Below are 55,335 nucleotides of genomic sequence, written 5' to 3'. Positions count from 1 at the left end.
CCGTGCACGACTTCGGGCAGCACCGCACCGCCGACCGCCCGGTGTTCTTCCTGGTCATGGAGCTGCTCGACGGCGCCCCGCTCAGCCGCCACCTGGCCGCCGGGCCGCCACCGCTGCCCCTGGCCCTCGACTGGGCCGCCCAGATCGCCGGGGCACTGGCCACCGCGCACCGGGCCGGGGTCGTCCACCGGGACGTCAAACCGGCCAACGTGATGGTCCAGTCCGCCGGTGCGGTCAAGGTGGTCGACTTCGGCATCGCCCGCACCGGCACCGCCGACGACGGCGTCACCAGCACCAACGTGATCGTCGGCACCCCCGCCTACATGGCCCCCGAGCGCTTCGAGAACCGCGCCCTCGACGCCCGCTCCGACCTCTACGCCTTCGGCTGCCTGCTGCACGAACTCCTCACCGGCCGCCCACCGTTCAGCGGCACCCTGTACGAGCTGATCCGGATGCACGGCGAGGTCCCGCCGACCGCCCCCGGCGCCCTGCGGCCCGGACTGCCGGCCGAACTCGACGCCCTGGTACTCAACCTGCTCGCCAAGGACCCGGCCCACCGACCGGCCGAGGCCGACGGCGTCGCCGAACGCCTGCGCCGGATCGCCGAACCGCCGCGGACCGCCGGGCACCGGCCCACCCTCCTGGACGCCCGCACCGCCGCACCGGACCCGTACGTCCTGGCCCGCCGCCAGGAAGCGGACGCCCTGCTCGACCGCGCCCGCACGGAAGTCGCCCGGCTCCGCGAGCAGTTCGAGGCCGAGGCCGCCTTCCTCCGCCGCCAGGCCGAGCAGGACATGGCCGAGATCCGGACCCTCACCGAATCCGCGGCGCAGCAGATCATCGCCGACGCCCGGGCCCGCGGCGAGCAGCTCGAACGCGAATCCGCCGCCCGGGCCGCGGCCGGCCTCCAGCAGCTCAGCGGGACCGAGCAGCGCGGCGGAACCGAACAGCGCGACGACCTGCTGAGCCGCCAGGCCGACAAGCTCCGCGGCGACGCCGAGCAGCTGCGGCACAGCGTGGACCACGCCCGACAGCAGGCCTCGGACTTCCTGGCCGACGCGGCGGCCAAGGTCGGGCTCGGCCCGGCCCCGGAGCCCCGGCAGCAGCCGAGCACCCCGCCCGCACAGCCGCGGCGGCGACTCCCGAGCATGCAGGAGCTGCTCGGGAATCGCTCCCGGGCGGCCGGGCGGAACAGGCCGGGGGCGGACCGCGAGCGGCCCGGCGGTTAGATCAACTTCCGCTTCCACCGCACGAGTCGGCCAGGAGCCGAGCTCGGCCCGCCGTCGGCGCTCCCCCTCGCCATCCTGCCCGTACCCGGGTGAGCGGCTGGATCCCGCGGGCGCTCCTCACGCACCGCAACCCGCCGCCGGAACCGTAGAATCCGGCTGTCCCCTCCGGACACCACCACCCCCGACCGTCATCCCCTGACCGTCATCCCCTGACCGTCATTCCCCCCGACCGTCCACCAGGAAGGACCGGCGTGTTCCGAGCGCAGCGCCCGCACACCGCACAGCTCACCCCGTGGGAGGGCGACGGACCGGTCTCCGGCGTCGCCCTGCTGCTGCCCGGCGGGTTCCTCCGGAGCAAGCGCGGACCACTGCGGATCGCCGAACTCGGCCTCCAGGGGCTCGCCACCGAACTCACCGACCGCGGCCGTCCGCACGGGTTGGCGGTGCACCTGCTGCACTACCGCTACAGCGGCTGGAACGGCGCCGACGCCGACACCGAGGTCGACACCCGCTGGGCGCTCGACGAACTCGACCGCCGCTACCCGGGCGTGCCGGTGGTGCTCATCGGCAACTCGCTCGGCGGGCGGGCCGCGTTCTGGTGCGCGGGGCACCCGAACGTCGTCGGGGTGGCCGGGCTCGCCCCCTGGCTGCCCACCGGCGACCGGGTCGACCAGCTCGCCGGGCGGCGGGTGCTGATCGTGCACGGCACCGCCGACCACAGCGCGGCCAACGCCGCCCAGTCCCTCGAGTACGCGCTGCGCGCCCGGGAGGTCTCGCCCGACCTCGCGCGGTACGAGGTGCCCGGCGGGAGCCACTACCTGGTCCGGCAGAGCGCCGACATCAATGCGCTGATCACGGACTTCACCCTGACCGTGCTGGGCGCCGAGGCCGCGCCGCTGGCGACGGGTGCGGTCTGCACCCGGCTGCCGGCCCGGGCGTAGCCGGGGGGCGGGCCCCAGGCCGTCTGGCGTCCGACGTTCGACGCCCGGCGTCCGGCCCGGTCCGCCCCTGCCGATCGGCAGGGGCGGACGCCGAACCCGGTGGATCGGTCATGCCGATCGGCACATGTGGGGAGAGGGTCCCGGCGGCCAGTCTTGGAGTCACCGAGACGGCGGCCACCGGGGCCGCCGGAGAAGGGGGTCTCCATCGTGTTCCGCTTCGCCCGTACCGTCCGCAAGGCGTCCACCCGGGCCGCCCTCGCGGGGCTCGCCCTCGTGGCGCTCACCGCCCCTGCCCCGGCAGGTGCGACCCCCTCCACCGCCCCTTCCGCCGCCCATTCCACCGACCCCACCGCCACCCTCACCGCCCGGGTCAGCGGATCCGGCCGGATCCACTACGCCCCCCGCCCGGACGACGAGATCCGCTTCACGGTCGACGCCGTGGCCGCCCCCGGCAGCCGTCCCCTCCCCGGCATCCCGCACGGTCTGCCCACCGACGCCCGGGGCACCGTCCACTTCTCCCACCGCGTGGTCGAGACCGGCGAGGTCCGCCAGGCCGACGCCACGGTCGACTGCCTCGCCACCGGCGGCCCCGTCGCCACCCTGACGGCCGTGATCACCAAGTCCGACGCCATGCCGGTCGGGCAGCGAATAGGCCTGAGCATCTACGACGCCCCCGGCCACGGGCGGGACCGTCTCGGTTTCTCCTGGGGCGTGGGCAACGTGGACGTGGACAAGGACGGCAAGCCCTACCAGCCCGTCGTGGGCACCTGCATGGCGCTGGCCCCCTTCGCCCCCGTCACCAGCGGCGGCTTCACGGTCCACTCCGTCGAACTGCCCACCCCGTCCGGCCCCTGACCCGGCCCGAAGCAGCTGCTGTGCCGGTAACCGCTGTCGTGGGCGGCCTTCTGCACCAGCGCGTACTGGACCCGCCCGCACGCCCCCGAGGCGAAAGGAACTGACTGGCCATCACCTCGCGTCCCCTCCAAGGCTGCCACCGCAGAACCCGCCCACCCCACCAGCCCCGGAGCACCCATGCCCATCGCCAAGCGCACCGCCCTCGCCCTCGCCCTCGGCGGCCTGCTCCTCGCCGCCACGCCAACGGCCGCCCTGGCCGACGACACCGCACCCCGGGGCGGCCCCGACCGAGCCGCCCTCAACGCCGCCATAGCCACCCGACCAGGGGATCCCACCGCGGGTGCGCTCGCCCGGGTGACGGTCGACGGTCGGACCTGGCGCGGCACGGCCGACGACCGAGTGAGCGGGCAGCCGGTCGCCCCGAACGCCGCCTTCCGGATCGGCAGCATCAACAAGACCTTCGTCGCCGCCGTGGTGCTCCAGCTCGCCGCCGAGCAGCGGATCGACCTGGACGGCACCGTCCAGCAGTACCTGCCCGGGGTGCTGCCCGACGGGGCGAACGGCAGCCCGGTCTACCCGGCGGTCACCGTCCGCCAACTCCTCGACCACACCAGCGGACTGCCGCAGGCCGTGGAGGGCCCGGCCGGAGTCAAGGACGGCGACAACGACGGCCTGATCTCCCAGCGCTTCGGGGTCGAGACCTTCGAGGAGGTCGTCCAGCGCACCCTGCGGCCCACCGACCGGCCCTGGCCCGTACCGTCCTCGCCGGGCACCGAGCAGGAGTACAACAACTTCAACTACCGCCTGGCCGGCCTGCTCATCGAACACGTGACGGGCCACCCGCTCCAGCAGGAGGTGACCACCCGCATCCTCGAACCCCTCCACCTGCGGCACACCGAACTGACCGGGGGCGCGCCGCAGCTGCCCGAACCGCACCTGGCCGGATACCTCGACAGCAACGCCGGCGTCCCGACGGACGTCTCCGAGCAGGGCGGCAACTCCGAATCGATGGTCTCCACCCCGGCCGACCTGGACCGCTTCCTGCGCGCCCTGTTCGACGGCGAGCTCCTGCCCCCGCAGCAACGGCACGACCTGTTCGCCCTGCCGCACGACGCCTCCGGGCACCTGCTGCCCTACCACGGCACCGGGGACTGCCAGTTGGGGCCGGACAAGGGCAAGGCCTGCTACAGCGCCGGGCTGCTGTCCCTCCCACTGTCGGACGGCACCGTGGTCTGGGGAAAGACCGGGCACGACCTCGGCTACTCCGGAGGCGTGTTCGCCACCGCGGACCTGCGCAAGCGCCTGGTCTACTCCGTCGGCTCCAGCGGCGGCACGCCGCCCCAGGCCCTGCGCCTGGCCGCCACCGTCTTCGACCCCTTCGCCCGCTGACCTTCATCAACGCGACCTTCATCAACGCCTCCCCCACCGGCTCAACGCCCGGCCGCGGCCTCGCGCCAGCGGCCGGGCGACTCCCCGGCGAGCCGCCGGAAGAAGGCGGCGAAGTTGGCGGCGTCGTCGAAGCCGACCCGCTCCGCGCACCGGGCCAGCGGCAGGTCCGTGTGCGCCAACAGCCGCTCGGCCTCCAGCAGGATGCGCTCGTCCAGGAAGCGCTTCGCCCCGAGCCCACTGGCCGCACGGCTCGCCCTGGTCAAGGTCCGCACCGTGCAGCCGAGTTCGCGGGCGTAGTCGGCGACGTGGTGCCGCCGGGCGAAGCCCTCCTCGACCGCCGCACGGTACCGCCGGAAGACCTCCCGGTCGCCGGCCGCCGCTGACGGCCGCACCGCCTCGGGCGGGCCCGCCCGGAGCAGCAGCGCCGCCAGCAGGTGCCCGAGCAACGCCCTGGAGAAGGGCTCCTCCCGGGCCACCGCCGCCGCATGCTCCTGCGCCAGGTGCTCAACCCCGGCCAGCACCAACCCCCAGTCCTCCTGGTCCACTTGCCAGCAGGACGCCCCGAACGCGGCTACCCCGGCCACCCCGGCCACCTCGGCCACCCCGGCAACCCCGACCGCTCCCGCCAGCACCTCCGGCTCGAACAGCACCAGCGGCCCGTCCACCCCGTCGACCTCCGCCCACTGGTGCACCACACCCGGGCGGATCCAGACCACGCTCCGCTCCCGCAGCGGGTGGTCGACGAAGTCCGCCACCTGCCGGCCACGGCCCGACCGCACCAGCGCCAGCACGTGGAAATCCGGCCGCTGCGGCTGCTCCCGACGCCGGGCCCGGTCCATCCGGCGCAATCGCTCGAAGCTCAGCACCTCCACCCCGAACCCCGCCGACCCGGCCTCCGGGCTGTACCGCACCTGCCGGATCCCGGGCGCCTGTCCGTTTTCCACCATCACCGTGCACCTTTCGACCGGGCCTCAGGCCCGCTCCTGACCGTAGCCTCCGAGGAGTACCCCTCTTGAGGAGACCACCATGCTGCCGGAATCCACCATCCACACTGCCCGTGCCCTTCCCCACACCCCCGTCCCTATCCACGTCCCCGTCCCCGTCGACGGCGGCACCCTCCAGGCCCAGCGCCAGGGGCGGGGCGGCCCCACCCTGGTCCTCGCCCACTACTGGGGCGGCTCGGCCCGCACCTGGGACGCGTTCGTCGGCCACCTGCCGCCCGAGCGCGGCACCGTGCGCTACGACCAGCGCGGCTGGGGCCGGTCCCGCGCGCTGCCCGGCCCGTACCACCTGGAACAGCTCGCCGAGGACCTCCTCGCCGTCACCCGTCGGCTCGACCTGGAGCGCTTCGTCCTGGTCGGCCACTCCATGGGCGGCAAGGTGTGCCAACTCGCCGCCGCGCGAAGGCCGGAGGGCCTGGCCGGGCTCGTCCTGGTCGCCCCCGCCCCACCGCGTCCGGCCCCGACCGCCACCCTCGACCACCGGCAGGCGCTCGCCCACGCCTACGACTCGCCGCAGTCCGCGGGCCACGCCCTCGACCACGTCCTGACCGCCGCCCCGCTGCCACCGACGGTCCGCGCCGCCGCCGTCCAGGACAGCCTGGCCGCCGACGTCCCGGCCCGCGAGGAGTGGCCGCTGCACGGCCTCGCCACCGACATCACCGCCGCCAGTGCCCGGATCCGGGTACCCACCGTGGTCCTGACGGGCCGACACGACCGGGTCGAGCCGGCGGACCTGCTCCGCACCCATCTGCTCCCCCACCTCCCGCACGCCCGCCTCACGGTCGTCCCGGACGCCGGCCACCTACTCCCACTGGAAGCCCCCGCCGCCCTCGCCGACGCCGTCGAGTCCTTCACGGCAGGCCTCCCCGCCACGGCCGACCACCGGTGACCCGACCCGTTCCCGCCCCTCCCGCCCCTCCCCCTCGGCCGCGAAATCGCATTGGCGGTCCGCCACCTCCACTGCCTATCGTCGGGGCATGACCACCCGAACCTTCCGCATCATGGTGCGCGGCGTCTTCGACGGGCTCAGCGACGAGCAGCGCGCCGAGCTCCTCGCCGCTGCCCCCGAGCACGACGTGCTGCACGCCGCCTTCACCCGCGAGGGCCACCTCAGCTACGACCTCGCCGCACGCACCGCCTTCACCTTCCGCTTCCTGGACGAGGGCGAGGCCGAGGAGGACATCCTGGAGGCCACCGAGCGGGCCGAACAGGTCGCGCAGTCCTGGCTGACGGACCGCGGCTACGGCTACAAGAACCTCCGCTCCCAGGCCGAGGACCTCTCCCAGGCGCCACTGGGCAAGCGCCAACGCCGAGCCGCCAACACCACCGGCTGACCGACCCCCCTCCCTCTGCCACCTCCTTGACGGCTCCGCTCGTGCATATACTTGAGCAGTCAAGGAGGTGGCAATGACAGACCCCACGAACCCCAGCCCCAGCACCGGTCCCAGCACCGACGCCGACACCGGCCCCAACCCCGTCCCGAGCCCCGACACCACCCCCCGCCCCGACCCGCTCGACACCGCACTACGCCTGGTCCGCGCCCAGACCGCCGTCGTCAAGCGCTTCGACGCGAGCCTCAGCGGCCTGCACGGCGTGAGCCTGTCCGACTTCACCCTGCTGCTGCACCTCGCCCAGGCCCCCGGCGGCCGGATGCGCCGGGTCGACCTCGCCGAGGCCCTCGGCCTCACCGCCTCCGGCGTCACCCGCGGCCTCGCCCCGCTGGAGCGGATCGGCCTGGTGACCCGCGAGGCCGCCGCCCGCGACGCCCGGGTCGCGTACGCCGCCCTCACCCCGACCGGTCGCGAGCGGCTCGCCGAGATGCTGTACACCGCCCGCCAGGTCGCCACCGAGCACTTCGCCGCCGACCAGTGGAGCGGCGAGGACCTCACCCGGCTCTCCGCCCTGCTCACCCGCCTCGGCGGCACCGCCCCCGAACACCGCCACATCCCGAAGCCCTAGGCTGGACCCGCAACACCGGCACCACTGCCAGCACCGGCACTACCAGCCCCACCCGCACCACGACGCACCTCCGCGAAGGGCACCACCATGACCCGCACTCCCGGCCCGCCGCCCGGCGCGGCGCCGCGCCGGGAGCCCACCCTCGCCGAGGTCCACGCCTTCGAGGAGGGCGACCTGCCCCGCCGCCTCCGGCGCATCACCCAGGAGATCCCCCGATGACCACCCCCGACGACGCTGTCCGCCCCGCCGCCGACGGTACGGCCCCCGAGCTCACCGTCGACGGCACCGGCCTGCTCTGCGTCCAACTCCTGCTCCGCCTGCGCAAGCAGATCGCCCACCTCCCGGCCGGGGCCGTGGTCCACATCCTGACGACCGATCCGGCCGCCCCGCTCGACCTGCCCGCCTGGTGCCACCTGACCGGCCATGAGTACCTCGGTCCGGTCCCCTCCCCGGCACCGGACCACGACGTGTACGCCCTGCGCCTCACCTCCGCCCCCGTCCAGACCCGCCCCGACCGCCCGTGGCACCCCACCCCGACCACCGCCACCCCCGCCCCCGCCCCCGCCCCCGCCCCCGCCCCCGCCCCCACCACAGACTGAGCCCGACCGAGCCCGACCGAGCGGAAATCCCCGCGCGCCGGCCGCCTCCCCCGGTGAAGACTGCCCCCATGCCCACCGCAGTCCCCGCCCCGGACGGTCCGCGCGCCAACCAGCTCCTCGGCCATCCTCCCGAGGCCCGCCTCCTGCTGCTCAACTGCGACGACCTCGGCCTGGACGAGTCCGTCAACCTCGCCGTGGTCGAGGCGGTCCGCCGGGGCATCGCCGCCTCCGCCAGCCTGATGACCCCCTGTCACGCCGCCCCGCACGCGCTCCGCCTCCTGCGCCGCCACCCGGAGATCCCCTTCGGCGTCCACCTCACCCTGGTCTGCGAGGCACCGCACCTGCGCTGGGGCCCGCTCACCGCCCGCGACCGGGTGCCCTCCCTCCTCGCGCCGGACGGCGGGTTCCACGCCCCCACCCCGGCCGGCCGGGCCGCACTCACCGCGAACGCCCGGATCGACGACGTGGAGCGCGAGTTCCGCGCCCAGATCGACGCCGTCGAGGCGAGCGGCCTCAGCCCGACCCACCTGGACTTCCACTGCCTGGCCGACGGCGGCCGCGAGGACGTCCTCGACCTCGCCCTCGCCCTGGGCTCCGAGTACGACCTGGCGGTGCGGGTCTGGCTGCCGCCCGCCCTGGACCGGCTGCGCGAGCGCGGGCTGCCGGTGGTCGACCACGGCTTCCTCGACAGCTTCGCCGTACCGCTGGAGGACAAGCCCGCCCACTACGCCCGCCTGCTCGCGGCCCTCCCGCCGGGCCTGACCGAGTGGGCCGTCCACCCGGGCCTCGCCACCGGCCCCGACGACGACCGGCGCGTCCGCCGCAGCGACTACGAGTTCCTGGTCTCCCCCGAGGCCCGCCGCCTGCTCGCCGAGCACGCGATCACCGTACTCGGCTACGACGCCCTCCAGCAGGCCTGGCGGACCGCCCGCGAGCGGCCCACGCCACGCGCCCCCGTCGGACCGGTGTGCCACGATGAGGAGAAAACGTAACGGCCCGGCTCCACAGGGAGGTTGACCACCATGGACTCGATCCTCAGCTGCCACTGGCACGACCAGGACGGCGCGTGGGAACTGACCGTCCGTCGCAACGGACCGGCGTGGGAGCTGTTCGCGTCCGCTCCGTTCGGTTCGGAGTCGCTCCCCTTCGCCGACCCGGACGAGGTCCGCCGGCTCGCCCAGACCCTCCTCGACCTGCCCGCCGAGCCCGAGCCGTACGAGTTCGAATGGACGCTCTCCCGGACGGACTTCGCCCACACCGAGCGGGAGCGCACCCTCTTCGCGACCCTCGCCGTCGGACTGGACCCCGACGACGGCCACCGCCCGTACCTCGCCTACCAGTCCTCCCACCACCTGCGCGCGTTCGCCGCGCTCGGCCTGGAGGTGATCTGCGAGGACCCCCCGGTCGACCACCTCCGCGCCCAGGCCCACGCCTTCCTCACCAACTGCCCGGCCCCGCCACCCCTCCAGCCGTAACCCCGCCCACCCGTACGGCCCGTACGGCCCGCGCCGCCTGCACGGCCCGCACCGCCCAGTCCAGCACCTCACCCGAACTCTCGGGCGCCACCCACCCGTTGACGACCGCCAGCAACTCCAGGTACCGCTCCCGCCGGGGGTCCGCCATCGCCCGCAGTCGCTCCACCAGCCGGTCCACCAGCCGGTCCACCAGCTGCTCCGGCAGCCGGGCCCGCAGCTGTTGCCCCGCCCCGGCCGTGCCCACCAACTCCGCGTAGCGCTCCAGCAGGACCGCGACCACCCGCGCCGCCTCCGCCGATCCCGGCTCCACCCCCGCCGCCACCGCCGGGCCGACCGCCCTCCGCACCAGCACGGCCAGTCCGGGCCGGGGCGGCGCACCGGTCGTGCCCTCCGCCGCCTCGTCCTCCGCCAGTCCGCGCAACAGCTCCCGGAACCCGTCGTCCCCGGCCAGCAGCGCCAACTCCACCCAGGCCTCGACCTGTTCGTCCGACGGCCGCTCCGGCAGCCGGGGCGTCAGCGACTCGGCCACCCCACCCCAGCACCCCTCCCCGCCGGACACCGCGGCCGCGCCGAACACCGCGGCCAGGAACTCCCCGACCAGGCGCCCCCGTTCGTCCTCCGTCAATCGGGCCAGCCGGTGCACGAGCGTCAACTCCTCTGTCGTAGCCCCGCGCGCGGCCACCGTCCGCAGCACCGCCTGCCGCAGCCGCAGCACCCGGATCCGGACGTCCAGCGCCGCGGCGTGCGCCGCCGCGACCTCGGACAGCGCGCGCTCGCGGCCGAGCACCTGCCGGATTTCCGGCAGGCCGAGCCCGAGCTCGCGCAGGGTGCGCACCAGGTCCAGGCGGGCGACGGCGTCCGCGCCGTACCGCCGGTGGCCGGCCGGGTTGCGGTCGGCCGGCGACACGATCCCCTGGTCCGAGTAGAACCGGACGGTCTTCACCGTCAGCCCGGTCCGCCGGGCCAGTTCACCGATGGTGAGGAGGATGGGGAGCGCATCGCCGTTCATGCCCACCACCCTGCCGCCTCCCCCTACAGGAGGTGCAACCCCGGCAACCAAGGCGACCCCGGCAGCCCAAGCCGCCGAGGCCGCCCCGGCGACCAGTGGCTCAGGCCGTCCGCCGCAGCAGCGCCAGGTACATCGCGTCCGTCCCGTGCAGGTGCGGCCACAGCTGCACGTCCGGCCCGTCGCCGAGCGCCGGGACGCCGGGCAGCAGCGGTCGGGCGTCGATCCACTCGACCCGGCCGCCCTGCTCGCGCAGCACGTCGTCGACCACCGCCCGGGTCTCCGCGAGGTGCGGCGAGCAGGTCGCGTAGCCGACCACGCCGCCGACCCGGGTGGCCTCGATCGCCGAGCGCAGCAGGTCCCGCTGGAGCGGGCCGAAGGCCGCGACATCGGCCGGCCGGCGCCGCCAGCGCGCCTCCGGGCGGCGCCGCAGCGCGCCCAGGCCGGAGCAGGGGACGTCGACCAGCACCCGGTCGAAGCCGCCGGAGCGCCAGGCCGGGCGCGTCCCGTCGGCCGCGATCACCGTGTACGGGCCGGGGTTGCCTTCCAGTGCCCGCGCCACCAGCCGGGCCCGGTGCGGCTGCTTCTCGCTCGCGACCAGTCCCGCGCCGCGCTCCGCGGCCAGGGCGGCGAGCAGGGCGGCCTTGCCGCCCGGGCCGGCGCAGCCGTCCAGCCAGAGCCGGTCCGGGCCGTCCAGCGGCGCGCTCGCGAGCGCCAGGGCGACCAGCTGGCTGCCCTCGTCCTGGACGCCGACCCGGTTCTCCTGGACAGCGGTCAGCGCACCGGGGTCGCCGCCCTCGGCGAGCCGCAGCGCGAACGGGGACCAGCGCCCGGGCTCAGCCTCGGGCAGCACCTCGGCCAGCTCGCCGACGGTGGCCCGGCCGGGCCGGGCGACCAGGGTGACCTCGGGCCGGGCGTTGTCGGCCCGCAGCAGTTCCTCGATCGCGGTGCGCCCGGAGGCGTCCGGCTGCCAGCGGCCGAGCGAGTCCCAGAGGGCGGAGACCACCCAGCGCGGGTGCGAGTGCACGACCGCCAGGTGGTCCTCGGCGTCCTTGTCGTACGGCGGGGCGACCCGCTCGATCCAGGCGTCCAGGTCGTGGGCGCTGATCCGGCGCAGCACGGCGTTGACGAACTTGGCCTTGCCGTCGCCGAGCACCACCCGGGCCAGCTCGACGGTCGCCGAGACGGCCGCGTGGCTGGGGATGCGGGTGGTGAGCAGCTGGTGGGCGCCGAGCGAGAGTACGTCGAGCACCGGCGGGTCGACCTTGCTCAGCGGCCGGTCGATGCAGGCGGCGATGACCGCGTCGTAGGTGCCCTGGAGCCGCAGGGTGCCGTAGACGAGTTCGGTGGCGAGGGCGGCGTCGCGCCGGTCCATGCCCTTCTGCTCGGCCTCGCGGAGCAGGGAGGGCAGGATCAGGTTGGCGTACGCGTCACGCTCGTCGACGGCGCGCAGCGCCCGGAACGCGACGATCCGGGCCGGGTCCTTCTTGGGCCGCCGGTGCGGACGGGGGGCGCGCTTGGCGCCTGCGGGGGTGTTCGAGGGCGTGCTCACAGATACCTCAAAAGTGCTGCGGTGGTTATTTCGGTACAGGGAATGCGGATCGTACGGATCAAACGAACAGTAACGCCAAACCGGAGGCTCAGCCTCCGAACCGCTCCCCGGCCTCCAGCCGCGCCCCGCGCGCCCAGTCGGCGGCCCGCATCTCCTTCTTCCCCTGCGGACGCACCTCCCCCAGCTCCAGGTCGTGCGAGCCGGTGCCGACCCGCACGCTGTTCTTGCCGACCATCGCGACCTCGCCCGGCGCCAGCTCGGCCGATTCCGGCAGCAGCTTGACCGGCCCGGTGACCTTGAGCCGCTCGCCCCGGAACTCCGTCCACGCGCCCGGCGCGGGCGCGCAGCCGCGCACCACCCGGTCGATCCGCAGCGCGGGGTGGTTCCAGTCGATCCGGGCGTCCTCGACGGCGATCTTCGGCGCGAGGGTGACGCCCTCGGCGGGCTGCGGCACGGCGTGCAGCGAGCCGTCCTCGATGCCGTCCATGGTGGCCGCGAGCAGCCGGGCGCCGGAGACCGAGAGCCGGGTGAGCAGGTCGCCGCTGGTGTCGCTCGGGCGGACCTCCTCGGTGATCACCCCGTAGACCGGGCCGGAGTCCAGGCCCTGCTCGATCAGGAAGGTGGAGGCGCCGGTCACCTCGTCACCGGCCAGCACCGAGTGCTGGACGGGGGCCGCGCCGCGCCAGGCGGGCAGCAGCGAGAAGTGCAGGTTGACCCAGCCGTGCTTCGGGATCTCCAGGGTGCCGGGGCGCAGCAGCGCGCCGTAGGCGACCACCGGGCAGCAGTCGGGGGCGAGTTCGGTGAGCCGGGCGACGAAGTCCGGGTCGCTGGGCTTCGCCGGCTTGAGGACCTCGATCCCGGCCTCCTCGGCGCGCTGGGCGACGGGGCTGGCGACCAGCTTGCGCCCGCGCCCGGCGGGGGCGTCGGGGCGGGTGACCACCGCGACGACCTCGTGCCGGTCGGAGGCGATCAGCGCGTCGAGGGCGGGAACGGCGACCTCGGGGGTGCCGGCGAAGACGAGACGCATCAAGTGCCTTTCTGCATACGGGAATCGGGGAACGAACTCAGCGCGCGGAGCCGAAGGTGCTGTGCGGCGAGACCTTGACGACGGGCGCCGGCCCGGTGCCCCAGTCGGCCTCCCGGATGGCCTTCAACGCGGCCTTGCGCTGCTCCCGGTCGAGCCGGTCGATGAAGATGATGCCGTCCAGGTGGTCGGTCTCGTGCTGGATGCACCGCGCGAGCAGCTGGGTGCCCTCCAGCGTGACCGGGTCCCCGTACATGTTGAAGCCCTTGGCCACCACGCCGTACGCGCGCTTGGTGTCGTAGCGCAGTCCGGGCAGCGAGAGGCAGCCCTCCGGGCCCTCCTGCTCGTCCTCGCTGAGCGACAGGTCCGGGTTGATCAGGTGCCCGGTGACACCGTCCACGTGGTAGGTGAACACCCGCAGCGAGACGCCGAGTTGGGGCGCGGCGAGGCCCGCGCCGGGGGCGTCGAGCATGGTGTCGGTGAGGTCGGCGACCAGCCTGCGCAGTTCCTTGTCGAAGGTGGTCACCGGCTGGGCGCTGGCCCGCAGGACGGGGTCTCCGAAGAGACGGATCGGCTGGATCGCCACGGGGTACGGGCTCCTGTCCGGACTGGGCTCGGGCTGCGGGCAACGGCTGGTTCCCGCCAAGTCTATGCAACCCGCCCGGGCGCTCCGACGGGCCGTCCTCGGACGCCCGCACCGGCTTCTGGCATATCCCGAGTCTGCCGAGCCGCGTTACCCCGGCCCCCGCTTCGGCGTTGGTCAAGAGAGATTGACCGGGGCCGGGCGCACGGGACACCGCGCCCCGGCCGAGCTGAACCGTACGGAAGGTGGCACGTAGGCCATGGCCGAGCAGATCAACCACGACGCCCGGGCGCGGGCGAGCCTGCACCTGCTGGTGCGGGACATCGAGCGGGTGAGGCGCCAGGTCGACGCGCTGCGGACGCTCACCGCCCAGCTGGGCAACGTCTACCGACCCCGCCGGCCGAGCACCTCGGCCGGCTTCGTGGTGTACGGGCGGGCGCCCGCGCCGACCGTGCGCCTGGCGCAGGAGCTGCGGGAGAGCGTGGAGACCCTGGTGGCGGCGGCGGTCGAGTTCGACCGGGCGCTGGGCTTCTCCTGGGACTCGGTGGGCTCCGCCCTCGGGGTCACCAAGCAGGCGGTCCACCGCCGTTACGGGATGCGCCGCCCGACCAGCGAACTCCTCGCCGCCAGCGGCGCCGTCCCCGGCCCCGCCCGCCCGGACCGCTCCGAGGAGCTGCCCGTCCCCACCGAGCGCAGCGGCGGCCTGGCCGCCACCGTCCCGGCGGCCCGCCAGGGCGGCCTGGACCGCTCCAGCCTGGAGCGCAACGCCCTGGACCGCACCCCGATCGACCGCACGCCCATCGACCGCACCCCCGTCGGCGCCCCCGTCGACCGGACTCCGCTCGACCGCACCCCCATGGACCGGACGCCGCTCGACCGCACCCCCGTCGACCGCGACCGCACGCCCGCCGAGCGCCCGCCGACCGGCATCCCCCTCCGCGGCTGACCACCCGCGCCGCCGACCGGGCCGCCCGGGGCGGGGTGGCCCACTCACCCCGCCCCCGCAGGTCCGTCACCCCCGCCGGCCACCACGAGCCACCAGCCACCACCGGTCAGCAGCCCCCACCAGCCACAAGCCACCACCGGTCAGCAGCCCCCGGCCACCCGCCGCTACCCGATGTCCGTCGGATCCACCCGCACCCGCACCGGCTCCGGCGTCCGCAGCGCGATCCGCGCGATCTGCGCCGCCTTGAGGGCCGCCGCCAGCGCGGCCCCCTGCCCGGGCGACACCCGCAGCAGCGCCCGCTCCTGCTCCTCCCCGCGCAGCGCGGGCACCGGCACCGGCCCGAGCACGTCCGCGCCCTCCGGCAGCCGGATCAGGTTCAGCAGGTCCGCGACGGCCGCCGGGCTCCCGCTGACCGCGGCCATCCGCGACACCGGCGGGAAGTGCAGCTGCGCCCGTTCGTCCCGTTCCAGCCCGGCGTGCCCCAGCGGGTCCCAGCGGACCAGGGCCTGCACCGGCCGGGCCGAGGGCTCGGCGACCACGACGACCGTCCCGCCCTCCCCGGCGGGCCGGGCCAGGGCGGCGGCGGCCAGCCAGAGCCGCAGGGTCTCCTCCCCCGCCCGCAGGTCGGGCCGGCCGAGCAGGGCCCAGCCGTCCAGCAGCAGCACCGCCCCGTACCCGGAGCCGCCCTCGACCACCGGCTCCGCGCCCGGGGTGGAGATCACCAGCGAGGGCTCGTCCGGCACGGTGTCCAGCACCGCGTCCCGCCCCGAGGTCCGGACCGGGATCCGCGGGAACGCCTTGCCCAGTTCCTCCGCGGTGCGCCGGGCGCCGACCACCTGGGCCCGCAGCCGGAAGGAGCCGCACTCGGGGCAGTGCCAGTCGTTCTCCGCCTCCCCGCACCAGCCGCAGCTGAGCGGGGCGTCGGCCGAGGGCGCCTCCAAGGGCCCCTCGCAGCGCCGGCAGCGGGCGGGCGTGCGGCAGCGGCCGCAGGCGAGCCGGGGCACGTAGCCGCGCCGGGGCACCTGGATGAGCACCGGGTGCCCGGCCGCCAGCGACTCCCGGGCGGCCTCCCAGCCGACCGAGGGCAGCCGGGCGGCCTGGGCGGCGGCGTCCCGGTGCTGGTCCTGGTCGGTGACGGTCCGCACCCGGGGCGCGACCTGCCGTACCGTCTCCCGGTCGGCGACCAGCGGCCGGGCCCAGCCGGTGGCGACCAGCTGGGCGCCCTCCACGGTCACCGTGTGGCCGCCGAGCAGCACGGCCGCGCCCTCCTCGGCGGCGCGCAGCAGCGCCACCTCGCGCACGTGCGGGTGGGGGGCGCGCGGGTCGCTGTGGCTGCCGTCCCCGTCGGACCAGACCACGACGAGGCCGAGGTCGCGGACGGGCGCGAACATGGTGGCCCTGGTCCCGATCGCGGCGTGCACCGAGCCGCGGCTGACCGCCAGCCAGCGCCGGTAGCGCTCGCGCGGGCCGAGGTCGGCCTCCAGCGCCATGTGCATCCCGGGGCCGAGCAGCTCGGTCAGCGCCCGGTCGACCCGGGCGACCGAGCGGCGGTCCGGCAGCACGACCAGGGCGCCGCGCCCGCCGGCCAGCGTCGCCGCGACCGCCCGGGCGATCTCGTACGGCCAGCCGGGCCCCGGGAGGGCCGCCCACACCGCCCGCGGCGAGCCGCCGTCGGCCAGCGCGGTGAGGAAGTCCGGCCCGGCCGGGTAGCGCTGCCAGCCTCCGGGCGCCGGGGCCTGGGGGCGCGGCAGCGGCGCCGGGGAGGGCTCGGCCTCGGCCTTGGCGTGCCGGGGCGGCACGGCGAGCTGGAGTACGTCGGCCAGCGTCCCGGCGTACCGGTCGGCGACGGTGCGGCAGAGCCGCAGCAGCTGCGGGCTGAGCACGGGTTCGGGCGAGAGCACCTGGGCGAGCGGGGCGAGCGGGCCGGCGAAATCGCTCTTCTCCAGCCGGGCGACGATGAACCCGTCGTGCAGTTCCCCCCCCTCGCGCTGGCCCTTGACCACCCGCGCTCCGAAACGCACCCGCACCCGGACGCCCGGCTGGGCCTCCTCCGCCATCGCGGCGGGCACCTCGTAGTCGAAGAGCTTGTCGATGGTGAGCACGCCCTTGTCCACCACGACCCGGGCCACCGGCAGGTGCTCGGCCCGTTTGGCCCCGCGCCACGACCGGGGCTTGGCCCGCTTGACCGTCTCCCGGATGAACGCCAGCTGCTCCGGCTCGGCGCCCCCGTTCTCCCCTGTGCTGCTCATCGCTCCCAAGTACTACCAGGTCACACCGACAGGACGCACAAAGCGGAGCGGCGCCCACCCCGCAACGGGGGTGGGCGCCGCTCGGCAGAGCCGGGACGTCAGTCCTGGACGGCAGCCTTGAGCTGCTCCACGCGGTCGGTGCGCTCCCAGGTGAAGTCCGGCAGCTCACGGCCGAAGTGGCCGTACGCGGCGGTCTGGGAGTAGATCGGGCGCAGCAGGTCCAGGTCGCGGATGATCGCGGCCGGGCGCAGGTCGAAGACCTCGGAGACGGCCTTCTGGATGCTGAGGACCGGGACGGTCTCGGTGCCGAAGGTCTCCACGAACAGGCCGACCGGCTCGGCCTTGCCGATCGCGTACGCGACCTGCACCTCGGCGCGGCGGGCGAGGCCGGCGGCGACGATGTTCTTCGCCACCCAGCGCATCGCGTACGCGGCCGAGCGGTCCACCTTGGACGGGTCCTTGCCCGAGAAGGCGCCGCCACCGTGGCGGGCCATGCCGCCGTAGGTGTCGATGATGATCTTGCGACCGGTGAGGCCGGCGTCGCCCATCGGGCCGCCGATCTCGAAGCGGCCGGTCGGGTTGACCAGCAGGCGGTAGCCCTCGGTGGTCAGCTTGATGCCCTGGTCGGCCAGCGCCTTGAGCTCCGGCTCCACGACGAACTCGCGGATGTCCGGGGTGAGCAGCGACTCCAGGTCGATGTCACTGGCGTGCTGGGTGGAGACGACCACGGTGTCGAGGCGGACGGCCTTGTCGCCGTCGTACTCGATGGTGACCTGGGTCTTGCCGTCGGGGCGCAGGTACGGGATGGTCCCGTTCTTGCGCACCTCGGTGAGGCGGCGGGAGAGGCGGTGCGCCAGGGTGATCGGCAGCGGCATCAGCTCGGGCGTCTCGTCGGACGCGTAGCCGAACATCAGGCCCTGGTCGCCGGCACCCTGCTTGTCCAGGTCGTCCTCGTCGCCCTCGACCCGGGCCTCGTACGCGGTGTCGACACCCTGCGCGATGTCGGGCGACTGGGCACCGATGGACACCGACACGCCGCAGGAGGCGCCGTCGAAGCCCTTCTTGGAGCTGTCGTAGCCGATCTCCAGGATCTTGTCCCGGACGAGCTGGGCGATCGGGGCGTACGCCTTGGTGGTCACCTCGCCGGCCACGTGCACCTGGCCGGTCGTGATGAGCGTCTCCACGGCGACCCGGGAGGTCGGGTCCTCCCGCAGGAGAGCGTCAAGGATGGTGTCGCTGATCTGGTCAGCGATCTTGTCGGGGTGTCCCTCGGTCACGGACTCCGAGGTGAACAGGCGGCGAGACACAGCGCTCCCTGGGGTTGCAGCGGCTGCTGACTGAAGGCCCCCGGCGAACCGGGGACATCCGGAAAGACTTGATTCCTGGAGTCTAACCGGCTGCTTCCGCCGAACGTCACCCGCTTCCGGAAATCAAGAACGTTCTCGAGCGGGAATCCATCGGGAATCGAGCGGGAATCGATCAGTTCCGACCCGATTCCAGCCGCTTTGCCACCAGATCCCAGACCACGTCCGCGAGCACCTCCTTGGGACCCACCGGTACGGGGGTCTCGGTGCCGTCCGCGCCCAGTACCACGGCCTCGTTGACGTCCTGCCCGAAGGCCTTGCCGTCGCCCACCTCGTTGACCACCAGCAGGTCGCACCCCTTCCGGGCGAGCTTGGCGCGGCCGTTGGCGAGCACGTCGTCGGTCTCCGCCGCGAAACCCACCACCAGTTGGCCCGAACGGGGGCGGTGCGCCGACAGCTCGGCCAGCACGTCGGGATTGCGGACCAGCGCGACCGGCGCCGGCTCGACCCCCTCGACCTTCTTGATCTTGCCGGTGGCGTACTCGGCGGGCCGGAAGTCCGCCACCGCCGCGGCCATCACCACGGCGTCCGCGTCCGCGGCCGCCGCCAGCGCCGCCTCGCGCAGCTCCAGCGCGGTCGAGACGTGCACCACGTCCACCCCGGCCGGGTCGGGCAGCTCGGCGTTGGCCGAGACGAGGGTCACCCGCGCCCCGCGGGCCGCGGCGGTCACGGCGAGCGCGTAGCCCTGCTTGCCGGAGGAGCGGTTGCCGAGGTAGCGCACCGGGTCCAGCGGCTCCCGGGTGCCGCCGGCCGAGACCACCAGGTGCCGGCCGGCCAGGTCGGTCGGCACCGCCCCGCCGCGGCGCAGCACGGCCCGGCAGGCCTCGAAGATCGCGCCGGGCTCGGGCAGCCGCCCCTTGCCGGTGTCCTTGCCGGTCAGCCGCCCGACGGCCGGCTCCAGCACGATCACGCCGCGGCGGCGCAGGGTGGCGACGTTCTCCCGGGTGGCGGGGTGCTCCCACATCTCGGTGTGCATCGCGGGCGCCACCACGACCGGGCAGCGGGCGGTGAGCAGGGTGTTGGTGAGCAGGTCGTCGGCGAGCCCGTGGGCGGCCTTGGCGATCAGGTCGGCGGTGGCGGGGGCGACCACCACCAGGTCGGCCTGCTGGCCGATCCGCACGTGCGGCACCTCGTGCACGCGCTCCCAGGTCTCGGTGGCGGCCGGGCGGCCGGACAGCGCGGCCCAGGTGGCCTCGCCGACGAAGTGCAGCGCCGCCGCGGTGGGCACCACGGTGACCTGGTGGCCGGACTCGGTGAACCGGCGCAGCAGCTCGCACGCCTTGTAGGCGGCGATCCCGCCGCTGACACCGAGGACCACGCGGGGGGCGTCCGCACTCGCGCTCATCTACCGGCCTTTCTCCGCATCGGGCACCCGACAGATCGGGAACCCGCCCACCCTACGACCCCTCGACGATCACTCGCACCGTGCCCCACCACCCGCGCGACAGAGCCCGCCCGAGCGCCCTGCGGAAAACGCCGGAGGGCCGGGCGGAAGAATTCCGCCCGGCCCTCCGGGGAAGTTGCGGGGCTGCCTCAGGCGGCGCCCTCGACCGCCTCGGCGGTCAGCATGCCGGCGTTGATCTCGCGCAGCGCGATCGACAGCGGCTTCTCGTGCACGTGGGTGTCGACCAGCGGGCCGACGTACTCCAGCAGGCCCTCGCCGAGCTGGGAGTAGTAAGCGTTGATCTGGCGCGCGCGCTTGGCGGCGTAGATCACGAGGCTGTACTTCGAGTCGGTGGCCTCAAGCAGCTCGTCGATCGGCGGGTTGATGATGCCCTCGGGCGCGGTCATGGAAGAGGACACGCGAAAACCTTCCGAAAGGGTGGAAAAGACTGACAGGTCAGGCTACACCGAGCAAGGCTAGCAGTTCGGCCGCTACCTGCTCGACGGAGGTGTTGACAAGGGTTGCGTCGAACTCGGTCTCGGCCGCGAGCTCGATCTTGGCCGCCTCCAGCCGCCGCTCGATCACGTCCTGCGGCTCGGTGCCCCGGCCGGTCAGCCGGCGGACCAGCTCGTCCCAGCTCGGCGGAGCCAGGAAGACCAGCTGGGCGTCGGGCATCGACTCGCGCACCTGGCGGGCGCCCTGGAGGTCGATCTCCAGCAGGACGGGCTCACCGCGCTCCAGCTTCTCCAGCACCGCCGCGCGCGGGGTGCCGTAGCGGTTCCCCGCGAACTCGGCCCATTCCAGCAGCTCGCCGTTGGCGATCAGCTTGTCGAACTCGTCGTGGTCGACGAAGTGGTACTGGACCCCGTTCTTCTCGCCGGGCCTCGGGTGACGGGTGGTGGCCGACACCGAGAGCCAGACCTCGGGGTACATCTTCCTCATATGAGCGACGACCGTGCTCTTGCCGACCCCCGAGGGGCCGGAGAGCACGGTCAGCCGCGGACGCTCACTCATGCACCGATTATCCCGGATCGCGGACGATCCTGGGACCACGGGGGCACGGTCAGGCGGCGCCACCGCCGAACTCCCGCTCCAGGGAGGCGATCTGGTTCGTTCCGAGACCGCGGACACGGCGGCTCTCGCTGATGCCGAGGCGCTCCATGATCTGCTTGGCACGAACCTTGCCGACGCCCGGAAGGGACTCCAGCAGGGCCGAGACCTTCATCTTGCCGATGACGTCGTTGTCATTCTTGCCGGCCTTGATCACCTCGTGCAGGGAGGCGCCGGAGTGCTTGAGCCGGTTCTTGACCTCGGCGCGCTCCCGGCGAGCCTCGGCGGCCTTGGCGAGCGCGGCGGTGCGCTGTTCAGGGGTAAGGGGCGGAAGAGCCACGCCGTTCACCTCAGGGTGTGGAAGGAAGGGATTGAGCTATGACTGGTTCGGTACCTAGGACACCGTCCGCAAGGGGAGCCCAATGGGGAACCACAGGGCCCTGACCTGCGGGAGCTACGGGTTCGCGGCTCGCCGATGACCTATCGCCGGACACTACCCGGATTGCGGCGCCGCGTCAGGAAAAGAACACGAAAAGTCCTGGTCAGCCAAGGCCGACCAGGACTTTCCAGGGCAAAATGACCGCGATTGCGAGACTTTGGCGGGCTCGATGTGACGGCGCTCACGTCAACTCCGGTGCCGCCCCGCCGTCCTGCGGACACTGCGCACGGTCACCGATCGGCTACCGCGGCCCTACCGGCCGGACCGCTCCGGCCACTTGACGGCACCCGCCGGTGCCTACTTGACGGCGTCCGCGAACTCGCCGACGAAGCGCTCCGCCGCCGCCCGCAGCGCGGGAACCGACGGCCCGTGCTTGAGCACGTCCCGGCTGACGCTCGGCACCACGTTGATCACCGAGGCGCCGAACACCCGCGGCAGGTCCGCCATGGTCGCGCCCTGGGCACCGATCCCGGGGGCCAGCAGCGGGCCGTTGATGGCCAGGTCCACGCCCGCGTCGGCCAGCGTCGCGCCGACCACCGCGCCGAAGGAGCCCAGCGGCGCGGCACCCGCGTTCTCCGCCGCCAGCTGGCGCAGCACGGAGGCCGCGACCGGCTCGCCGTCCGCCCCGACGGCGCGCTGCACCTCGGCGCCCTCCGGGTTGGAGGTGAGCGCCAGCGCGAAGACCCCGCAGCCCTGCTCGCGGGCCAGGTCGAGGGCCGGGCGCAGCGACCCGAAGCCCAGGTACGGGCTGACCGTGACGGCGTCCGAGAACAGCGGGCTGCTCGGCGACAGGAAGGCCTCCGCGTAGGCGGCCATGGTGGAGCCGATGTCGCCGCGCTTGGCGTCCATCAGCACCAGTGCGCCGGCCGCCCGGGCCTCCTCGACGGCCTTCTCCAGCACCGCGACGCCCTTGCTGCCGAAGCGCTCGAAGAAGGCGGCCTGCGGCTTGAGCACCGCGACCCGGTCGGCCAGGGCCTCCACCACGGTGCGGCTGAACGTCTCCAGCCCCGCGAGGTCGTCGCCGAGCCCCCAGGCGGAGAGCAGGGAGGCGTGCGGGTCGATTCCGACGCAGAGCTGGCCGCGGGTGTCGAGGGCCTGGCGCAGCCGGGCGCCGAACGGGGCGAGGGTCATGTCGTCCTTTCCAGGGGTGGTACGGCCTGCTGCGAGACCGGTCAGGGGGTTCAGGCGCCGCGGACGGCGCTGCCGACGGCCGCGGCGAGGTCGCGGAAGCCCGCGGCCCGGATCCGGGCGGAGAGGCCCTTGTGGATCCGGCGGCACCAGAACGGACCCTCGTAGATGAAGGCGCTGTAGCCCTGCACCAGGTCGGCGCCGTGGATGATCCGCTGCCAGGCGTCCTCGGCGGTCTCCACGCCGCCGACCGAGACCAGGGTCAGCCGGCCGCCGGTGCGGGCGCGCAGCCGCTGGAGGACCTCCAGGGCGCGGGCCTTGAGCGGGGCGCCGGACAGGCCGCCCATGCCGATCTCCTCGACCCGCTGCGGGTCGGCGAGCAGGCCGCCGCGGCCGATCGTGGTGTTGGTGGCGATGATGCCGTCCAGGCCCAGCTCCAGGGCGAGGTCGGCGACGGCGTCGACGTCCTCGTCGGCCAGGTCCGGGGCGATCTTGACCAGCAGCGGCACGTGGTGCGCGGTGGCGCGGTCGGCGGCCTCGCGCACGGCGGCGAGCAGCGGGCGCAGGTGGTCGACGGCCTGGAGGTTGCGCAGCCCGGGGGTGTTCGGGGAGCTGACATTGACCACCAGGTAGTCGGCGTACTTGGCCAGCCGCTCGGTCGACTTGACGTAGTCGGCGACGGCGTCGGCCTCCTCGACCACCTTGGTCTTGCCGATGTTGACGCCGATCACCGGGGTGGAGCTGGTGTGCGGGCGGGCCGCCAGCCGGGCGGCGACCCGGGCCGAGCCCTGGTTGTTGAAGCCCATCCGGTTGATCAGCGCGCGGTCCTCGACCAGGCGGAACAGCCGGGGCGCCGGGTTGCCGGGCTGGGCCTCCCCGGTGATGGTACCGATCTCGACGTAGTCGAAGCCGAGCATGGCCAGGCCGTCGATGCCGACGCCGTTCTTGTCGAAGCCGGCCGCGAGCCCGAACGGGCCGGGCAGGTCGAGGCCGAGGGCCCGGGTGCGCAGCGCCCGGTCGCGCGGAGCGAGCACCAGCCGCACCAGGGTGCGCAGGCCGGGCACCGAGGAGGCGAGGCGGATCCAGAAGAAGGCCAGGTGGTGGGCCTTCTCGGGGTCCATCCTCTTGAAGACGAGGTCGAACAGGAACTTGTACAAAGCGGGATCAACTCCGAAGGCAGCAGCGGGATCAGGGCATACGAGTGGGGGGCACCAATCCGGCTCCGGTGCCCCCCCACTGCGGTGGTGCTACTTGCGGTCGGCGTTGATCAGCTCGGCGTGCTCCTGGAGCGACATCACTCCGACCTCGTCGCGCAGCAGCGCGTCCATGCCCTGGACGGCCGCGCCCATCGCCTGGACGGTGGTCAGGCAGGGCACCCCGCGGGAGACCGCCGCGGTGCGGATCTCGTAGCCGTCCAGGCGCCCGCCGGTGCCGTACGGCGTGTTGATGATCAGGTCGACCTCGCCGTCGTGGATCAGCTGGACGATGGTCTTCTCACCGTTCGGGCCCTCGCCCTCGCTGTGCTTGCGCACCAGCGTGGACGGGATGCCGCCGCGCTGGAGCACCTCGGCGGTGCCGGCGGTGGCGAGCACCTCGAAGCCGAGGCCGACCAGCGCCCGGGCCGGGAAGACCAGGTTGCGCTTGTCCCGGTTGGCGACCGAGACGAAGACCTTGCCCTTGGTCGGCAGCGCGCCGTAGGCGCCGGCCTGGGCCTTGGCGTAGGCGGTGCCGAAGACCTTGTCGATGCCCATGACCTCACCGGTCGAGCGCATCTCCGGGCCGAGCACGGTGTCCACGCCGCGGCCGTGGATGTCGCGGAAGCGGCTCCACGGCATCACGGCCTCCTTGACCGCGATCGGCGCGTCGGCCGGCAGGGTGCCGCCGTCGCCCTCGGCGGGGAGCAGGCCCTCGGCGCGCAGCTCGGCGATGGTGGCGCCGAGCGAGACCCGGGCGGCGGCCTTGGCCAGCGGCACCGCGGTCGCCTTGGAGGTGAAGGGGACGGTGCGGGAGGCGCGCGGGTTGGCCTCCAGCACGTAGAGGATGTCCCCGGCCAGCGCGAACTGGATGTTGATCAGGCCGCGGACGCCGACACCGCGCGCGATGGCCTCGGTGGAGGTGCGCAGGCGCTTGATGTCGTAGCCGCCGAGGGTGATCGGGGGCAGCGCGCAGGCGGAGTCGCCGGAGTGGATGCCGGCCTCCTCGATGTGCTCCATGACGCCGCCGAGGTAGAGCTCGGTGCCGTCGTAGAGCGCGTCGACGTCGATCTCCACCGCGTCGTCCAGGAAGCGGTCGATCAGCACCGGGTGCTCGGAGATCAGACCGGCGTGCCGCTCCAGGTAGGAGGCGAGCGAGGCCTCGTCGTAGACGATCTCCATGCCGCGGCCGCCGAGCACGTAGGACGGGCGGGCCAGGACGGGGTAGCCGATCTCGTCGGCGATCGCCTTGGCCTCCGCGAAGGAGAAGGCGGTGCCGTGCTTGGGGGCGGGCAGTCCGGCGTCGCGCAGCACGCGGCCGAAGGCGCCGCGCTCCTCGGCGAGGTCGATCGCCTCGGGCTGGGTGCCGACGATCGGCACGCCGTTGTCCTTGAGCGCCTGGGCCAGGCCGAGCGGGGTCTGGCCGCCGAGCTGGACGATCACGCCGGCCAGCGGACCGGCCTGCTGCTCGGCGTGGACGATCTCCAGCACGTCCTCCAGGGTGAGCGGCTCGAAGTAGAGCCGGTCGGAGGTGTCGTAGTCGGTGGAGACGGTCTCCGGGTTGCAGTTGACCATGACGGTCTCGTACCCGGCCTCGGCCAGCGCGAAGGAGGCGTGCACGCAGGAGTAGTCGAACTCGATGCCCTGGCCGATGCGGTTGGGGCCCGAGCCGAGGATGATCACGGCCGGCTTGGTGCGCGGGGCGACCTCGCTCTCCTCGTCGTAGGACGAGTAGAAGTACGGGGTCTTGGCGGCGAACTCGGCGGCGCAGGTGTCGACGGTCTTGAACACCGGGCGGATGCCGAGCGCGTGGCGCACCTCGCGGACGACGTCCGGGCGCAGGCCGCGGATCTCGCCGATCTGCTGGTCGGAGAAGCCGTGCCGCTTGGCGTGGCGCAGCAGCTCGGGGGTGAGCTCCTCGGCCTCGGCCAGCTCGCCGGCGATCTCGTCCAGCAGGAAGAGCTGGTCGACGAACCACGGGTCGATCTTCGTGTACTCGAAGACCTCCTCCGGGGTGGCGCCGGCCCGGATGGCGTCCATCACGGTGTTGATCCGGCCGTCGGTCGGCACGGTGGCCTTGACCAGCAGCTCGGTCTTGTCGCCGAGCGGGCTCGTCCAGGTGAACTGGGAGCCCTTCTTCTCCAGCGAGCGCAGCGCCTTCTGCAGCGCCTCGGGGAAGTTGCGGCCCATGGCCATCGCCTCGCCGACCGACTTCATGGTGGTGGTCAGCGTGGCGTCGGCGCTCGGGAACTTCTCGAACGCGAACCGCGGGACCTTCACCACGACGTAGTCGAGGGTCGGCTCGAAGGAGGCCGGGGTCTGCTCGGTGATGTCGTTGGGGATCTCGTCCAGGGTGTAGCCGACGGCCAGCTTGGCGGCGATCTTGGCGATCGGGAAGCCGGTGGCCTTGGAGGCGAGCGCCGAGGAGCGGGAGACGCGCGGGTTCATCTCGATGACGATGACCCGGCCGTCGTCGGGGTTGACGGCGAACTGGATGTTGCAGCCGCCGGTGTCGACGCCGACCTCGCGGATCACGGCGATGCCGATGTCGCGCAGGATCTGGTACTCGCGGTCGGTGAGGGTCATCGCCGGGGCGACGGTGATCGAGTCACCGGTGTGCACGCCCATCGGGTCGAAGTTCTCGATGGAGCAGACGACCACGACGTTGTCGTTCTTGTCGCGCATCAGCTCCAGCTCGTACTCCTTCCAGCCGAGGATGGACTCCTCCAGGAGCACCTCGGTGGTCGGCGAGAGGGCCAGGCCCTGGCCGGCGATCCGGCGCAGGTCCTCCTCGTGGTGGGCGAAGCCGGAGCCGGCGCCGCCCATGGTGAAGGAGGGGCGCACCACGACCGGGTAGCCGCCGAGCGTGTCGACGCCGGCCAGCACCTCGTCCATGGTGTGGCAGATGACCGAGCGGGCGGACTCGCCGTGGCCGATCTTGGCCTTCACGGCCTCGACGACGCCCTTGAACAGCTCGCGGTCCTCGCCCTTGTTGATCGCCACGACGTCGGCGCCGATCAGCTCGACGCCGTACTTCTCCAGCGTGCCGGCGCTGTGCAGCGAGATCGCGGTGTTGAGCGCGGTCTGGCCGCCCAGGGTCGGCAGCAGCGCGTCGGGGCGCTCCTTGGCGATGATCTTCTCGACGAAGTCCGGGGTGATCGGCTCGACGTAGGTGGCGTCGGCGATCTCCGGGTCGGTCATGATCGTGGCCGGGTTGGAGTTGACCAGCACGACCCGCAGGCCCTCGGCCTTGAGGACGCGGCAGGCCTGGGTGCCCGAGTAGTCGAACTCGGCGGCCTGGCCGATGACGATCGGGCCGGAGCCGATCACCAGGACGGACTTGATGTCAGTGCGCTTAGGCACGCTGGCCCTCCATGAGCTTCACGAAGCGGTCGAACAGGTAGGCGGCGTCGTGCGGGCCGGCGGCCGCTTCGGGGTGGTACTGCACGCTGAAGGCGGGGACGTCGAGTGCCTGGAGGCCCTCGACCACGTCGTCGTTGAGGCAGACGTGGGAGACCTCGACCCGCCCGTAGGGGGTGTCGCTCACCTTGTCCAGCGGCGCGTTCACGGCGAAGCCGTGGTTGTGGGCGGTCACCTCGACCTTGCCGGTGGTGCGGTCCTGCACCGGCTGGTTGATGCCGCGGTGGCCGTACTTGAGCTTGTAGGTGCCGAAACCGAGGGCGCGGCCGAGGATCTGGTTGCCGAAGCAGATCCCGAAGAACGGGGTCGCCCGCTCCAGCACGCCCTGCGCGACGGCGACCTGGTGGTCGGCGGTGGCCGGGTCGCCCGGGCCGTTGGAGAAGAAGACGCCGTCCGGGTTGACGGCGTAGACGTCCTCCAGGGTGGAGTTGGCGGGCAGCACGTGCACCTCGATGCCGCGCTCGGCCATCCGCTGCGGGGTCATCGCCTTGATGCCGAGGTCCAGCGCGGCGACGGTGAACTTCTTCTCACCGACGGCGGGCACGATGTACGGCTCGGTGGTGGCGACCTCGGCGCACAGGTCGGCGCCCTTCATCTCGGGCGACTCCTGCACCCGGGCGAGCAGGGCGGCCGGGTCGGCCAGCGCCTCGCCGGAGAAGATCCCGCAGCGCATCGCGCCGCGCTCGCGCAGGTGGCGGGTCAGCGCGCGGGTGTCGATGCCGCTGATGCCGACGACGCCCTGGCGGGTCAGCTCCTCGTCCAGCGAGCGGCGGGAGCGCCAGTTGGAGGCCACCCGGGCGGGGTCGCGCACGACGTAGCCGGCGACCCAGATCTGCTTGGACTCGTCGTCCTCGTCGTTCCAGCCGGTGTTGCCGATCTGCGGCGCGGTCATCACGACCACCTGGCGGTGGTACGACGGGTCGGTGAGGGTCTCCTGGTAACCGGACATGCCGGTGTTGAAGACCGCCTCGCCGAAGGTCTCGCCGGTCGCGCCGTAGGCCTGGCCGCGGAAGGTCCGGCCGTCCTCCAGGACGAGCACGGCCGCAGGTCGATCCAAGGACGCGCGCTCCCGCCGTTGGCGCTGCGTGGTGGGGGCAGGTGCGGTCATTGCGCGGCCTCTTCCGTCTTCTTCGTCTTCGTGGTACGTGTTGCGAGCTCGTTGATCGCCTCGACCCAGGCGGCGTGCTCGTCGGGGTGGTCGGCCCGGAAGCCGGAGTCCAGCTCGGTGCCCTCGTGGGCCCAGGTGACGACCAGCAATCCGGAGGGGACGACCTTCCCGGCGATCCCGGAGTCCGTCCGGGCACCGGTGAGGTGCTCGGCCGGGATCCAGAAGTCGACGTCGCCGGGGCGCTGCACCAGCAGGCCGTCCGTGCCGAGGGTGAGGTCGGCCCGGCTGCGGGTGCCCAGGCCGTGCGCGACGACCCGGTCGAGCCAGTTCCCGGCGGTGGTGCTGCCGTGGTACCGGCCGCTGGTCTCCAGGATGGTGCGTCCGGCGCGGGCCGGCACGGCGGGCAGCGGCGGGATCCCGGACTGCAGGGTCCGGCGCCAGTTCCAGCCCTGGCGCATCAGCCAGTAGATCAGGCCGATGACGAGCATCAGTCCGACCGCCCAGCCGATGTAGTCCGGCCAGTCGGTGACCCTCGCCTGCTCCCTGGCCAGCGACGCGTAGCCGGTCACGCCAGGCCGCCCTGCTCGGCCAGCTCGCCGGCCAGCACGGTGGCGCGGCCGCGCAGGAAGGTGGCGTGCACCCGTCCGGGCAGGTCCATGCCCTTGTAGGGGGTGTTGCGGCTGCGGGTGGCGAAGCTCTCGGGGTTCACGGCCCCACGGTACGCGGGATCGAAGAGCACCAGGTTGGCGGGCTCACCCACCGAGATCGGCCGGCCGTGCCCGGTGAGACGGCCGATCCGGGCCGGGCGGTGCGACATCCGGTCGGCGACGCCCTCCCAGTTCAGCAGGCCGGTGTCGACCATGGTCTGCTGGACGACCGACAGCGCGGTCTCCAGGCCGACCATGCCCATCGCGGCCACGGCCCACTCGCAGTCCTTGTCCTCGGCCGGGTGCGGCGCGTGGTCGGTGGCGACGGCGTCGATGGTGCCGTCGGCCAGCGCCTTGCGCAGCGCCTGGACGTCCTCGGCGGTGCGCAGCGGCGGGTTCACCTTGTACACCGGGTCGTAGGAGCGGACCAGCTCGTCGGTGAGCAGCAGGTGGTGCGGGGTCACCTCGGCGGTGACGTCCCAGCCCTTGGACTTGGCCCAGCGGACGATCTCGACCGAGCCGGCCGTGGAGAGGTGGCAGACGTGCAGCCGGGAGCCGACGTGCGCGGCGAGCAACACGTCGCGGGCGATGATCGACTCCTCGGCGACGGCCGGCCAGCCGCCGAGCCCGAGCTCGCCGGAGACCTGGCCCTCGTTCATCTGGGCGCCCTCGGTCAGCCGCGGCTCCTGGGCGTGCTGGGCGACGACGCCGTCGAAGGCCTTGACGTACTCCAGGGCGCGGCGCATCAGCACCGCGTCGTCCACGCACTTGCCGTCGTCGGAGAAGACCCGGACGCCGGCCGCGGACTCGTGCATCGCGCCGAGCTCGGCGAGCTTCTTGCCCCCCAGGCCGACGGTGACGGCGCCGACCGGCTGCACGTCGCAGTAGCCGGCCTCCTGGCCGAGCCGCCAGACCTGCTCGACCACGCCCGCGGTGTCGGCCACCGGGGTGGTGTTGGCCATCGCGTGCACGGCGGTGAAGCCGCCCATCGCGGCGGCCTGGGTGCCGGTGAGCACCGTCTCGGCGTCCTCGCGGCCGGGCTCGCGCAGGTGGGTGTGCAGGTCGACCAGGCCGGGCAGGACGATCATGCCGGTGGCGTCGATCTCGATGTCCGCCTCGACCGCGAGGCCGGTGCCGATCTCCTGGATGACGCCGTCGGCGAGGTGGAGGTCCTGCGGGGCGCCGCCCAGGATCTTGGCGTTGCGGATCAGGTAGCTGGTCACTGGGCGGTCTCCACGGAGTCGGTGCGGGGGGCGGCGGCGGTGTCTGCGAGGGTGGCCCCGCCGAGCAGCAGGTACAGGACGGCCATCCGGACGGAGACGCCGTTGGCGACCTGCTCGACCACGGTGCAGCGCGGCGAGTCGGCGACCTCGGCGGTGATCTCCATGCCGCGGACCATCGGGCCGGGGTGCATCACGATGGCGTGCCCGGGCAGCTGGGCCATCCGGAGGCCGTTCATGCCGTAGCGGCGGCTGTACTCGCGCTCGGTCGGGAAGAACGCGGCGTTCATCCGCTCGCGCTGCACCCGCAGCATCATCAACGCGTCGGTCTTGGGCAGCACGCTGTCGAGGTCGTAGCTGACCTCGCAGGGCCAGTTCTCGATGCCGATCGGCAGCAGGGTCGGCGGGGCGACAAAGGTCACCTGGGCACCGAGGGTGGTCAGCAGGTGCACGTTGGAGCGGGCGACCCGGCTGTGCAGGATGTCGCCGACGATGGTGACCCGGCGCCCGGCCAGGTCGTTGCCGAGGCCGGCGTTGAGGTGGCGGCGCATGGTGAAGGCGTCGAGCAGGGCCTGGGTGGGGTGCTCGTGGGTGCCGTCACCGGCGTTGATCACGCTGCCGTGCAGCCAGTCGGACTGGGCCAGCCGGGCCGGCGCGCCCGAGGCGTGGTGGCGGATGACGACCGCGTCGGCCCCCATCGCCTGGAGGGTGAGCGCGGTGTCCTTGAGGCTCTCGCCCTTGGAGACCGAGGAGCCCTTGGCGGAGAAGTTGATGACGTCCGCGGACAGTCGCTTCTCCGCGGCCTCGAAGGAGGTCTTGGTGCGGGTGGAGTCCTCGAAGAAGAGGTTGACGACGGTGCGGCCGCGCAGCGTGGGCAGCTTCTTGACGGCCCGGCCGGAGAGCTGGGCGAGCTCCTCGGCGGTGTCCAGGATCAGCAGCGCGTCGTCGCGGCTGAGATCGGCGGCGGAGACGAGGTGGCGCTTCACGCGGCTACTCCGGGAGGTGCGGTTCGGTGGGCTGGGAGGCCATGGCCTGCGAGCTGCGGGCGGCGTGGTCGCGGTCGCCGACCAGCACGGCGTCCACGCCGTCGGTGTCGGCCAGGCGGACCTGCACGGCCTCGCGCAGCGAGGTGGGGAGGTTCTTGCCCACGTAGTCGGCCCGGATCGGCAGCTCGCGGTGGCCGCGGTCGACCAGGACGGCGAGCTGCACGGCGCGCGGGCGGCCGATGTCGTTCAGCGCGTCCAGCGCGGCGCGGATGGTGCGGCCGGAGAACAGCACGTCGTCGACGAGGATGACCAGCTTGCCGTCGATGCCGCCGGGCGGGATCTCGGTGTGCTCCAGGGCGCGGGCGGGCTTCAACCGCAGGTCGTCCCGGTACATGGTGATGTCCAGGGTGCCCAGCGGGATCTCGCGCCCGGTGATCTGGGCCAGCCGGCCGTGCAGGCGGCGGGCGAGGTGGACGCCCCTGGTGTGGATGCCGAGCAGCACGACGTCCTCCGCGCCCTTGGCGCGCTCGACGATCTCGTGCGCTATCCGGGTGACGACCCGGGCGATGTCCGTGCCGTCCAGCACCTGGTGCGGCGGTCGCGGCGTGGGTTCCTGATGTGTGGTCATGCCGAAGCGGACCTCCTTCCCCGCCTCACTGGACGGGCCTTAAAGGATGTCTGGGATTGTGCCCCCGCCGACCGGGCGTGGGCTTCGGGTCATCCTATCAGCGCGCCGCACGGCAAACGGACCTCCATCATTCCGCTTCTCCGGGTTCACGCACCGGATGCGCCGATGATGCGGGCCATTCGCACGACTGCCCCATTCGGCTTGACGCAACTACCTTACTCTACGTAACCTCACAGTGAGTTACGAGACAGGCGTCGAACCCACCGGTAACGACGCCGGCAACGCCCGTGACCCACCACTGAACGCGAAGCAATCTCGTCCGGGGAGATCAATGTCCAGCGACTACGCGAAGCAGCTCGGAGGCAAGCTCCGAGCGATCCGCACTCAGCAGGGGCTCTCCCTGCACGGTGTCGAGGAGAAGTCCCAGGGGCGCTGGAAGGCAGTCGTCGTCGGCTCGTACGAGCGCGGCGACCGTGCGGTCACCGTGCAGCGGCTGGCCGAGCTCGCCGAGTTCTACGGCGTGCCGGTGCAGGAACTGCTGCCCGGAGGCACCCCCGGCGGCGCGGCCGAGCCGCCGCCGCGCCTGGTCCTCGACCTGGAGAGACTGACCCAGGTGCCGTCCGAGAAGGCCGGTCCGCTACAGCGCTACGCGGCGACCATCCAGAGCCAGCGCGGCGACTACAACGGCAAGGTCCTCTCGATCCGCCAGGACGACCTGCGCACGCTGGCCGTGATCTACGACCAGTCGCCGTCGATCCTCACCGAGCAGCTGATCTCCTGGGGCGTGCTCAACCCCGACGCGCGCCGCGCGGTGCGCGAGGAGGACGCGAGCTGACGCTCGCGCACCGGCTCCGCCGGAAAGCGGGCCTCGGCCTGCAACGGCTTGCAGAAACGTCACGGCGCGGCCCCCGGTTTCCGGGGGCCGCGCCGCGGCGTGCCGGGCGGTCACCGGCTCAGCAGACCGTGCCCAGGCTGTAGCCCGGCTGCGCCGCCACGCCGTCCAGCCGCACCGGGCGGGCGGCCGGCGCCCAGTCCGGGCCGCTGCTCGACCACGCCCAGGCGGCGGGCAGGAAGCATCCATCAGCGGCTCCGCCGGAGGCCGCCGGCCCCTGCGAGCCGTGCAGCACCGCGACGCCCGGCAGCTCCAACGCCAGCCCGGCGCACAGCACCGCGCAGACCAGCTCCAGGTCCTCGTCGTTGATCCGCGCCACGCCGTCCTCCCACTGCAGGACCCGGGCCGCCGCGGCCAGCCGCCCGCCCGGCGCGTCCACCCGCAGGCGCAGCTCGTACACCCCGGCGCCCGCGCCCACCAGCATCCGGCGGAACACCTCGCCACCGCGCTGGTAGGCGGCCCGCACCCAGCGCGCGTGCTCCTCGTCGGTCTCCCCCGCGCCCCCGTACAGCCCGCCGTCGAGCAGCAGGTCGGCGTGGCAGAGCGTCAGCCCGTTCTCCCGGGCCCGGACCAGTCGCGGCACGAAGTCCCCGGCCAGTTCCTCGCCCTGATAGGGCAGCAGCTGGGTCTGCAACGGCGGGTTGACCAGGTAGCGGTCGCGGGCGGCGGACTCGGCCGGGTCCAGGCCGTGCAGCAGGCAGAACTCCTCGAAGTCCTGCGGGTGGAACATCCGGGCCCGGACGGTCTCGAACCGCTCCAGCGCGTCGGCCAGCAGCTCCGCGGTGTCGGCCAGGTAGCGCTCGTAGTCGGGGGCGTCGCACACGCCCCAGGCCCGGGCCCGCGCGAAGTCCGCGGCATTGGTGAGCACACCGAGGACGAACGCCTGCTCGGCCCCCTCGACCCGCCGCGGCCGGTGCGGCGCCCGCAGTGCGGGGCGCAGGCCGCCGGCGGTGCAGTCGGAGTTGCGGCGGGCGCGGCCCTTGCGGCTGGTCATCGGTGGCTCCTGACATCTGCTGGGGGCCGTCGAACGGTACGGTGACGGTCAGCGGCGGGGCTCGCCGCTGACCGTGTTACTCCCCAGTTCCGCGCGCCACACACGTACGGCGTGTCACGGAAATGTAACCACCGGTAATAGGGGTCGTCGCGGCCTCAGCGCGGCACCCGGGCCAGCTGCCGGGACTGGGCGACCAGGCGTCCGGCCTCGTCCCAGACCTCGGCGTCCTCCTCGAAGTAGCCGCCGGCCACGTTGCGGGTGGAGTGGACGACCCGCAGCCAGCCCGGGGCGGGCCTGGCCCTCAGGTGGACGGTCAGCTCGACGGTCGGGGCCCAGCCCGGCAGGCCGAGGTCGAAGGTGACCGGCGGGAGCGCGTCGGCGACCAGCAGGAGCAGCAGCGGGTCGGGGTCGCGGCCGTCGGCGAGCCGGAACCAGCCCTGGATCCGGCCGTTGCCGGAGGGCTGGCCGAGCGCCCAGCCGACGGTGGCCGGGTCGAGCCGCAGGTCGAAGCGCTCCAGCAGGGCGGCCTGCTCGATCAGCTGCCTGGGGGCGTGCTCGACGCCGATGCACTGGTCCGGCGGCGGCAGCTGCGGCGGGGTCGCGGTGGTGCGCACCTCGCCGTCGGCGGCGGCGAGGTCGCCGTGGCTGGCCACCACGCGCAGGCGTTCGACGCCGTCCTGGCTGAGCGAGGCGGTGCCGGTGGACAGCCCGCGACCGGTGCGCAGCACCTCGGTGCGGACGGTGGCCGGGCCGGGGGTGGAGGCGGACAGGTAGTAACCGCTGATCGACACCGGGTCGGGGTGCTGCCCGTGCTCCAGCGACAGCGCGTGTCCGGCCACCGCGAGCAGCAGCCCGCCGTTGACCCCGCCGCCGATCTGCCAGCCGGCGCCGAGCTCGGCGTCGTAGCGGCCGGCCTCCTCGGGGTGTCTGGTGAGGGCGATGCCCCGGTCGAACTCGCTGCGGGTCGCGGTGCTCATGGGTGTGGCCTGCCCTTCGGGTCGCCGACGGCGCCGTCGGCGAAGTTACTGACGAGTAGCACCCACCCTACGCCCACCGGGTGAAACGCGGAACGGCCGCAGGCCCCGGAGTTCCGGGGGCCTGCGGCCGTCTGCGAACAGCACCGATCAGCGGCGGATGCTCGGCTTCAGCTCCAGGAAGCGGGCCAGCATGCCGTTGACGAACGCCGGGGAGTCGTCCGTGGAGAACTCCTTGGCGATCTCGACGGACTCGTCCAGGACGACCGCGTCCGGGACGCCGTCCTCCCAGATCAGCTCGTACGCGCCGAGCCGCAGGACATTGCGGTCCACGATCGGCATCCGGTCGAGGGTCCAGCCCACCGCGTACTGCTCGATCAGGTCGTCGATGCGACGCGCGTGCTGGACGTACCCCTCGATCAGCTCCATGGTGTACTCGCCCACCTGCGGGGTGCCCTCGTCGGGCTTGGGGTCGCGGGCGCGCGCCACCCAGTCGGCAAGGACCTGCTGCGGGTCGACCCCGCGGTGGTCGGCCTCGAAGAGGATCTGGAAGGCCCGGGTACGGGCCTTGCTACGTGCGGCCGACACGGACTTACTTCACCCGGCCGAGGTAGCTGCCGTCGCGGGTGTCGACCTTGACCTTCTCGCCGGTGACGACGAAGAGCGGGACCTGGATCTCGGCACCGGTCTCCAGGGTGGCCGGCTTGGTGCCACCGGTGGAGCGGTCGCCCTGCACGCCCGGCTCGGTGTGGGAGATCACGAGCTCGACGGAGGTCGGGAGCTCGATGTAGAGCACCGCACCCTCGTTGGTGGCGACGAGGGCCTCGAAGCCCTCCAGCAGGTAGTTCGCGGCGTCACCGACGACGGCCGGCTCGATGACGAGCTGGTCGTAGGTGTCCATGTCCATGAACACGAAGTTCTCGCCGTCCTTGTACGAGAACTGCATGCCGCGCTTGTCGACGTTGGCGGTCTCGACCTTGGTGCCGGCGTTGAAGGTCTTGTCGACGACCTTGCCCGTCAGGACCTCCTTGAGCTTCGTACGCACGAAGGCCGGGCCCTTGCCGGGCTTGACGTGCTGGAACTCGACGACGGACCAGAGCTTGCCGCCCTCCAGCTTGAGGACCATGCCGTTCTTGAGATCGTTCGTGGAAGCCACGGGCGCACTTACTCCTGGATATAGCTGTCAAGGAACCAAGGGTTCGCGTCCTGCCGCCGACCCGGGGGCCGCCGTCACAGGGCGAGGAGCTCCTTGGTGGTGATGGTGAGCAGCTCGGGCCCGCCCTCCTCGAGGGGGCGCACCACGAGCGTGTCCTCGATCCGGACCCCGCCCTTGCCCGGGAGGTGGACCCCTGGACCGACGGTGACCGGCACGCGGCTGTCCAGTTTACCCATGTCCGACGGACCGAGGCGCGGCGCCTCCCGGATCTCCAGCCCGATGCCGTGGCCGACCGGGTGCGGAGAGGCCTCGGCGTGCCCGGCCGCCTCCAGGACCTGCCGGGCCACCCGGTCGGGCACGCACTGCTCAACCCCCGGGCCGAGCGCCTCCCGACCTGCCCGCTGGGCGCGGAAGACCAGCCGGTGCAGCTCGACCTGCCAGGGCGCGGGAGCCGCTCCGATCACGAAGGTCCGGGCGGTCGAGACGCCGTAGCCCCGGTACTGGGCGCCCATCACCACGGTGAGGAAGTCGCCCTCCTCCACCCGGCGGTCGGTGGGCTGGTGGGCGGGCTGGCCGGAGTGGCTGCCGGTGCCGACCGACACCGGGAAGGCCGCCCGGTCGGCTCCGTGGTCGATCATCCGCCGCTCCAGCTCCATCGCCAGGTGCCGCTCGGTCCGGCCGACCAGGATCGACTCCAGCAGCTCGCCCAGCGCCTGGTCGGCGATCTCGGCGGCGATCCGCAGGTCCGCGATCTCGTGCTCGTCCTTGACCACCCGCAGCCGCTCCACCACCTGGCCGAGGTCCGCCAGCCGGCCGCCCTCCAGCAGGCCCGCGACCGCCCGGTGCCGGGTGACGGTCAGGTCGTGCTCCTCGACGGCCAGGTCGCGCACCCCCAGCCGGTCCGCGGTGGCGGCGGCCGCCAGGGCGGTGTCCGCCCCGGCCGCCACCGGCACCTGGGTGACGTCCGCGGCGATCAGGTGCTCCCCCGAGTCGTCCGGCGGCAGGTCGTCCGGGAGCGTCAGCAGCACCCGGTCCCGGGTCAGCAGCAGGGTCGCCCCGCAGGGCGCGCAGCCCGTCAGGTACCGCACGTTCGCCGCCCGGGTGATCAGCGCCGCGTCGGCGCCGGCCGCGCTGCAGTGCTCCCTCACCCGCTCCCGCCGCCCCGCGTACGCATCCGCCATGCGTCGAGCCTACGAACCCCCGGCCCGAACCGCCCGCCGAGCACCCCCGAGGGATGCGCCGGCACCCCACTGCGCCCCGCGCGCCCCTGCGCACTCCCCGCTGACCGCCGTCACCTCCCCTCCGGGTCGATCAGGCCCCGGCGGTAGGCCGGGACGAGGTTCTGCGGGACGAGCATCTCCCGGCCGTTCAGGGTGATCGGGACGAGCTTCGGGCCGGTCGCCTTCCACTGGGCGCGGCGGTGCCGGGTGTTGCTGCGCGAGGTCCTGCGCTTGGGAACTGCCATCAGGGGCTCCTAACGGGTGGTGCCGGGCCGTCGGGTCCGGGCTATCGGGTGGTGCCGGAGGCGTACGGGAGGAGGGCCGTCTCGCGGGCGTTCTTGACCGCCCGGGCCACCGCCCGCTGCTGCTGGACGGTGAGCCGGGTGACCCGCCGGCTGCGGATCTTGCCGCGGTCGGAGACGAAACGGCGCAGCAGGTCGGTGTCCTTGTAGTCGACGTACTCGATGCCGGCCGCGACCAGCGGGTTGGGCCGGGCCTTCGGTGCGGCGGTGCGGTTGCGCACGGGTGCTCCCTTGCGGAGGTGGACGGGGTCGGTCAGTGGTGGGTGGGGTCGGTCAGTGGTGGACGGGGTCGAGGAGGTCCCGGAAGCCGTCCGGAAGGGCCTTCCAGCCGGGTTCGCCGGCGGCGAGTTCGGCGTCGGTGAGCAGGCAGGAGTCGAGCAGTTCGGTGAGGCCGTCGACGTCCAGCCCCTCCGCGGTGAAGCTGAGCTGCTGCACCCGGTCCCCGTGCAGGGGGTGCCAGTCGAGGGCGGCCGCGGCGCGGCGGGCCGGCGGGTAGAGGTCCCAGGCGGCGTCGGGCAGGGCGATCAGCCAGGGCCCGCACTCCTCGACCGCGAGGTTGGCCCCGGCCGCGTCCCAGGCGAGCATCAGGTCGGGCCGGTTGGCGAGCCAGAACCGGCCGCGGCTGCGCTGGGCGGCCGGGACGAGCAGTTCGAGGGCCCGGTGCAGCCGTTCCGGGTGCAGCGGCCGGCGGCGCTCCCAGACCAGGGTGCTCACCCCGGCCTCGTCGCTCTCCTGGGGGAGCAGCGCGACCGCCGGGTTGACGCGGTCGCGCGCGGCGGCCACGTCGAAGCCGCCGAGGGCGGCCCGGGCGAGCGCACCGGTGCCGAGCCGGACCACCCGGGCGGTCGGGTGGAGCTGGCGCAGCAGCGCGAGCCCCGGCGCGTGCGCGGTGGCGCGCGGCACGGCGAGCGTGGTGGCGTACTCGACCTGGTGGGCGAGCGCCTCGGCGCGGGTGCGTTCGTCCCGGGCGGCGGTGTGCTGCCCGTGCTCCACCAGCTCGTCGGGCACGGAGAGTTCGCCGATCAGCCGGTCCGGGTCGACGGCGGTGACCACGCCCGCGAGTTCGATCGCCTCCGCCAGGGGGCGGCCGTCCACCTCACCCCCGGCGAGCACCTCGACCGCGGGGTGCGGGTCGCTGCCGCCCCAGAGTTCGACCACCGCGAGCCCGTACCGGCCGCCGTCGGCGAGTTCCAGCAGCCGGGGCAACAGGTCCTCGCGCAGGGCGCAGCACGGGCAGTCGTTCACCAGCGGGACCGAGTCGGTGTCGAACGCCCCGCCGGCGTCCCGCAGTTCGCGGTGGACCAGGCCGCGCGCGGCGTCCCGCAGGTCGTGCCGCAGCACCACGGCGTCCACTGCGGCGGCCGTCAACTCCTGGACGGCGGCCCGGCGTTCGTCCGGGTGCAGCCCGGCGACCACCACCACCGGGAGCCTGGTGCCGTCCATGTCGCTCACCAGCTCGCCTTGCGCACGCCCGGCAGGTGTCCGGCGTGGGCGTGGACGCGCAGGTTGACCCGGGAGAGGCCGAAGGCGCGCAGGTAGCCGCGCGGCCGGCCGTCGACGGCATCGCGGTTGCGGACCCTGGTGGGGCTCGCGTCGCGGGGCTGGCGGGCGAGTTCGGCCTGGGCGGCGGCGCGCTCGGCCGGGGCGGTGCCGGGGTGGGCGATGAGCCGCTTGAGTTCGGCCCGGCGTTCGGCGTAGCGGGCGACGATCACTCGCCGCTGCTCGTTCTTGGCGATCTTGCTCTGCTTGGCCATCAGACCTTCCCCCCTCGGGCGCGGATGCGGGCGACGGCGGCCTCGACGCCGATCGCGTCGACGGTCTTGATCCCCTTGGCGCTCAGCACCAGCCGGACGTACCGGCCCTCACTGGGCAGCCAGTAGCGCTTGCGCTGGATGTTGGGGTCGAAGCGGCGCGGGGTGCGGCGGTGCGAGTGCGAGATCGCGTTGCCGAAGCCGGGCCGGCGGCCGGTGAGCCGGCAGTGGGCGGACATGGGTGCTCCCTGGCGTCCGGGAATGGGCAGGACGGAGGTCACGTTACACCAGATGAAAATGACATCCATTTCGGTGTACGGTTCCGATCCAGCCCCGCGAACCCCGCACCAGAAGGCCCCGAGCGACCGAGAGTCCACGGGCCCGAGACCCCAGGAGGACGCCCGATGGCCCGCAGCGAACTGCGCCCCGTGATCAAGCTCCGCTCCACCGCCGGCACCGGCTACACGTACGTGACCCGCAAGAACCGCCGCAACGACCCGGACCGGATGGTCCTGCGCAAGTACGACCCGGTCGCGGGCCGGCACGTCGACTTCCGCGAAGAGCGCTGACCGCACGAACCCCCTCGGAGGAGCCCCGCCATGAAGCCCGGAATCCACCCCGCCTACCGCCCGGTCGTCTTCCGCGACAAGGTCGGCGGCCTCGCCTTCCTCACCCGCTCCACGGTCACCGGTGACCGCACGGTCGAGTGGGAGGACGGCAACACCTACCCGGTGATCGACGTCGAGATCTCCTCGGCGAGCCACCCCTTCTACACCGGCCAGTCCCGGGTGCTCGACACCGCCGGCCGGGTCGAGCAGTTCCGCCGCCGCTACGGCGACCGGCACTGACGGCGGAACGCGAACGGCGCCTCCCCGGCTCGGGGAGGCGCCGTTCGCGACGCGTGGGGACTGCCGCCACGGCTACTGCTGCTGCGTGGGCGTCCAGCGCTTCTCGACGCCCGCCAGCTTCCAGTACGCGATGGCGATCGCCCACACCACCACGAACAGCCCGGCGATCGCGTAGCCGACGTTGTCCAGCGAGATGTCCGCGATGAACCCGGTCACCGGGTCGGTCAGGTCGAGCTTCTCGTGCAGCACGCCGACCAGCTCGATGGTGCCGATGATGAAGGCCACCGCGATCGACAGCCCGGTGATGGTCAGGTTGTAGTACACCTTGCGCACCGGGTTGGAGAAGGCCCACTGGTACGCGAAGTTCATGAACGTCCCGTCCAGGGTGTCGAACAGGCTCATCCCGGCCGCGAACAGCAGCGGCAGGCAGACGATCGCGTACCAGGGCAGCCCGGCCGCCGCGCCCGAACCGGCCATCACCATCAGGGTGACCTCGGTCGCGGTGTCGAAGCCCAGGCCCAGCACCATGCCGACCGGGAACATCTGCCCGGGCCGGGTGATCGAGCGGGTCGCCCGGTTCAGGATCCGGGCCATGAAGCCGCGCGAGTCGAGGTGCGCCTCCAGCTCCGACTCGTCGAACTGCCCGGCCCGCATCGAGCGGAACACCTTGAGGATGCCGAGCAGCGCCGCCAGGTTGAGCGCGCCGATCAGGTAGAGGAAGGCGCCGGAGGCCGTGGTGCCGACCAGCCCGAGCCACTTGTGGGTGGCCGAGTCGTCGTCCATCAGCGTGTTCGCCAGCTGGGCGCCGCCCGCCACCAGGGCGGCCATGACGACCACCATCGAGGAGTGGCCGAGCGCGAACCAGAAGCCGACCGAGACCGGCCGCTTGCCGTCCGCCATCAGCTTGCGGGTGGTGTTGTCGATCACCGCGATGTGGTCGGCGTCGAAGGCGTGCCGCATGCCGAGGGTGTAGGCCGTGATGCCCAGGCCCACCCCGAAGACCTGGGTGCCGACGGCGTAGTTGTGCGGCGCGACCAGGAAGACGAGGGTCCCGAAGGCCACCACGTGCATGGCCAGGATCACCCCCATCAACCCGGCGGTCCGGAGGGTGTCCTCGCGCTTCCACCGGAAGGTGGGCAGTACGGAGGGGGCGGGGCCCGCCTCGGCGGGCGCGGCGGTTTCGGGCAGGGTCATCTTCGGATCACGCTCCAGCACCTCGTGGAATGACTTCGTGAGATGCCGTGGCCGGTCTCCTGGCTCACGGGGCTTCCCGACCCGCCTTCCCAGGTGCACGAAGCACCCAGTGGCACGTGGATCCGGACGACTGTCCCCCGATCACAGTGGCGAGGGCCGCTCCGGAATGGGACCCGTTGAGGGTCCGTCACCGGTCTTCCCGAGCACCACGGCGGGGAACACCGTAGGGGCAGGACCACACCCTCGCAAGGTTGCGCACCTGTGCAGGTGTCCAGGATCACAGGTCGTGAGCTGCCAGAATGTCCGCATGCATCTCGTACCGGCCGACCGCGCGGGCCACCGCACCATCGACGGACACCGGGTCTGCGAGGCCATCGCCGCCATCGGGGACACCGCCCACGTCCGGACCTGGGCCGAGCGGTTCTCCCTGCTCTCCGACCCCGGCCGGCTCGCCCTGCTGCTCGCCCTCCACCGGGCCGGCCCGCTCGCCGTCAGCGACCTGGCGGTCGCCACCGGCATGCGCGACCCGGCCGTCTCCCAGGCCCTGCGACTGCTCCGCACGGCGGGCGTGGTCACCGGCGACAAGGACGGACGCGTGGTGCGCTACCGGCTCGTGGACGACGCCCTGCGCCCCCTCCTCGACGAGTGCGCCGCCGCCGACCACGAGGAGCCCGCCGCGGCGGCGGGCTGACCGACACTCGGCAAACCACGCCGGGGGCGCGGCGGGGTGAGTACGATCACGATGTGCCGTCCCACCCCCACGTCTGGCCCGCCGACCGCTGGAACACCCGCCCGGTCAAGGCCCGCGTGCTGGCGGTCGCCCGCACCCTCACCTCGGCGACCCGGGTCCTGGACGTCCTCACCCTGCTCGACCCGGACGGCATCGAGCGGTACTTCACCGTCAACCCCGGCTCCGCCTTCGCCGACCGCGCCCTGGACGAGTACCTCCACGGCCTGCCCGGCTACACCGTGCTGGACTGGGAGGACGCCGTCCGCCACCGCTTCGACCTGGCCGTCGCCTGCGCCGTCCACGCCTCCATGCACCGGCTGGACGCCCGCCTGGTCGTCCTCCCGCACGGTGCCGGCTACAACCGCCTGGTCACCGAGTCCACCGGCGACGCGGTCAGCTCCGCCGGCCTCTCCCGCAACGAACTCACCCACCGCGGAGAGGTGTTCGTCGACGTCCTCGGCCTCTCCCACCCCGAACAGCTGGACCGGCTGCGGGCCTCCTGCCCCGAGGCCCTGGACGTCGCCGAGGTCGTCGGCGACCCGTGCTTCGACCGGATCCTGCGCAGCCGACGCTCCCGCGACGGCTACCGCGCCGCCCTCGGTGCCGTCGACGGCCGCCGACTCGTCGTCGTCGACTCCACCTGGAGCGAGCACTCGTTATTCGGCCGTCACCCCGACCTGCCGCAGCGGCTGGTCCGCCAACTGCCCGCCGACGAGTACGCGGTGGCCGTCGTGCTGCACCCCAACATCTGGAGCCGGCACGACCCGGCGGCCCTGCTCGACGACGCCCGGCGGATGGGCCTGCGCCTCGTCCCGCCCCACCAGGGCTGGCAGGCCGCCCTCGTCGCCGCCGACGTCATGATCGGCGACCACGGCTCGGTCTCCTTCTACGGCGCCGCCCTGCGACGGCCCACGATGATCGTCGCCACCGGCGCCGCCGAACTCGACCCGCGGTCCCCCAGCTACGCCTTCGGCCAGGCCGCACCCGTCCTCGACCCCGACGGCGACCTCGCCGCCCAACTCGAACTCGCCCTGGCCCGGACCCCGGACGACCGCACCGACCTGACCGCCATCACCGACCGCTCGCTCGCCCACCGCGGCGAATCCGCCCGACTGCTGCGCCCACTGCTCTACTCCTTCCTCGACGGCCTCGACGAGCCCGCCGGCGAACCCGTCCTGCCGCCCTACCCCAAGCCCGCGCCCCGGCCCGGAGGCGGCGAAGGGCCGAGCGCGTACGACGTCGAGGGCAAGAGCGAGGGGACGGAGGTCAGCCTGCGGCGCTACCCCTTCCACCCCGACGACCACACCCCGCGCGGCTTCCACGCCCTCACCGACGACCACCCGGGCGACGCCCTGCGGTACACCGCCGAAGTCCTCGCCCGCACCGAGGCCCGGGCCGAACGCCCCGCCGTCGACTGGCTCGCCGACACCGCCCTCGAACTGCCCGGCCTCGCCGTCGCGGTGGCCGCCCTCGGCCCGGCCCGGCACCTGCTCCGGCTGCCCGGCGGCCGACTCCTCGAAGCCCACGCCGCACGCGACTTCGGCAGCCCCGAGCCCGTCCTCGACCCCCTGCTGCTCGGCTCCGCCGTCGCCTGCTGGCTCTCCGACGGCGGCGACCCGGCCGGCCTGCCCGAACACGGCCTCACCGTCCGCACCGGCCGGCACTGCACCCGGGTCGCCTTCACCGCCGGGCCCTGACCGGCCCCGGGCCTTAGGCCCTGTCCGGTCGATCTTGTCGGATCAGCCCGCGGCGGTGGGCGCCCGGCTGGGCGTGCGCCCGGATCGTCCTCGTACTGGGTGTACTCGGGCGATTCGGGCGTGCGGCCAGGCGGGATGCCCGGCGTCGCGGGCCCGGCAAGATCGGCCGGACAGGGCCTAACCGGCCAGCTCCCGCAGCCGGGCCCGGCTCCGCGCCGCCAACTCCGGGTCGTCCAGTTCCTCGGCGAGGGCGAGCAGCAGGGTGTGCGCCTGGGCCTCCTTCGGGTACGCCTTGCGTTCCTCGGCCCGCCGGACGCAGTCGCCCGCGTCCGCGACGGCCAGGTCGAGCCGGCCGAGCGCGCGGTGGGCCCGGGCGCGGACCAGCGGCAGCTTCATCAGCATGTCCCGGTCGTCCGTGTCCACGGCCCGGGCACCGGCCTCCGCGAGCACGGCCAGCGCCTCCTCCGGGCGGCCGTCGGCGATCAGGGCCTGCGCCAAGTTGTAGCTCTGCACGATCTCGCCGTGGGCATCGCCCCGGTTCTCCTCCAGCGCCAGCGTGAACCGCTCGACGGCGTCACCGGGCCGGCCGTCGGCCAGGCACAGCAGGCCGTCCGTCTCGTACAGCACGCCCACCACCTGGCGGTTGGCCACCAGCGGCACCTGCTCGGTGGCGAGCGCCAGCTGCTCGGCGGCGAGCCGGAACTCCTGGCGCTCGTAATGCGCCCGGGCCAGCTGGTTGTGCATCCGGACCACCGCGTCCGGGTTGTTGGCCCACCGGGCCGACTCGATGCCGGTCCGGTGGGTGGCGATCCAGTCCTCGTAGAGCTTCCGACCGTGGTAGAGCGGCCACAGCGACTCGCACAGCCACCACGCCTCGTCGTGCCACTGCTGGTCGGCCGCAGCCTTCACCACCGCTCGCAGGTTCGCCCGTTCCGCGTGCAGCCACTCCAGCGCGTCCGCTCCGGACGGGAAGCCGGGCAGAGCGTCGCCGGTCGGGTCCTGCAACCGGAGCCGAGGCCCGGTCGCCCGGTCGGCCACCGACGCCCTGCCCCGGTAGTACGCCACCGCCCGCGCCAGCAGCTCGGTGCGGTCGGGCAGTTCACGGGCGCAGACGTAGGCGTGGGTGCGCACCACCTCGTGGACCTGGAAGCGGTCGTCCACCCCCTGGTCGACGACCACGTCCAGGAGGTGTACGGCACACAGCTCGTCCAGGGCGTCCTCCGCCCGTTCGATGCCCACCGCGGCCGCCAGTTCGGCCGACACGAACGGGCCCGGGTGCACACCGATCAGGTGGTAGAGCGCCCGCCCCTGCGGCGAGAGCCGCTCGTACACCGGGTCGTACGTTCCCCGCAGGTTCCCCTCGTCGTTGTCCAGCACCGCCAACCTGCCCTCCTGGTGGGACAGTTCGGCGATCACCTGACCCACCGACAACCGGCCCCGGCGCAGCAGCTGGCTGCCGACCGCGTTCAGCGCGATCGGCAGCCCGTCGCAACGCTCCACCAGCGCCGCCACCTCGTCGTCGGTGCCGCGCTCGGCGCTCAGCCAGCCCCGCACCAGAGCGGCCGCGGCCGTCGCGCCCAGGCGGTCCAGCTGCCGCACCTCGGCACCGTCCATCCGCAACGCGTCCAGCCGCCGCCGACTCGCCACCACCACCATCCCGCTGGAGGGCAGCAGGGCGCGCACCTCGGCGGCGTGCTCGGCGTTGTCCAGGAGGACCAGGCAGCGCTGCTCGGCGGTCACCGTCCGGAACTCCCCGAAGCGCTCCGCCTCCGCGTCCGGCGGGCGGACCCCGAGAGCGCGGAGGAAGCCCTCCAGCACCCCGGCCAGATCCACCGCCGAGCGGTGCCGGTAGGCCTTGAGATCCGCGTAGAGCACACCCCCCGGGAAGCGCTCCGCCTGCTCCATCGCGAACTTGGCCACCAGCTCGGTCTTGCCGACGCCGCCCAGGCCGGTGAACACCACGATGGCCGGTCCGCCCCGCTCGGCCTTGCCCGAAGCGGCGGTGAGCGCGGCGAGTTCGCGCTCCCGGTTGACGAAGCTCTTCCGCGGCGGCCTGACCTGGTACGGGACTCGGTGCTTCGGGGGCAGCTGGACCGTGACGTTCCCGCCCTGGACCACGTTGCCGTGCACCACCGTGCCCGACAAGCTGTTGGACACCTCGTAGCCGTCCACCCGTCCGCTCCCTCCGACCAGCCCGGGCCCAGCCTACGGCGTCGGGCGGTGCCGGGCGCCTGAATCCTCCTCAGGCCGCCTGGCAGGTCGGGCACCAGAACAGGTTGCGCGCCGCGTGCGCCTCCGTCCGCACCTCCGTGCCGCAGACCAGGCAGGGCATCGCGGCACGGCGGTAGACGTACACCTCGCCACCGTGGTCGTCGACCCGGGGTGGGCGGCCCATCGCCTCGGGGGTGTGTTCGGGGCGCACGGTGTCGATCCGGCCGGCGGCGGCGCCCTGGTGCATCAGGTCGACCAGGTCGGCCCAGATCGCGTCCCACTCGCGGCGGGTGAGGTCGCGGCCGGCCCGGTGCGGGGCGATGTGGTGGCGGAACAGCACCTCGGCGCGGTACACGTTGCCGACCCCGGCCAGCACCTTCTGGTCCATCAGCAGCGCGGCGACGGTCGTGCGGCTGCCCGATATCCGGCGCCAGGCGGCCTCCGGGTCGGCGTCGGCGCGCAGCGGGTCGGGGCCGAGGCGGGCGGCGACGGCGGCCTTCTCGGCCCCGGTGACCAGCGCGCAGGTGTTGGGGCCGCGCAGGTCGGCGTAGCCGTCGTCGTTGGCCAGCCGCAGGCGGATCAGTCCGACCGGCTCGGGCGCCGGGCCGGTGCCGAAGGTGAAGCCGCCGTAGAGCCCGAGGTGGATGTGCACCCAGCCGCTCTCCTCGAAGCCGAGGAAGAGGTGCTTGCCGGTGGCCTCCGCGCCGATGAGCAGCTGCCCGTCGAGCGCCTTGGCCTCGTCGGCGAAGCGGCCCTGCGGGCTGGAGACCTGCACCGGGCGGCCGCCGAAGGCCTTCCGGTTCTGGCCGGCGAGGCGGTGGATGATGTGGCCTTCCGGCACGGACGTCAGCTCCCCGGGTGGTTCTGGCAGAACCCGTCCATCATCTCAGCCGCCCCCGGCCGCGCCCGAACCCCGTGGTCAGCGGACCGGCATGCCCATCAGCCGGGCCAGGATGACCCGGTCCAGCTCGGCGGCCGTACCGGCGACGTCCAGGTACGAGTTGTCGATGATCGGCAGTCCGGAGTTGTACCAGCCGGCCATCCGCCCGTGGATGCGCGCGACCTCCTCGTCGCCGAGCCGCCTGGTGCCGCCGCGGCGGGCGTTGCGGCGCAGCACCGAGTCCAGGCTGGGCAGCAGCACCACCGGGATCATGCCCGGGCCGATGTGCCGCTTCCAGCCGCCGAGGCCGATCGCCGGGCGGTCCGGGAAGACGGCGTCGTCGATGATGCAGGAGATGCCGTTGGCCAGGTAGTTGCGGCAGGCGAAGCCGCAGGTCCGGCGGGCCAGCCGGTACTGGGCCTCGGAGGCGTTGTTCCAGCCGGCCTGCGGGTTGGCGAAGCCGGACTGCACCCACTCGCGGACGTCGTCCAGGCTGATGTGCGCGGTCGGGGTGCCCCGGCGCTCGGCCCAGTACCGGGCGACGGTGGTCTTGCCCGCCCCGGCCGGGCCGATCAGCAGGACGGCGATGGGGCCGGCGGGCGTGTGGCGCTGCGAGGGGTGGGCGGGGAGCTGGACGGGCGTGCCGGCGGGCAGCACGAAGTGCCCGGTGCCGCCGACCGGGAGGGGCACGGGCGGCGGTGCCGCGGCGGGGACGGACACGGGGTTCGGCGCCGCCACCGGGTTCGGCACCGGCACCGGCACGGGGTTCGGGACGGGGGCCGGAGCCGTGACGGACGCCGCGACGGCCGGCAGCGACGGAGGCGGCGGAGGCGTGACGGCGGGTGCGGCGACCGGGGCCGGAACGACCGGCGGGGACACCCCCGCACCGCCCACCGGCGGCACCGGCGGAGCGGCGGGACGCGGCGGGACCTCCCCGCCTCCGGCGTACTGCGTCACGGCACCTCCCGACACCTCTCAGCGGGGACATTACACGGCGGCCCGGCAGCGGGCACAGTCCGCCGCCGGGCCGCCGAACGCGCCCTGCTCGCCCGGCCACGGGCGGTTTCGGCCCAGGTCGGCTCGTGGTCGACCCGTGGTCGACCGGCGTCAACTTGGGTCAACCGTCGGCCAACTCGCGCCCGTCCCAAGGTCAACTCGCGTCGAATCCGGTCGGTTCCCGTCACAGCCGTTCAGCGACCGTCGACGGCACCCGAAACCCGCGCCCCGAAACCCCGCCACCCCGCTCCTCAGCGCGAGGCGAGCTGCTCCGCCAGCGCCCGCAGCGCCAGCTCGTACGACCCGATCCCGAAGCCCGCGATGGTGCCGGAGGCCACCGCCGCGATCACCGAGTTGTGCCGGAAGGTCTCCCGCGCGTACGGGTTGGAGATGTGCACCTCGATCAGCGGCGCGGTGCGCTGCGCCGCGGCGTCCCGCATCGCGTACGAGTAGTGGGTGAACGCGCCCGGGTTGATCACCACGGGCACCTGCCCGTCGGCCGCCTCGTGCAGCCACTCCACCATCTGCTGCTCGGAGTTGGTCTCGTGCACCTCGACCTCGAAGCCGAACTCCTTGCCCAGCGCGGTGCAGCGCTCGACCAGCCCGGCGTACGAGGTGGCCCCGTAGACGTCCGGCTCCCGGCTGCCCAGCCGGCCCAGGTTGGGGCCGTTGAGCACCATCACCCGGGTCACGCCGAGACCTCCGCGTACGCGGCGACCAGCAGCGACGGGTCGGGGCCCTCCAGCACGGAGGTCTTGCCGAGGCCGTCCAGGACGATGAAGCGGATCAGGTCGCCGCGCGACTTCTTGTCGATCTTCATCGCGTCCAGCAGCTTGGGCCAGGCGTCCGCCCGGTACGTCAGCGGCAGGCCGACCGAGGCCAGCACGGTGCGGTGGCGGTCGGCCGTCTCGTCGTCCAACCGGCCCGCCAGGCGGCCGAGTTCGGCGGCGAAGACCATGCCGATGGAGATCGCCGCGCCGTGCCGCCACTTGTAGCGCTCGTTGCGCTCGATGGCGTGGCCGAGGGTGTGGCCGTAGTTGAGGATCTCGCGCCGGCCGGACTCCTTGAGGTCCCCGGAGACGACGTCGGCCTTGACCTGGATGGCCCGGCGGATCAGCTCGACGGTGTGCGGGCCGGCCGGCGTCCTGGCGCCCTCCGGGTCCGCCTCGATCAGGTCGAGGATGGCCGGGTCGGCGATGAAGCCGCACTTGATGACCTCGGCGAGGCCGGAGACGTAGTCGTGCTTGGGCACGGTCTCCAGGGTGCCGAGGTCGGCCAGCACGCCCACCGGCGGGTGGAAGGCGCCGACCATGTTCTTGCCCTCGGCGATGTTGATGCCGGTCTTGCCGCCGACGGCCGCGTCGACCATGCCGAGCAGCGTGGTGGGCATGGAGATCCAGCGCACCCCGCGCAGCCAGGTGGCCGCGACGAAGCCGGCCAGGTCGGTGGTGGCCCCGCCGCCGAGGCCGACCACGACGTCGCTGCGGGTGAAGCCGGTCTGGCCGAGCACCGACCAGCAGTACGCGGCGACCTCGGCGCTCTTCGCCTCCTCGGCGTTGGGCACCTGGAGCGCGATCGCCTCGTACCCCTCGCCGGCCAGGTCCTCGCGGACGGCGTCGGCGGTGGCGGCCAGCGCCTCCGGGTGGATGATCGCGACCCGCTTGGCCCGGGTCCCGATCAGCGGCGCCAGCTCGCCGAGCAGCTGGTGCCCGATCAGCACGTCGTACGGGTCGTGGCCGGCGCTGCCGCCGACGTGAATCCTGACGGTGGTGTCAGTCATGGGGGGTGTTCAGCTCCAGTGCTTCCAGTACGGCGTCCGCGACCTGCTCGGGGGTGCGGTCGGCGGTGTCGACGACGGCGGTGGCCACCTCCAGGTAGAGGGGGCGACGGGCCTCCATCAGCTCGCGCCAGCGGGCCCGGGGGTTGACGGCCAGCAGCGGGCGCGGGGCGTCCAGGCCGACCCGCTTGACCGCGTCGCCCAGCGGGACCTCCAGGAAGGCCACCGGCAGCTCGCGCAGCAGCGCGCGGGTGGCCTCGGCCATCACCGCGCCGCCGCCGAGCGCCAGCACCCCGTCGTGTCCCTCGGCGGCAGCGCGCACGGCGCGGACCTCCAGCTCGCGGAAGTGCGGCTCGCCCTCGTCGATGAAGATCTCCGGGATGGGCTTGCCGGCCAGTGCCTCGATGTCGGCGTCGGTGTCCCGGAAGCCGACGCCCAGGCGCTCGGCCAGGGCCCGCCCGACGGTGGACTTGCCACTGCCGGGCGGGCCGACCAGCACCACGACGGGCTTCGTCATCGGATGATCAGGTTGTCGAGGTAGCCCTGGACGTTGCGGCGGGTCTCGGAGACGTTGTCGCCGCCGAACTTCTCGTTCACCGCGTCCGCCAGCACCAGCGCGACCATCGCCTCGGCGACGATGCCGGCGGCCGGCACCGCGCAGACGTCCGACCGCTGGTGGTGCGCCTTGGCCGGCTCACCGGTGCGCACGTCCAGGGTCTGCAGCGCCCGCGGCACGGTCGCGATCGGCTTCATCGCGGCCCGCACCCGCAGCACCTCGCCGGTGGACAGGCCGCCCTCGGTGCCGCCGGAGCGGCCGGAGGTGCGCTTGACGCCCTCGGGGGTCGGGACGATCTCGTCGTGCGCCTGCGACCCGGGGACCCGGGCCAGGTCGAAGCCGTCGCCGACCTCGACGCCCTTGATCGCCTGGATGCCCATCAGCGCGGCGGCCAGCCGCGCGTCCAGCCGGCGGTCCCAGTGCACGTGCGAGCCGAGGCCCACCGGCACGCCGTACGCGAGCACCTCGACCACGCCGCCGAGGGTGTCGCCGTCCTTGTGGGCCTGGTCGATCTCGGCGACCATCGCCTTCGACGCGTCCGCGTCCAGGCAGCGCACCGGGTCGGCGTCCAGCCGGGCCTCGTCCGAGGGCAGCGGCAGCACACCGGCCGGCGCCTTGGCGGCGGCCAGCTCGACCACGTGGCTGACGATCTCGATCCCGGCCACCTCGCGCAGGTACGCACGGGCGACCGCGCCCAGCGCGACCCGGGCGGCCGTCTCCCGGGCGCTGGCGCGCTCCAGGATCGGCCGGGCCTCCTCGATCGAGTACTTCTGCATGCCGGCCAGGTCGGCGTGGCCGGGCCGGGGGCGGGTCAGCGCCTCGTTGCGGGCCAGGCCCGCCAGCACCTCGGGGTCGACCGGGTCGGCCGACATGACCTGCTCCCACTTCGGCCACTCGGTGTTGCCGACCATGATCGCGACCGGGCTGCCCATGGTCAGGCCGTGCCGGACGCCGCCGAGGAAGGTCACCTCGTCCTGTTCGAACTTCATCCGCGCCCCGCGGCCGTAACCGAGCCGGCGGCGCGCCAGCGCGTCGGCCACCACGTCGGTGGTGACCGGTACACCGGCGGGCAGGCCTTCCAGCGTCGCGACGAGTGCGGGGCCGTGCGACTCCCCCGCCGTCAGCCAGCGCAACGTACCCAACGGAGCTCCTTCATCAGCGGGCCGGCCCACGGCACCGCCGGGGCCCGCCCGAGCGTGCCTTCTGTCCGAATCCTTTCACGACCCGGCAGCCCCTGGGGGCACAGTCCGCGTGACGGACGGCAACCGGTCACTCCACGAAACGATTCGGCCGCGCGCGGCGGCACGTCCGGCCCGGGGCTCAGCGCCCGGCCAGCGCCCGCTCCCCCGCCCCGCGCATCGCCGCCAGCGGCCCGGGCGCCCGCCCGGTGAAGGCCTCGCTCTGCAGCACCGCCTGGTGGACCAGCAGGTCCAGTCCGCCGAGGACGGTCGCCCCGCGCGCGGCGCAGGCGGCGGCCAGCGCCGTCGGCCACGGGTGGTACAGCACGTCGAACAGCGCCCCCGGGTCCGTGGGCAGCCCCGCGGCGAAGCCGTCGGTCGCCCCGACCGGGGTGGTGGAGACGGTCAGCGGCCGCTCCAGCGCCTCCGCGCCGCGCTCCCAGTCCTCGGTCCGCACCGCCACGCCGAGCCGCTCGCCCAGCTCGGCCATCTCCCGGGCCCGCTCGGCGCTGCGCACGTAGACCGTCACCTCGCCGGTGCAGACCTGGGCCAGCGCGGCCAGCGCCGAGGAGGCGGTGGCCCCGGCCCCCAGCACGGCGGCGGCGGACACCTCGGCGATGCCGCGCTCGCGCAGCGCGTTGACCAGGCCGGGGACGTCGGTGTTGTCCCCGGTGCGCCGCCCGTCGGCGGTGAACACCACGGTGTTCACCGCGTCCACCGCGCGGGCCGTGGCGCTGACCTCGTCCAGCAGCGGGATGATCGCCCGCTTCAACGGCATGGTCAGCGACAGCCCCGCCCACTCGGCCTCGTCCAGCCCGGCGAGGAACCCGGGCAGGGCGGCCTCGTCGACCTCGAAGCGGTCGTAGCGCCAGCCGTCCAGCCCGAGCGCCGCGAAGGCGGCCCGGTGCAGGTCAGGCGAGAGCGAGTGGGCGATCGGCGAGCCGAGGACGGCCGCCCGGTGCTTGCTGGTCAACACTGCCTCTCCGTGAACGACGGTGCGGTGACGGCTACTTGGTGGTGCCGCCTACTTCGTGGTGCAGTGCAGGCCGACCTTGTCGAAGCCCTGGCCCGCCGCCTTGCAGTACGCCTCGACGTTGGCCGCGTGCTCCTTGTCCGTCTCGGCGAACAGGGTGTTGGTCGGGGACATCGCGATGAAGTACAGCCACTTGCCGTCCGCCGGGTTGAGCACCGCGTTGAGCGCCTCGTCACCGGGGTTGGAGATCGGCGTCGGCGGCAGGCCCGGGTTGATGTAGGTGTTGAACTTGTTGGACCCGTCGTTGATGTCCTTCGACGTGAGCTCCTTGCGGCCCAGCGAGTACTGCAGCGTGGTGTCCATGCCGAGCGTGTGGCGCACGGCGTCGCTGGCCAGCCGGTTCTGGATGGTCCTGGCCATCTTGGCGAAGTCGCCCGGGTTGTTGCCCTCGCGCTGCAGGATGCTCGCCTCGATGACCACCTCGTAGCCGTTCTTGAGGCCCGCCTTGGATGCCTGGCCGTCGAGGTTGGCGTACTTGTCGGTGGCGGTCTTCACCATCTGCTTGAGCAGGTCCTCGGGCTTCATGCCGTCGGCGATGTTGTAGCGGGTCGGCCAGAGGAAGCCCTCGACGTTGCCGTTCGCGTACCCCGGCAGCCCGAGGTCGTTGACCTGCGCCTTGGCGACGCCCGCCGTGGTGCCCTTCTGGAGCTTCAACTTGGTGTCGATCATGGTGTAGATCTCGGAGGAGTTCTTGCCCTCCGGGAACACGATCGCCGCGCCGCCCGCCTGGTCCAGCAGTTCCTTGACCGCGGCCGCGGCCGGCATCTCCTTCTTCAAGGTGTAGAAGCCGTACTGGATCGTGGCGCACTTGGGCTCGGCGTCACAGGCCTTGGTGAAGGCGTCGACGCTCTTGACCACACCGGCGGCCTTGAGGGCGGCGCCGATCTGCCCGCCGACCGCGCCCTGCTTGACCTCGATCTGGACGGAGCCGGTGCCCTCGCCGGTGAAGTCCGGCGGGGGGCCGAAGTGCTTCTGGTAGAAGCCGTAGCCCCACCAGCCCCCACCGCCGAGCAGGCCCAGCAGCACCACGGCGACCACCAGGCAGGCGCCGCCGTTGCGACGCCCCGCCTTCTTGCCGCTCTCCTTGCGCTTCTTCTTCGCCTCGCGGGAGTCGTCCTGCTCCCCGAGGAAACCGCTCTGCTCGGCCTCGGCCTCGGCGTGCTCGTCGAGGTAGAGGTCGCCCTCGTGGTGCTCCTCCGCGGCGCGGCCGTCCCACTCCCCCTCCGCGGGTTCGTGCGCGCCGCCGACCGGATCGGCGCCGGACTCCAGCGCGGCGGCCTCGGCCTCCCAGTCGATGCCGTCCGGGCCGGGACCGGAGGCGGGCTCGGGCGCCGCGGCCGGGCGGGCGCGCCGTGGCCGGGCCTGCTGCGGAGCGGGCTGCTGCACACCCGCCTGCTGCATGCCGGCCTGCTGCTGGGGCATCCCCTGCTGCATTCCCTGCTGCACCTGCTGCGGCATGCCCTGCTGCTGCACCGGCATCTGCTGCTGCCCGTACCCCTGCTGGGGCATCCCCTGCTGCATCTGCTGCTGAGGCATGCCCGGCTGCATCTGCTGCGGGTAGACCTGCCCCTGCTGACCCATACCCTGCTGACCCATGCCCGGCTGACCCATGTCGTGCTGGCCCATGCCCTGCTGCGGGTACCCCTGGTCGAAGCCCTGCTGCGGCATCTGCTGCTGCGGGTACCCCTGCTGCGGCATGCCCTGCTGCTGGTACCCCTGGGGCGGCATCATCTGCTCGGGGTGGCCGTTGTGGATCTGCTGCTGCGGGTACCCCTGCTGCGCGTCCCCGTACGGCTGCCGGCCGTGCTGGTCCTGCTGCGGGTACTGCTGCCACTGGCCGTCCTGCTGGCCGGGGACCGGCTGCTGACCGCCGTACCCGGGATCACCGGGGTGCCACGGCTCGCCCTGGGGGCCGTAGCCCCCACCCAGATCGGTCATTGATCCCCTTAACCGACGGTGACGACCGGAGGATCGGACCGGCCGTCCGGGACGACGCGGTCCCGGCTGATTCTCGAACCGGCGTGCTAGCGCAGCGCCTGGGAGGAGACGTTACCGTACCGCAGCCGTACCCCCGCCCGGGCGGACGCACTGTCAGTGAGCGACCTCACGCTCGGCGTACGGGGCCGTCACGGTGCGGCGGCGCCCGGTGTCGAGGGGGTGGCGGCGGCGTTCGGAGCGCTGGAGTCCGGGGCGCTCGGCTTGGCCGCCCGGGCGGCGTTGAACTCGGCGACGTTCTTCTGCTGCACCTCGAAGCTGTCGGTGAAGCGGGTGTCCCCGGGCTTCACGGTCACGAAGTAGACCCAGTCCCCCGGCGTCGGGTCCAGCGCCGCCATGATCGCCTGCCGGCCCGGGTTGGAGATCGGCGACGGCGGCAGGCCCGGGTGCAGGTAGGTGTTGTAGGGGGAGTCCAGCCTGGTGTCGGTGACCGTGGTGTTCAGGGTCGAGCGGCCGAGGGCGTAGTTGATGGTGGAGTCCAGCTGGAGCGGCATCCCCTTGGCCAGCCGGTTGTAGATGACCCGGGCCACCTTGCCCATGTCCTCCGTGTTGTCGGCCTCGCCCTGGACCATGCTGGCGACGGTGACCAGCCCGTACAGGCTCTGCCCGAGGTTCTGCGCGACGACGTTGGCGTCGTCCCGGCTGAACTCCTTGCCCGCCCGCTCGACCATCTGCTTCAACAGGTCCAGCGCGGTGGTCCCGTCGGTGACGGCGTAGGTGGCCGGGAACAGGTAGCCCTCGGGGCTGCCCTTGGCGAAGTCCGGGAGGCCGAGTTCGGCGCCCTGGTCCTGGACGGCCTTCTGGGTGGTGCCCGCGGGGAGGTTGAGCTTCTTGTCGATCGCCGCGAAGATCTGGTAGCCGCGCCAACCCTCGGGAATGGTCAGGCCGTTGGCGTTGGCCGGGTCGATCAGGACGGACAGCGCGGCGGCGGCCGACATCTTCTGCTTCAAGGTGTACGTGCCGGGCTGGATCCGCCCGGCGGCGGCCGCGCTGCCCTTCGCCGCCCGGGTGAAGGCGAGCGAGCTGGCCACCACCCCGTTGCGGACCAGCGCGGAGGCGATCTGGGACAGGCCCGCGCCCTCCGGCACCGAGACCTGGACGCTGCCGTTGCCCTGCCCCGCGTAGTCGGCGGCCGCCGCGGGTTTGCGCTGGTGCTGGAACCAGGTGTAGCCGGTGAGCCCGATCCCGCCGAAGACGGCGACCAGGGCGAAGGCGGTGAGTCCGCAGGCCAGTCCGTTACGCCGTCGGTGCGGATCCGGCGCATCGGAGCGCGGCCGGGGCGCACCCGGAGGACGGCCCTCCGGCTCCAGCACCGGCGCACCCAGGTGTCCCGGGGTGAGCCCCGGGTGGAAGTCCTGGTCGGTCATGGCTCGCGGTCCCCTCGGCGGTCCCGAATCGCTGAGAATCGCTCCGGGCCGATGCGAATCGATGCAGATCGATCCGAAACGGACACGGAAACGAACGAAAGAGGGGTCCGTGCGGACGTGTCCGCACGGGGCCCGCGTGCGGTGGGATTTAAAAAAAAAAGCGACCCCGGGCCCAGCGGGAAGCAAGTGTTGGGGGGGGGGGGGGGAGT

The 55,335-nt window shown here is 73.4% G+C and carries 57 protein-coding genes and 1 riboswitch (1 of these 58 only partly in view); of the genes, 17 read left to right on the top strand and 40 right to left on the bottom strand.

Features of this window, described 5'->3' with window-relative positions:
• The 4 genes from ACFV8H_RS20070 to ACFV8H_RS20055 all read left to right on the top strand — a co-directional run.
• On the top strand, positions 1-1,229 hold the 3' portion of the coding sequence (locus ACFV8H_RS20070; protein ID WP_380401540.1) for a protein kinase. Its footprint begins 226 nt before the window's first position; 1,229 of the gene's 1,455 nt are visible here — the last part of the coding sequence; its start codon lies beyond the left edge, outside the window; the stop codon is at positions 1,227-1,229.
• Between the two features lie 251 nt (positions 1,230-1,480).
• Positions 1,481-2,170 (top strand): alpha/beta hydrolase, encoded by a 690-nt coding sequence (locus ACFV8H_RS20065; protein WP_380401538.1) that lies wholly within the window; start codon positions 1,481-1,483, stop codon positions 2,168-2,170.
• 207 nt (positions 2,171-2,377) lie between these two features.
• Entirely contained in the window at positions 2,378-3,025 is a 648-nt protein-coding gene (locus tag ACFV8H_RS20060) for a hypothetical protein (RefSeq protein ID WP_380401535.1), read from the top strand.
• A gap of 177 nt (positions 3,026-3,202) precedes the next feature.
• Positions 3,203-4,414 (top strand): serine hydrolase domain-containing protein, encoded by a 1,212-nt coding sequence (locus tag ACFV8H_RS20055; RefSeq protein ID WP_380401532.1) that lies wholly within the window; start codon positions 3,203-3,205, stop codon positions 4,412-4,414.
• Between the two features lie 41 nt (positions 4,415-4,455).
• Here the strand turns inward: ACFV8H_RS20055 and ACFV8H_RS20050 are convergent, their stop codons facing one another.
• Entirely contained in the window at positions 4,456-5,361 is a 906-nt protein-coding gene (locus ACFV8H_RS20050; protein WP_380401529.1) for an AraC family transcriptional regulator, read from the bottom strand.
• 79 nt (positions 5,362-5,440) lie between these two features.
• Between ACFV8H_RS20050 and ACFV8H_RS20045 the strand changes: the two genes are divergently transcribed.
• The 7 genes from ACFV8H_RS20045 to ACFV8H_RS20015 all read left to right on the top strand — a co-directional run bounded on the left by ACFV8H_RS20045 (position 5,441) and on the right by ACFV8H_RS20015 (position 9,448).
• The gene (locus ACFV8H_RS20045) at positions 5,441-6,304 is read left to right on the top strand and encodes an alpha/beta fold hydrolase (protein WP_380401526.1); all 864 of its coding nucleotides are present in this window, start codon (positions 5,441-5,443) and stop codon (positions 6,302-6,304) included.
• Positions 6,305-6,392: 88 nt separating this feature from the next.
• A complete protein-coding gene (locus tag ACFV8H_RS20040) occupies positions 6,393-6,749 on the top strand; it encodes a DUF6204 family protein (protein ID WP_375889906.1) in 357 nt (118 codons plus the stop codon).
• Positions 6,750-6,822: 73 nt separating this feature from the next.
• A complete protein-coding gene (locus ACFV8H_RS20035; RefSeq protein WP_380401523.1) occupies positions 6,823-7,374 on the top strand; it encodes a MarR family transcriptional regulator in 552 nt (183 codons plus the stop codon).
• An 87-nt stretch (positions 7,375-7,461) separates the two neighbouring features.
• Positions 7,462-7,593 (top strand): hypothetical protein, encoded by a 132-nt coding sequence (locus tag ACFV8H_RS20030; RefSeq protein ID WP_380401520.1) that lies wholly within the window; start codon positions 7,462-7,464, stop codon positions 7,591-7,593.
• Positions 7,590-7,973, top strand: a complete 384-nt coding sequence (locus tag ACFV8H_RS20025) for a sulfurtransferase TusA family protein (RefSeq protein WP_380401517.1) — start codon at positions 7,590-7,592, stop codon at positions 7,971-7,973. The genes ACFV8H_RS20030 and ACFV8H_RS20025 overlap by 4 nt, the downstream gene beginning before the upstream one ends.
• Before the next feature lie 68 nt (positions 7,974-8,041).
• Entirely contained in the window at positions 8,042-8,965 is a 924-nt protein-coding gene (locus tag ACFV8H_RS20020) for a polysaccharide deacetylase family protein (RefSeq protein WP_380401514.1), read from the top strand.
• A gap of 30 nt (positions 8,966-8,995) precedes the next feature.
• A complete protein-coding gene (locus ACFV8H_RS20015) occupies positions 8,996-9,448 on the top strand; it encodes a hypothetical protein (RefSeq protein WP_380401511.1) in 453 nt (150 codons plus the stop codon).
• On the opposite strand, the gene ACFV8H_RS20010 is transcribed toward ACFV8H_RS20015, so the two are convergent.
• The 4 genes from ACFV8H_RS20010 to def all read right to left on the bottom strand — a co-directional run bounded on the left by ACFV8H_RS20010 (position 9,411) and on the right by def (position 13,616).
• Entirely contained in the window at positions 9,411-10,457 is a 1,047-nt protein-coding gene (locus tag ACFV8H_RS20010; RefSeq protein ID WP_380401508.1) for a MerR family transcriptional regulator, read from the bottom strand. The two genes, ACFV8H_RS20015 and ACFV8H_RS20010, sit on opposite strands and share 38 nt — an antisense overlap.
• Positions 10,458-10,557: 100 nt before the next feature.
• Complete coding sequence (locus tag ACFV8H_RS20005; protein ID WP_380401505.1) at positions 10,558-12,006, bottom strand: RsmB/NOP family class I SAM-dependent RNA methyltransferase; 1,449 nt, start codon at positions 12,004-12,006, stop codon at positions 10,558-10,560.
• Positions 12,007-12,094: 88 nt separating this feature from the next.
• Positions 12,095-13,033, bottom strand: coding sequence for a methionyl-tRNA formyltransferase (gene fmt, locus ACFV8H_RS20000; RefSeq protein WP_380401502.1), 939 nt, complete (start codon positions 13,031-13,033; stop codon positions 12,095-12,097).
• A 37-nt stretch (positions 13,034-13,070) separates the two neighbouring features.
• Positions 13,071-13,616: a peptide deformylase gene (gene def / locus ACFV8H_RS19995; RefSeq protein WP_375889921.1), complete on the bottom strand. Its 546-nt coding sequence runs from the start codon at positions 13,614-13,616 to the stop codon at positions 13,071-13,073.
• A gap of 256 nt (positions 13,617-13,872) precedes the next feature.
• On the opposite strand from def, the gene ACFV8H_RS19990 reads away from it, so the two are divergent.
• Positions 13,873-14,559 (top strand): hypothetical protein, encoded by a 687-nt coding sequence (locus tag ACFV8H_RS19990; RefSeq protein WP_380401499.1) that lies wholly within the window; start codon positions 13,873-13,875, stop codon positions 14,557-14,559.
• A gap of 164 nt (positions 14,560-14,723) precedes the next feature.
• Here ACFV8H_RS19990 and ACFV8H_RS19985 read toward each other — a convergent pair whose 3' ends face one another.
• From ACFV8H_RS19985 to pyrR, 14 genes are all read right to left on the bottom strand, one after another.
• Positions 14,724-16,808: a primosomal protein N' gene (locus ACFV8H_RS19985; protein WP_380401496.1), complete on the bottom strand. Its 2,085-nt coding sequence runs from the start codon at positions 16,806-16,808 to the stop codon at positions 14,724-14,726.
• A 98-nt stretch (positions 16,809-16,906) separates the two neighbouring features.
• The gene (metK, locus tag ACFV8H_RS19980) at positions 16,907-18,115 is read right to left on the bottom strand and encodes a methionine adenosyltransferase (protein WP_375889924.1); all 1,209 of its coding nucleotides are present in this window, start codon (positions 18,113-18,115) and stop codon (positions 16,907-16,909) included.
• A 172-nt stretch (positions 18,116-18,287) separates the two neighbouring features.
• Positions 18,288-19,517, bottom strand: a complete 1,230-nt coding sequence (gene coaBC, locus ACFV8H_RS19975) for a bifunctional phosphopantothenoylcysteine decarboxylase/phosphopantothenate--cysteine ligase CoaBC (protein ID WP_380401492.1) — start codon at positions 19,515-19,517, stop codon at positions 18,288-18,290.
• A gap of 188 nt (positions 19,518-19,705) precedes the next feature.
• Positions 19,706-19,975 carry a DNA-directed RNA polymerase subunit omega gene (gene rpoZ / locus ACFV8H_RS19970; RefSeq protein ID WP_188297240.1) on the bottom strand — a complete coding sequence of 90 codons (270 nt, stop codon included), beginning with the start codon at positions 19,973-19,975 and terminating at the stop codon, positions 19,706-19,708.
• Between the two features lie 37 nt (positions 19,976-20,012).
• Entirely contained in the window at positions 20,013-20,570 is a 558-nt protein-coding gene (gmk, locus tag ACFV8H_RS19965) for a guanylate kinase (RefSeq protein WP_380401489.1), read from the bottom strand.
• Positions 20,571-20,619: 49 nt separating this feature from the next.
• Positions 20,620-20,946: an integration host factor, actinobacterial type gene (mihF, locus tag ACFV8H_RS19960; RefSeq protein ID WP_030290269.1), complete on the bottom strand. Its 327-nt coding sequence runs from the start codon at positions 20,944-20,946 to the stop codon at positions 20,620-20,622.
• Between the two features lie 396 nt (positions 20,947-21,342).
• The gene (pyrF, locus tag ACFV8H_RS19955; RefSeq protein ID WP_380401486.1) at positions 21,343-22,176 is read right to left on the bottom strand and encodes an orotidine-5'-phosphate decarboxylase; all 834 of its coding nucleotides are present in this window, start codon (positions 22,174-22,176) and stop codon (positions 21,343-21,345) included.
• A gap of 50 nt (positions 22,177-22,226) precedes the next feature.
• Positions 22,227-23,330: a quinone-dependent dihydroorotate dehydrogenase gene (locus ACFV8H_RS19950; RefSeq protein WP_375889931.1), complete on the bottom strand. Its 1,104-nt coding sequence runs from the start codon at positions 23,328-23,330 to the stop codon at positions 22,227-22,229.
• A gap of 90 nt (positions 23,331-23,420) precedes the next feature.
• Positions 23,421-26,729 carry a carbamoyl-phosphate synthase large subunit gene (carB, locus tag ACFV8H_RS19945; protein ID WP_380401483.1) on the bottom strand — a complete coding sequence of 1,103 codons (3,309 nt, stop codon included), beginning with the start codon at positions 26,727-26,729 and terminating at the stop codon, positions 23,421-23,423.
• Complete coding sequence (gene carA, locus ACFV8H_RS19940) at positions 26,722-27,894, bottom strand: glutamine-hydrolyzing carbamoyl-phosphate synthase small subunit (RefSeq protein ID WP_380401480.1); 1,173 nt, start codon at positions 27,892-27,894, stop codon at positions 26,722-26,724. Before carA ends, carB begins: the two co-directional genes overlap by 8 nt.
• Positions 27,891-28,463, bottom strand: a complete 573-nt coding sequence (locus ACFV8H_RS19935) for a hypothetical protein (protein WP_375889937.1) — start codon at positions 28,461-28,463, stop codon at positions 27,891-27,893. Before ACFV8H_RS19935 ends, carA begins: the two co-directional genes overlap by 4 nt.
• Positions 28,460-29,764 (bottom strand): dihydroorotase, encoded by a 1,305-nt coding sequence (locus ACFV8H_RS19930; RefSeq protein ID WP_380401477.1) that lies wholly within the window; start codon positions 29,762-29,764, stop codon positions 28,460-28,462. Before ACFV8H_RS19930 ends, ACFV8H_RS19935 begins: the two co-directional genes overlap by 4 nt.
• Positions 29,761-30,747 (bottom strand): aspartate carbamoyltransferase catalytic subunit, encoded by a 987-nt coding sequence (locus ACFV8H_RS19925; protein WP_375889941.1) that lies wholly within the window; start codon positions 30,745-30,747, stop codon positions 29,761-29,763. Before ACFV8H_RS19925 ends, ACFV8H_RS19930 begins: the two co-directional genes overlap by 4 nt.
• A gap of 4 nt (positions 30,748-30,751) precedes the next feature.
• Positions 30,752-31,375, bottom strand: coding sequence for a bifunctional pyr operon transcriptional regulator/uracil phosphoribosyltransferase PyrR (gene pyrR, locus ACFV8H_RS19920; protein WP_380401474.1), 624 nt, complete (start codon positions 31,373-31,375; stop codon positions 30,752-30,754).
• Positions 31,376-31,706: 331 nt separating this feature from the next.
• On the opposite strand from pyrR, the gene ACFV8H_RS19915 reads away from it, so the two are divergent.
• The gene (locus tag ACFV8H_RS19915) at positions 31,707-32,210 is read left to right on the top strand and encodes a transcriptional regulator (protein WP_030056198.1); all 504 of its coding nucleotides are present in this window, start codon (positions 31,707-31,709) and stop codon (positions 32,208-32,210) included.
• Between the two features lie 118 nt (positions 32,211-32,328).
• Here ACFV8H_RS19915 and ACFV8H_RS19910 read toward each other — a convergent pair whose 3' ends face one another.
• From ACFV8H_RS19910 to rpmB, 10 genes are all read right to left on the bottom strand, one after another.
• Positions 32,329-33,261, bottom strand: coding sequence for a hypothetical protein (locus tag ACFV8H_RS19910; RefSeq protein ID WP_380401471.1), 933 nt, complete (start codon positions 33,259-33,261; stop codon positions 32,329-32,331).
• Between the two features lie 155 nt (positions 33,262-33,416).
• Positions 33,417-34,238, bottom strand: coding sequence for a thioesterase family protein (locus ACFV8H_RS19905; RefSeq protein ID WP_380401468.1), 822 nt, complete (start codon positions 34,236-34,238; stop codon positions 33,417-33,419).
• 147 nt (positions 34,239-34,385) lie between these two features.
• Entirely contained in the window at positions 34,386-34,823 is a 438-nt protein-coding gene (gene nusB, locus ACFV8H_RS19900; protein ID WP_380401465.1) for a transcription antitermination factor NusB, read from the bottom strand.
• A 4-nt stretch (positions 34,824-34,827) separates the two neighbouring features.
• Positions 34,828-35,391 carry an elongation factor P gene (gene efp, locus ACFV8H_RS19895; RefSeq protein WP_380401462.1) on the bottom strand — a complete coding sequence of 188 codons (564 nt, stop codon included), beginning with the start codon at positions 35,389-35,391 and terminating at the stop codon, positions 34,828-34,830.
• Between the two features lie 74 nt (positions 35,392-35,465).
• On the bottom strand, positions 35,466-36,572 hold the full coding sequence (locus ACFV8H_RS19890; protein ID WP_375889951.1) for an aminopeptidase P family protein: 1,107 nt from the start codon (positions 36,570-36,572) through the stop codon (positions 35,466-35,468).
• Positions 36,573-36,682: 110 nt separating this feature from the next.
• Positions 36,683-36,856, bottom strand: a complete 174-nt coding sequence (gene rpmF, locus ACFV8H_RS19885) for a 50S ribosomal protein L32 (protein ID WP_375889952.1) — start codon at positions 36,854-36,856, stop codon at positions 36,683-36,685.
• 41 nt (positions 36,857-36,897) lie between these two features.
• Positions 36,898-37,134 carry a 30S ribosomal protein S18 gene (rpsR, locus tag ACFV8H_RS19880; protein WP_375889954.1) on the bottom strand — a complete coding sequence of 79 codons (237 nt, stop codon included), beginning with the start codon at positions 37,132-37,134 and terminating at the stop codon, positions 36,898-36,900.
• Between the two features lie 52 nt (positions 37,135-37,186).
• Positions 37,187-38,356, bottom strand: a complete 1,170-nt coding sequence (locus ACFV8H_RS19875) for a CobW family GTP-binding protein (protein WP_380401609.1) — start codon at positions 38,354-38,356, stop codon at positions 37,187-37,189.
• Between the two features lie 5 nt (positions 38,357-38,361).
• Entirely contained in the window at positions 38,362-38,667 is a 306-nt protein-coding gene (gene rpsN, locus ACFV8H_RS19870; protein WP_380401457.1) for a 30S ribosomal protein S14, read from the bottom strand.
• Positions 38,667-38,903 (bottom strand): 50S ribosomal protein L28, encoded by a 237-nt coding sequence (rpmB, locus tag ACFV8H_RS19865; protein WP_380401454.1) that lies wholly within the window; start codon positions 38,901-38,903, stop codon positions 38,667-38,669. The genes rpsN and rpmB overlap by 1 nt, the downstream gene beginning before the upstream one ends.
• 165 nt (positions 38,904-39,068) lie before the next feature.
• Here rpmB and rpmG point away from each other — a divergent pair, with 165 nt between their 5' ends.
• Both rpmG and ACFV8H_RS19855 read left to right on the top strand, forming a co-directional pair.
• The gene (rpmG, locus tag ACFV8H_RS19860) at positions 39,069-39,233 is read left to right on the top strand and encodes a 50S ribosomal protein L33 (protein ID WP_350508653.1); all 165 of its coding nucleotides are present in this window, start codon (positions 39,069-39,071) and stop codon (positions 39,231-39,233) included.
• Between the two features lie 30 nt (positions 39,234-39,263).
• Positions 39,264-39,512 (top strand): type B 50S ribosomal protein L31, encoded by a 249-nt coding sequence (locus ACFV8H_RS19855; RefSeq protein WP_375889960.1) that lies wholly within the window; start codon positions 39,264-39,266, stop codon positions 39,510-39,512.
• Positions 39,513-39,584: 72 nt separating this feature from the next.
• On the opposite strand, the gene ACFV8H_RS19850 is transcribed toward ACFV8H_RS19855, so the two are convergent.
• Positions 39,585-40,706 carry a HoxN/HupN/NixA family nickel/cobalt transporter gene (locus ACFV8H_RS19850; protein WP_380401451.1) on the bottom strand — a complete coding sequence of 374 codons (1,122 nt, stop codon included), beginning with the start codon at positions 40,704-40,706 and terminating at the stop codon, positions 39,585-39,587.
• A gap of 31 nt (positions 40,707-40,737) precedes the next feature.
• Positions 40,738-40,932, bottom strand: a riboswitch (cobalamin riboswitch).
• An 81-nt stretch (positions 40,933-41,013) separates the two neighbouring features.
• On the opposite strand from ACFV8H_RS19850, the gene ACFV8H_RS19845 reads away from it, so the two are divergent.
• Together ACFV8H_RS19845 and ACFV8H_RS19840 are read left to right on the top strand one after the other, a co-directional pair.
• A complete protein-coding gene (locus ACFV8H_RS19845; RefSeq protein ID WP_380401448.1) occupies positions 41,014-41,397 on the top strand; it encodes an ArsR/SmtB family transcription factor in 384 nt (127 codons plus the stop codon).
• Positions 41,398-41,450: 53 nt separating this feature from the next.
• Complete coding sequence (locus ACFV8H_RS19840; RefSeq protein ID WP_380401445.1) at positions 41,451-43,133, top strand: hypothetical protein; 1,683 nt, start codon at positions 41,451-41,453, stop codon at positions 43,131-43,133.
• Positions 43,134-43,310: 177 nt separating this feature from the next.
• On the opposite strand, the gene ACFV8H_RS19835 is transcribed toward ACFV8H_RS19840, so the two are convergent.
• From ACFV8H_RS19835 to mltG (ACFV8H_RS19790), 10 genes are all read right to left on the bottom strand, one after another.
• Complete coding sequence (locus ACFV8H_RS19835; RefSeq protein ID WP_380401442.1) at positions 43,311-45,305, bottom strand: AAA family ATPase; 1,995 nt, start codon at positions 45,303-45,305, stop codon at positions 43,311-43,313.
• 70 nt (positions 45,306-45,375) lie between these two features.
• Positions 45,376-46,185 carry an Fpg/Nei family DNA glycosylase gene (locus ACFV8H_RS19830; RefSeq protein ID WP_375889969.1) on the bottom strand — a complete coding sequence of 270 codons (810 nt, stop codon included), beginning with the start codon at positions 46,183-46,185 and terminating at the stop codon, positions 45,376-45,378.
• 78 nt (positions 46,186-46,263) lie between these two features.
• Entirely contained in the window at positions 46,264-47,181 is a 918-nt protein-coding gene (locus ACFV8H_RS19825) for an AAA family ATPase (protein ID WP_380401439.1), read from the bottom strand.
• 290 nt (positions 47,182-47,471) lie between these two features.
• Positions 47,472-47,900 carry a type II 3-dehydroquinate dehydratase gene (aroQ, locus tag ACFV8H_RS19820; protein WP_360230367.1) on the bottom strand — a complete coding sequence of 143 codons (429 nt, stop codon included), beginning with the start codon at positions 47,898-47,900 and terminating at the stop codon, positions 47,472-47,474.
• Positions 47,901-47,908: 8 nt separating this feature from the next.
• The gene (aroB, locus tag ACFV8H_RS19815) at positions 47,909-49,000 is read right to left on the bottom strand and encodes a 3-dehydroquinate synthase (RefSeq protein WP_375889972.1); all 1,092 of its coding nucleotides are present in this window, start codon (positions 48,998-49,000) and stop codon (positions 47,909-47,911) included.
• The gene (locus ACFV8H_RS19810) at positions 48,993-49,514 is read right to left on the bottom strand and encodes a shikimate kinase (protein ID WP_380401436.1); all 522 of its coding nucleotides are present in this window, start codon (positions 49,512-49,514) and stop codon (positions 48,993-48,995) included. Before ACFV8H_RS19810 ends, aroB begins: the two co-directional genes overlap by 8 nt.
• Entirely contained in the window at positions 49,511-50,695 is a 1,185-nt protein-coding gene (aroC, locus tag ACFV8H_RS19805; RefSeq protein ID WP_375889974.1) for a chorismate synthase, read from the bottom strand. The genes ACFV8H_RS19810 and aroC overlap by 4 nt, the downstream gene beginning before the upstream one ends.
• A gap of 178 nt (positions 50,696-50,873) precedes the next feature.
• Complete coding sequence (locus ACFV8H_RS19800; RefSeq protein WP_380401433.1) at positions 50,874-51,704, bottom strand: shikimate dehydrogenase; 831 nt, start codon at positions 51,702-51,704, stop codon at positions 50,874-50,876.
• A 51-nt stretch (positions 51,705-51,755) separates the two neighbouring features.
• Positions 51,756-53,702, bottom strand: coding sequence for an endolytic transglycosylase MltG (gene mltG, locus ACFV8H_RS19795; RefSeq protein ID WP_380401430.1), 1,947 nt, complete (start codon positions 53,700-53,702; stop codon positions 51,756-51,758).
• A 188-nt stretch (positions 53,703-53,890) separates the two neighbouring features.
• On the bottom strand, positions 53,891-55,126 hold the full coding sequence (gene mltG / locus ACFV8H_RS19790; protein WP_380401427.1) for an endolytic transglycosylase MltG: 1,236 nt from the start codon (positions 55,124-55,126) through the stop codon (positions 53,891-53,893).
• Between the last annotated feature and the right edge of the window lie 209 nt (positions 55,127-55,335).

The sequence above is a fragment of the Kitasatospora sp. NPDC059827 genome, assembly GCF_042731675.1.
Lineage (GTDB): Bacteria > Actinomycetota > Actinomycetes > Streptomycetales > Streptomycetaceae > Kitasatospora.
The sequence above is the reverse complement of the archived record's forward strand: the minus strand, read 5'-3'. Positions and strand labels throughout refer to the sequence as shown.

Bases quoted from the DNA above. Each gene is read 5' to 3' on its own strand.
- ACFV8H_RS19905 (WP_380401468.1), bottom strand. From the start codon at position 34,238: ATGAGCACCGCGACCCGCAGCGAGTTCGACCGGGGCATCGCCCTCACC.
- ACFV8H_RS20055 (WP_380401532.1), top strand. From the start codon at position 3,203: ATGCCCATCGCCAAGCGCACCGCCCTCGCCCTCGCCCTCGGCGGCCTG.
- ACFV8H_RS19915 (WP_030056198.1), top strand. From the start codon at position 31,707: ATGTCCAGCGACTACGCGAAGCAGCTCGGAGGCAAGCTCCGAGCGATC.
- ACFV8H_RS19910 (WP_380401471.1), bottom strand. From the start codon at position 33,261: ATGACCAGCCGCAAGGGCCGCGCCCGCCGCAACTCCGACTGCACCGCC.
- fmt (WP_380401502.1), bottom strand. From the start codon at position 13,033: ATGCGTCTCGTCTTCGCCGGCACCCCCGAGGTCGCCGTTCCCGCCCTC.
- ACFV8H_RS20030 (WP_380401520.1), top strand. From the start codon at position 7,462: ATGACCCGCACTCCCGGCCCGCCGCCCGGCGCGGCGCCGCGCCGGGAG.
- ACFV8H_RS20050 (WP_380401529.1), bottom strand. From the start codon at position 5,361: ATGGTGGAAAACGGACAGGCGCCCGGGATCCGGCAGGTGCGGTACAGC.
- rpmG (WP_350508653.1), top strand. From the start codon at position 39,069: ATGGCCCGCAGCGAACTGCGCCCCGTGATCAAGCTCCGCTCCACCGCC.
- ACFV8H_RS20025 (WP_380401517.1), top strand. From the start codon at position 7,590: ATGACCACCCCCGACGACGCTGTCCGCCCCGCCGCCGACGGTACGGCC.
- ACFV8H_RS19875 (WP_380401609.1), bottom strand. From the start codon at position 38,356: ATGGACGGCACCAGGCTCCCGGTGGTGGTGGTCGCCGGGCTGCACCCG.
- ACFV8H_RS20020 (WP_380401514.1), top strand. From the start codon at position 8,042: ATGCCCACCGCAGTCCCCGCCCCGGACGGTCCGCGCGCCAACCAGCTC.
- ACFV8H_RS20045 (WP_380401526.1), top strand. From the start codon at position 5,441: ATGCTGCCGGAATCCACCATCCACACTGCCCGTGCCCTTCCCCACACC.
- aroB (WP_375889972.1), bottom strand. From the start codon at position 49,000: ATGACTGACACCACCGTCAGGATTCACGTCGGCGGCAGCGCCGGCCAC.
- pyrR (WP_380401474.1), bottom strand. From the start codon at position 31,375: ATGACCACACATCAGGAACCCACGCCGCGACCGCCGCACCAGGTGCTG.
- ACFV8H_RS20035 (WP_380401523.1), top strand. From the start codon at position 6,823: ATGACAGACCCCACGAACCCCAGCCCCAGCACCGGTCCCAGCACCGAC.
- carA (WP_380401480.1), bottom strand. From the start codon at position 27,894: ATGACCGCACCTGCCCCCACCACGCAGCGCCAACGGCGGGAGCGCGCG.
- ACFV8H_RS20010 (WP_380401508.1), bottom strand. From the start codon at position 10,457: ATGAACGGCGATGCGCTCCCCATCCTCCTCACCATCGGTGAACTGGCC.
- ACFV8H_RS19855 (WP_375889960.1), top strand. From the start codon at position 39,264: ATGAAGCCCGGAATCCACCCCGCCTACCGCCCGGTCGTCTTCCGCGAC.
- gmk (WP_380401489.1), bottom strand. From the start codon at position 20,570: ATGAGTGAGCGTCCGCGGCTGACCGTGCTCTCCGGCCCCTCGGGGGTC.
- ACFV8H_RS19985 (WP_380401496.1), bottom strand. From the start codon at position 16,808: ATGAGCAGCACAGGGGAGAACGGGGGCGCCGAGCCGGAGCAGCTGGCG.
- ACFV8H_RS19850 (WP_380401451.1), bottom strand. From the start codon at position 40,706: ATGACCCTGCCCGAAACCGCCGCGCCCGCCGAGGCGGGCCCCGCCCCC.
- ACFV8H_RS19810 (WP_380401436.1), bottom strand. From the start codon at position 49,514: ATGACGAAGCCCGTCGTGGTGCTGGTCGGCCCGCCCGGCAGTGGCAAG.
- ACFV8H_RS19990 (WP_380401499.1), top strand. From the start codon at position 13,873: ATGGCCGAGCAGATCAACCACGACGCCCGGGCGCGGGCGAGCCTGCAC.
- ACFV8H_RS19890 (WP_375889951.1), bottom strand. From the start codon at position 36,572: ATGGCGGATGCGTACGCGGGGCGGCGGGAGCGGGTGAGGGAGCACTGC.
- ACFV8H_RS20040 (WP_375889906.1), top strand. From the start codon at position 6,393: ATGACCACCCGAACCTTCCGCATCATGGTGCGCGGCGTCTTCGACGGG.
- coaBC (WP_380401492.1), bottom strand. From the start codon at position 19,517: ATGAGCGCGAGTGCGGACGCCCCCCGCGTGGTCCTCGGTGTCAGCGGC.
- mltG (WP_380401427.1), bottom strand. From the start codon at position 55,126: ATGACCGACCAGGACTTCCACCCGGGGCTCACCCCGGGACACCTGGGT.
- aroQ (WP_360230367.1), bottom strand. From the start codon at position 47,900: ATGGTGCTCAACGGCCCCAACCTGGGCCGGCTGGGCAGCCGGGAGCCG.
- pyrF (WP_380401486.1), bottom strand. From the start codon at position 22,176: ATGACCCTCGCCCCGTTCGGCGCCCGGCTGCGCCAGGCCCTCGACACC.
- rpsN (WP_380401457.1), bottom strand. From the start codon at position 38,667: ATGGCCAAGCAGAGCAAGATCGCCAAGAACGAGCAGCGGCGAGTGATC.
- rpmB (WP_380401454.1), bottom strand. From the start codon at position 38,903: ATGTCCGCCCACTGCCGGCTCACCGGCCGCCGGCCCGGCTTCGGCAAC.
- ACFV8H_RS20015 (WP_380401511.1), top strand. From the start codon at position 8,996: ATGGACTCGATCCTCAGCTGCCACTGGCACGACCAGGACGGCGCGTGG.
- mltG (WP_380401430.1), bottom strand. From the start codon at position 53,702: ATGACCGATCTGGGTGGGGGCTACGGCCCCCAGGGCGAGCCGTGGCAC.
- rpmF (WP_375889952.1), bottom strand. From the start codon at position 36,856: ATGGCAGTTCCCAAGCGCAGGACCTCGCGCAGCAACACCCGGCACCGC.
- ACFV8H_RS19845 (WP_380401448.1), top strand. From the start codon at position 41,014: ATGCATCTCGTACCGGCCGACCGCGCGGGCCACCGCACCATCGACGGA.